The sequence below is a fragment of the Actinokineospora baliensis genome, from assembly GCF_016907695.1.
In the GTDB taxonomy this organism is placed as follows: Bacteria; Actinomycetota; Actinomycetes; order Mycobacteriales; family Pseudonocardiaceae; genus Actinokineospora; species Actinokineospora baliensis.
Map to the genome: position 1 here is coordinate 2,052,555 of NZ_JAFBCK010000001.1, position 55,274 is coordinate 2,107,828.

At 69.7% G+C, this 55,274-nt stretch carries 63 protein-coding genes, 2 tRNA genes and 1 pseudogene (1 of these 66 only partly in view); 24 read left to right on the forward strand and 42 right to left on the reverse strand.

The genetic code is table 11. The annotated features are described in order from the left end of the window. Positions 1-682 carry the 3' portion of a daptide-type RiPP biosynthesis aminotransferase gene (gene mpaD / locus JOD54_RS09705; RefSeq protein WP_204450207.1) on the forward strand. The gene continues 578 nt to the left of window position 1, outside the view, so 682 of the gene's 1,260 nt are visible here — the last part of the coding sequence; its start codon lies off the left edge, out of view; it ends in the stop codon at positions 680-682. Positions 683-724: 42 nt separating this feature from the next. On the opposite strand, the gene JOD54_RS09710 is transcribed toward mpaD, so the two are convergent. Continuing rightward, positions 725-2,407 (reverse strand): non-ribosomal peptide synthetase, encoded by a 1,683-nt coding sequence (locus tag JOD54_RS09710; protein WP_204450208.1) that lies wholly within the window; start codon positions 2,405-2,407, stop codon positions 725-727. A gap of 232 nt (positions 2,408-2,639) precedes the next feature. On the opposite strand from JOD54_RS09710, the gene JOD54_RS09715 reads away from it, so the two are divergent. Next, complete coding sequence (locus JOD54_RS09715; RefSeq protein WP_204450209.1) at positions 2,640-3,221, forward strand: hypothetical protein; 582 nt, start codon at positions 2,640-2,642, stop codon at positions 3,219-3,221. A 214-nt stretch (positions 3,222-3,435) separates the two neighbouring features. On the opposite strand, the gene JOD54_RS09720 is transcribed toward JOD54_RS09715, so the two are convergent. Continuing rightward, positions 3,436-3,508 (reverse strand) — tRNA-Arg (locus JOD54_RS09720). A 171-nt stretch (positions 3,509-3,679) separates the two neighbouring features. Between JOD54_RS09720 and JOD54_RS09725 the strand changes: the two genes are divergently transcribed. The 3 genes from JOD54_RS09725 (at position 3,680) to JOD54_RS09735 (ending at position 6,568) form a co-directional block, all read left to right on the forward strand. Beyond that, positions 3,680-4,591 (forward strand): ABC transporter ATP-binding protein, encoded by a 912-nt coding sequence (locus JOD54_RS09725; protein ID WP_204450210.1) that lies wholly within the window; start codon positions 3,680-3,682, stop codon positions 4,589-4,591. Next, positions 4,588-5,793 (forward strand): ABC transporter permease, encoded by a 1,206-nt coding sequence (locus tag JOD54_RS09730; RefSeq protein WP_204450211.1) that lies wholly within the window; start codon positions 4,588-4,590, stop codon positions 5,791-5,793. Before JOD54_RS09725 ends, JOD54_RS09730 begins: the two co-directional genes overlap by 4 nt. A 127-nt stretch (positions 5,794-5,920) precedes the next feature. After that, entirely contained in the window at positions 5,921-6,568 is a 648-nt protein-coding gene (locus JOD54_RS09735; RefSeq protein ID WP_204450212.1) for a response regulator, read from the forward strand. On the opposite strand, the gene JOD54_RS09740 is transcribed toward JOD54_RS09735, so the two are convergent. Together JOD54_RS09740 and JOD54_RS09745 are read right to left on the reverse strand one after the other, a co-directional pair. Continuing rightward, the gene (locus tag JOD54_RS09740) at positions 6,544-8,076 is read right to left on the reverse strand and encodes a GGDEF domain-containing protein (protein WP_239573326.1); all 1,533 of its coding nucleotides are present in this window, start codon (positions 8,074-8,076) and stop codon (positions 6,544-6,546) included. The genes JOD54_RS09735 and JOD54_RS09740 overlap by 25 nt on opposite strands. Before the next feature lie 118 nt (positions 8,077-8,194). Beyond that, positions 8,195-8,836, reverse strand: a complete 642-nt coding sequence (locus JOD54_RS09745) for a histidine phosphatase family protein (RefSeq protein WP_204450213.1) — start codon at positions 8,834-8,836, stop codon at positions 8,195-8,197. A gap of 53 nt (positions 8,837-8,889) precedes the next feature. Here JOD54_RS09745 and JOD54_RS09750 point away from each other — a divergent pair, with 53 nt between their 5' ends. From JOD54_RS09750 to JOD54_RS09805, 12 genes are all read left to right on the forward strand, one after another. Then, on the forward strand, positions 8,890-9,207 hold the full coding sequence (locus JOD54_RS09750; RefSeq protein ID WP_204450214.1) for an EthD family reductase: 318 nt from the start codon (positions 8,890-8,892) through the stop codon (positions 9,205-9,207). Next, entirely contained in the window at positions 9,204-10,046 is an 843-nt protein-coding gene (locus tag JOD54_RS09755; protein WP_204450215.1) for a 3-hydroxyacyl-CoA dehydrogenase family protein, read from the forward strand. The genes JOD54_RS09750 and JOD54_RS09755 overlap by 4 nt, the downstream gene beginning before the upstream one ends. Continuing rightward, positions 10,043-11,203, forward strand: a complete 1,161-nt coding sequence (locus JOD54_RS35485) for a GNAT family N-acetyltransferase (RefSeq protein ID WP_204450216.1) — start codon at positions 10,043-10,045, stop codon at positions 11,201-11,203. Before JOD54_RS09755 ends, JOD54_RS35485 begins: the two co-directional genes overlap by 4 nt. A gap of 18 nt (positions 11,204-11,221) precedes the next feature. Further along, on the forward strand, positions 11,222-11,833 hold the full coding sequence (locus JOD54_RS09765) for a trimeric intracellular cation channel family protein (RefSeq protein ID WP_204450217.1): 612 nt from the start codon (positions 11,222-11,224) through the stop codon (positions 11,831-11,833). 41 nt (positions 11,834-11,874) lie between these two features. Beyond that, positions 11,875-12,582, forward strand: a complete 708-nt coding sequence (locus JOD54_RS09770) for a response regulator transcription factor (protein WP_204450218.1) — start codon at positions 11,875-11,877, stop codon at positions 12,580-12,582. Continuing rightward, on the forward strand, positions 12,582-13,976 hold the full coding sequence (locus tag JOD54_RS09775) for a HAMP domain-containing sensor histidine kinase (protein ID WP_204450219.1): 1,395 nt from the start codon (positions 12,582-12,584) through the stop codon (positions 13,974-13,976). Before JOD54_RS09770 ends, JOD54_RS09775 begins: the two co-directional genes overlap by 1 nt. A 66-nt stretch (positions 13,977-14,042) precedes the next feature. Next, positions 14,043-14,852 carry a DeoR/GlpR family DNA-binding transcription regulator gene (locus JOD54_RS09780; protein ID WP_204450220.1) on the forward strand — a complete coding sequence of 270 codons (810 nt, stop codon included), beginning with the start codon at positions 14,043-14,045 and terminating at the stop codon, positions 14,850-14,852. Beyond that, positions 14,849-15,916: a galactose-1-phosphate uridylyltransferase gene (gene galT, locus JOD54_RS09785; RefSeq protein WP_204450221.1), complete on the forward strand. Its 1,068-nt coding sequence runs from the start codon at positions 14,849-14,851 to the stop codon at positions 15,914-15,916. The genes JOD54_RS09780 and galT overlap by 4 nt, the downstream gene beginning before the upstream one ends. Positions 15,917-15,986: 70 nt before the next feature. Further along, positions 15,987-17,396: a trypsin-like peptidase domain-containing protein gene (locus JOD54_RS09790; RefSeq protein WP_204450222.1), complete on the forward strand. Its 1,410-nt coding sequence runs from the start codon at positions 15,987-15,989 to the stop codon at positions 17,394-17,396. Positions 17,397-17,968: 572 nt separating this feature from the next. After that, entirely contained in the window at positions 17,969-18,277 is a 309-nt protein-coding gene (locus tag JOD54_RS09795; protein WP_204450223.1) for a hypothetical protein, read from the forward strand. A gap of 235 nt (positions 18,278-18,512) precedes the next feature. Next, positions 18,513-19,013, forward strand: coding sequence for a MogA/MoaB family molybdenum cofactor biosynthesis protein (locus JOD54_RS09800; RefSeq protein ID WP_092779689.1), 501 nt, complete (start codon positions 18,513-18,515; stop codon positions 19,011-19,013). 8 nt (positions 19,014-19,021) lie between these two features. Next, entirely contained in the window at positions 19,022-19,195 is a 174-nt protein-coding gene (locus tag JOD54_RS09805; protein WP_204450224.1) for a hypothetical protein, read from the forward strand. Between the two features lie 541 nt (positions 19,196-19,736). On the opposite strand, the gene mscL is transcribed toward JOD54_RS09805, so the two are convergent. The 4 genes from mscL to JOD54_RS09825 all read right to left on the reverse strand — a co-directional run bounded on the left by mscL (position 19,737) and on the right by JOD54_RS09825 (position 21,899). Continuing rightward, positions 19,737-20,135: a large-conductance mechanosensitive channel protein MscL gene (gene mscL / locus JOD54_RS09810; protein WP_204450225.1), complete on the reverse strand. Its 399-nt coding sequence runs from the start codon at positions 20,133-20,135 to the stop codon at positions 19,737-19,739. A 49-nt stretch (positions 20,136-20,184) separates the two neighbouring features. After that, on the reverse strand, positions 20,185-20,754 hold the full coding sequence (locus tag JOD54_RS09815; protein WP_204450226.1) for an SAF domain-containing protein: 570 nt from the start codon (positions 20,752-20,754) through the stop codon (positions 20,185-20,187). 106 nt (positions 20,755-20,860) lie between these two features. Beyond that, positions 20,861-21,172: an FmdB family zinc ribbon protein gene (locus JOD54_RS09820; protein ID WP_204450227.1), complete on the reverse strand. Its 312-nt coding sequence runs from the start codon at positions 21,170-21,172 to the stop codon at positions 20,861-20,863. Between the two features lie 118 nt (positions 21,173-21,290). Beyond that, on the reverse strand, positions 21,291-21,899 hold the full coding sequence (locus tag JOD54_RS09825; protein ID WP_204450228.1) for a 5-formyltetrahydrofolate cyclo-ligase: 609 nt from the start codon (positions 21,897-21,899) through the stop codon (positions 21,291-21,293). A 24-nt stretch (positions 21,900-21,923) separates the two neighbouring features. Here JOD54_RS09825 and JOD54_RS09830 point away from each other — a divergent pair, with 24 nt between their 5' ends. From JOD54_RS09830 to JOD54_RS09850, 5 genes are all read left to right on the forward strand, one after another. Continuing rightward, entirely contained in the window at positions 21,924-22,814 is an 891-nt protein-coding gene (locus tag JOD54_RS09830; RefSeq protein WP_372440286.1) for a UTP--glucose-1-phosphate uridylyltransferase, read from the forward strand. A 43-nt stretch (positions 22,815-22,857) separates the two neighbouring features. After that, positions 22,858-24,081: a molybdotransferase-like divisome protein Glp gene (gene glp / locus JOD54_RS09835; protein WP_204450230.1), complete on the forward strand. Its 1,224-nt coding sequence runs from the start codon at positions 22,858-22,860 to the stop codon at positions 24,079-24,081. Beyond that, on the forward strand, positions 24,074-24,727 hold the full coding sequence (locus tag JOD54_RS09840) for a GNAT family N-acetyltransferase (protein WP_204450231.1): 654 nt from the start codon (positions 24,074-24,076) through the stop codon (positions 24,725-24,727). Before glp ends, JOD54_RS09840 begins: the two co-directional genes overlap by 8 nt. Positions 24,728-24,905: 178 nt before the next feature. Next, positions 24,906-25,601, forward strand: coding sequence for a divisome protein SepX/GlpR (sepX, locus tag JOD54_RS09845; RefSeq protein WP_204450232.1), 696 nt, complete (start codon positions 24,906-24,908; stop codon positions 25,599-25,601). A 56-nt stretch (positions 25,602-25,657) separates the two neighbouring features. Beyond that, positions 25,658-25,733: transfer RNA gene (locus tag JOD54_RS09850), tRNA-Ala, on the forward strand. A gap of 589 nt (positions 25,734-26,322) precedes the next feature. Here the strand turns inward: JOD54_RS09850 and JOD54_RS09855 are convergent. From JOD54_RS09855 to JOD54_RS09900, 10 genes and pseudogenes are all read right to left on the reverse strand, one after another. Beyond that, positions 26,323-27,327 (reverse strand): annotated as a pseudogene (locus JOD54_RS09855) (recombinase family protein); the annotation flags it as partial. A gap of 135 nt (positions 27,328-27,462) precedes the next feature. Beyond that, positions 27,463-27,600 (reverse strand): hypothetical protein, encoded by a 138-nt coding sequence (locus JOD54_RS09860; RefSeq protein WP_204450233.1) that lies wholly within the window; start codon positions 27,598-27,600, stop codon positions 27,463-27,465. A gap of 96 nt (positions 27,601-27,696) precedes the next feature. Then, positions 27,697-28,128, reverse strand: coding sequence for a hypothetical protein (locus JOD54_RS34020; protein WP_239573329.1), 432 nt, complete (start codon positions 28,126-28,128; stop codon positions 27,697-27,699). A 7-nt stretch (positions 28,129-28,135) separates the two neighbouring features. After that, entirely contained in the window at positions 28,136-29,104 is a 969-nt protein-coding gene (locus JOD54_RS09870; RefSeq protein ID WP_204450234.1) for a GH25 family lysozyme, read from the reverse strand. Next, positions 29,101-29,436 carry a hypothetical protein gene (locus JOD54_RS09875; protein WP_204450235.1) on the reverse strand — a complete coding sequence of 112 codons (336 nt, stop codon included), beginning with the start codon at positions 29,434-29,436 and terminating at the stop codon, positions 29,101-29,103. The genes JOD54_RS09870 and JOD54_RS09875 overlap by 4 nt, the downstream gene beginning before the upstream one ends. A gap of 28 nt (positions 29,437-29,464) precedes the next feature. Further along, positions 29,465-31,702, reverse strand: a complete 2,238-nt coding sequence (locus JOD54_RS09880) for a hypothetical protein (RefSeq protein ID WP_204450236.1) — start codon at positions 31,700-31,702, stop codon at positions 29,465-29,467. A gap of 3 nt (positions 31,703-31,705) precedes the next feature. Next, complete coding sequence (locus tag JOD54_RS09885) at positions 31,706-32,527, reverse strand: hypothetical protein (RefSeq protein ID WP_204450237.1); 822 nt, start codon at positions 32,525-32,527, stop codon at positions 31,706-31,708. Positions 32,528-32,544: 17 nt separating this feature from the next. Then, complete coding sequence (locus JOD54_RS09890) at positions 32,545-35,463, reverse strand: phage tail protein (protein ID WP_204450238.1); 2,919 nt, start codon at positions 35,461-35,463, stop codon at positions 32,545-32,547. A 602-nt stretch (positions 35,464-36,065) separates the two neighbouring features. Next, a complete protein-coding gene (locus JOD54_RS09895) occupies positions 36,066-36,434 on the reverse strand; it encodes a hypothetical protein (RefSeq protein WP_204450239.1) in 369 nt (122 codons plus the stop codon). 11 nt (positions 36,435-36,445) lie between these two features. Further along, positions 36,446-36,730, reverse strand: a complete 285-nt coding sequence (locus JOD54_RS09900; protein ID WP_239573330.1) for a hypothetical protein — start codon at positions 36,728-36,730, stop codon at positions 36,446-36,448. 89 nt (positions 36,731-36,819) lie between these two features. Between JOD54_RS09900 and JOD54_RS09905 the strand changes: the two genes are divergently transcribed. Next, entirely contained in the window at positions 36,820-37,278 is a 459-nt protein-coding gene (locus JOD54_RS09905) for a hypothetical protein (protein ID WP_204450240.1), read from the forward strand. Here JOD54_RS09905 and JOD54_RS09910 read toward each other — a convergent pair. From JOD54_RS09910 to JOD54_RS09960, 11 genes are all read right to left on the reverse strand, one after another. Next, on the reverse strand, positions 37,271-37,888 hold the full coding sequence (locus tag JOD54_RS09910) for a phage tail tube protein (protein ID WP_204450241.1): 618 nt from the start codon (positions 37,886-37,888) through the stop codon (positions 37,271-37,273). The two genes, JOD54_RS09905 and JOD54_RS09910, sit on opposite strands and share 8 nt — an antisense overlap. Before the next feature lie 18 nt (positions 37,889-37,906). Continuing rightward, complete coding sequence (locus JOD54_RS09915; RefSeq protein WP_204450242.1) at positions 37,907-38,326, reverse strand: hypothetical protein; 420 nt, start codon at positions 38,324-38,326, stop codon at positions 37,907-37,909. Beyond that, the gene (locus JOD54_RS09920) at positions 38,323-38,628 is read right to left on the reverse strand and encodes a hypothetical protein (RefSeq protein WP_204450243.1); all 306 of its coding nucleotides are present in this window, start codon (positions 38,626-38,628) and stop codon (positions 38,323-38,325) included. The genes JOD54_RS09915 and JOD54_RS09920 overlap by 4 nt, the downstream gene beginning before the upstream one ends. Continuing rightward, on the reverse strand, positions 38,628-38,963 hold the full coding sequence (locus tag JOD54_RS09925) for a phage head completion protein (protein ID WP_204450244.1): 336 nt from the start codon (positions 38,961-38,963) through the stop codon (positions 38,628-38,630). Before JOD54_RS09925 ends, JOD54_RS09920 begins: the two co-directional genes overlap by 1 nt. Before the next feature lie 21 nt (positions 38,964-38,984). After that, a complete protein-coding gene (locus JOD54_RS09930; RefSeq protein WP_204450245.1) occupies positions 38,985-39,350 on the reverse strand; it encodes a hypothetical protein in 366 nt (121 codons plus the stop codon). Between the two features lie 21 nt (positions 39,351-39,371). Further along, the gene (locus JOD54_RS09935; protein WP_204450246.1) at positions 39,372-39,719 is read right to left on the reverse strand and encodes a hypothetical protein; all 348 of its coding nucleotides are present in this window, start codon (positions 39,717-39,719) and stop codon (positions 39,372-39,374) included. A 68-nt stretch (positions 39,720-39,787) separates the two neighbouring features. After that, on the reverse strand, positions 39,788-39,967 hold the full coding sequence (locus tag JOD54_RS09940; RefSeq protein WP_204450247.1) for a hypothetical protein: 180 nt from the start codon (positions 39,965-39,967) through the stop codon (positions 39,788-39,790). Positions 39,968-39,977: 10 nt separating this feature from the next. Continuing rightward, complete coding sequence (locus JOD54_RS09945) at positions 39,978-40,955, reverse strand: SU10 major capsid protein (RefSeq protein ID WP_204450248.1); 978 nt, start codon at positions 40,953-40,955, stop codon at positions 39,978-39,980. Between the two features lie 49 nt (positions 40,956-41,004). Next, complete coding sequence (locus JOD54_RS09950) at positions 41,005-41,622, reverse strand: hypothetical protein (RefSeq protein WP_204450249.1); 618 nt, start codon at positions 41,620-41,622, stop codon at positions 41,005-41,007. A 311-nt stretch (positions 41,623-41,933) separates the two neighbouring features. Continuing rightward, positions 41,934-42,926, reverse strand: a complete 993-nt coding sequence (locus tag JOD54_RS09955) for a VG15 protein (RefSeq protein WP_204450250.1) — start codon at positions 42,924-42,926, stop codon at positions 41,934-41,936. Further along, complete coding sequence (locus JOD54_RS09960) at positions 42,923-44,437, reverse strand: phage portal protein (RefSeq protein WP_239573331.1); 1,515 nt, start codon at positions 44,435-44,437, stop codon at positions 42,923-42,925. Before JOD54_RS09960 ends, JOD54_RS09955 begins: the two co-directional genes overlap by 4 nt. A 910-nt stretch (positions 44,438-45,347) precedes the next feature. Here JOD54_RS09960 and JOD54_RS09965 point away from each other — a divergent pair. After that, entirely contained in the window at positions 45,348-46,382 is a 1,035-nt protein-coding gene (locus JOD54_RS09965) for a DUF4238 domain-containing protein (RefSeq protein ID WP_204450251.1), read from the forward strand. On the opposite strand, the gene JOD54_RS09970 is transcribed toward JOD54_RS09965, so the two are convergent. The 13 genes from JOD54_RS09970 to JOD54_RS10030 form a co-directional block, all read right to left on the reverse strand. After that, positions 46,351-48,117 (reverse strand): terminase large subunit, encoded by a 1,767-nt coding sequence (locus JOD54_RS09970; RefSeq protein ID WP_204450252.1) that lies wholly within the window; start codon positions 48,115-48,117, stop codon positions 46,351-46,353. The genes JOD54_RS09965 and JOD54_RS09970 overlap by 32 nt on opposite strands. Next, positions 48,077-48,535 (reverse strand): phage terminase small subunit P27 family, encoded by a 459-nt coding sequence (locus JOD54_RS09975; RefSeq protein ID WP_204456185.1) that lies wholly within the window; start codon positions 48,533-48,535, stop codon positions 48,077-48,079. The genes JOD54_RS09970 and JOD54_RS09975 overlap by 41 nt, the downstream gene beginning before the upstream one ends. Positions 48,536-48,681: 146 nt before the next feature. After that, on the reverse strand, positions 48,682-49,107 hold the full coding sequence (locus JOD54_RS09980) for a hypothetical protein (RefSeq protein WP_204450253.1): 426 nt from the start codon (positions 49,105-49,107) through the stop codon (positions 48,682-48,684). Beyond that, entirely contained in the window at positions 49,091-49,828 is a 738-nt protein-coding gene (locus tag JOD54_RS09985) for an adenine nucleotide alpha hydrolase family protein (protein WP_204450254.1), read from the reverse strand. Before JOD54_RS09985 ends, JOD54_RS09980 begins: the two co-directional genes overlap by 17 nt. Positions 49,829-49,843: 15 nt before the next feature. After that, positions 49,844-50,080, reverse strand: coding sequence for a hypothetical protein (locus JOD54_RS09990; protein ID WP_204450255.1), 237 nt, complete (start codon positions 50,078-50,080; stop codon positions 49,844-49,846). Positions 50,081-50,769: 689 nt separating this feature from the next. After that, a complete protein-coding gene (locus JOD54_RS09995; RefSeq protein ID WP_204450256.1) occupies positions 50,770-50,925 on the reverse strand; it encodes a hypothetical protein in 156 nt (51 codons plus the stop codon). A 1-nt stretch (position 50,926) separates the two neighbouring features. After that, complete coding sequence (locus tag JOD54_RS10000) at positions 50,927-52,027, reverse strand: DUF932 domain-containing protein (RefSeq protein ID WP_204450257.1); 1,101 nt, start codon at positions 52,025-52,027, stop codon at positions 50,927-50,929. A 329-nt stretch (positions 52,028-52,356) separates the two neighbouring features. After that, complete coding sequence (locus tag JOD54_RS10005) at positions 52,357-52,815, reverse strand: hypothetical protein (RefSeq protein ID WP_204450258.1); 459 nt, start codon at positions 52,813-52,815, stop codon at positions 52,357-52,359. After that, entirely contained in the window at positions 52,815-53,093 is a 279-nt protein-coding gene (locus tag JOD54_RS10010; protein WP_204450259.1) for a hypothetical protein, read from the reverse strand. The genes JOD54_RS10005 and JOD54_RS10010 overlap by 1 nt, the downstream gene beginning before the upstream one ends. Beyond that, the gene (locus tag JOD54_RS10015; RefSeq protein ID WP_204450260.1) at positions 53,090-53,443 is read right to left on the reverse strand and encodes a hypothetical protein; all 354 of its coding nucleotides are present in this window, start codon (positions 53,441-53,443) and stop codon (positions 53,090-53,092) included. Before JOD54_RS10015 ends, JOD54_RS10010 begins: the two co-directional genes overlap by 4 nt. A 65-nt stretch (positions 53,444-53,508) precedes the next feature. Then, entirely contained in the window at positions 53,509-53,946 is a 438-nt protein-coding gene (locus tag JOD54_RS10020; RefSeq protein WP_204450261.1) for a hypothetical protein, read from the reverse strand. After that, positions 53,943-54,392, reverse strand: coding sequence for a hypothetical protein (locus JOD54_RS10025; RefSeq protein WP_204450262.1), 450 nt, complete (start codon positions 54,390-54,392; stop codon positions 53,943-53,945). Before JOD54_RS10025 ends, JOD54_RS10020 begins: the two co-directional genes overlap by 4 nt. Beyond that, positions 54,389-54,889, reverse strand: a complete 501-nt coding sequence (locus tag JOD54_RS10030) for a hypothetical protein (RefSeq protein ID WP_204450263.1) — start codon at positions 54,887-54,889, stop codon at positions 54,389-54,391. The genes JOD54_RS10025 and JOD54_RS10030 overlap by 4 nt, the downstream gene beginning before the upstream one ends. Positions 54,890-55,274: the final 385 nt, after the last annotated feature.

A 55,274-nucleotide genomic window follows, 5' to 3' on the forward strand; every position in this document is an offset into this window, starting at 1 on the left:
TGTGGTGGTGGAACCGGTCATCGGCACACCCGCTCTCGTGCTGGAGGACGCCTACATCGCCGACCTGTTGCGGTTGCGCGAGGAACACGGCTTCCTGTTGGTGGCCGACGAGGTGACCACCGGCTTCTGGCGGGTCGGCCCGTTCTTCGCCAGCCAGGCCTGGCCGGAGCCCCCCGATCTGATCATCACGGCCAAGGGGCTGACCAACGGCACGGTGGCCGCCTCCGCGGTGATCGTCTCCCACCGGGTGGCCGAGGCCTTCGTTGACGCGGAAGCGGTCCTGGGCCACGGCGAGACCCAGGCGGGCACCCCGCCCGCCGCGGCCGCCATCCTCGCCACCCTCGCCGAGATGCGGCGGTTGGACGCCGCCGCGCTCAACGCCGGTCTGAGTGCCCGCCTGGACACGGAGTTGGCTCACCTCATCGCGGACACCTCCGAGGTGGTCGCCACCTCGGGCCGCGGCTGCCTACGCGCCGCCATGGTCCGCGGACCGGGTAACAGCGAACTCGATGACGACGAGGTGGCCGCACTGGTCGCGGCCATTCGCGCGGAGGGGGCGATCGTCCACCCCGGACCGAGCTGCTTCCAGCTGCTCCCCGCCCTGGTCTACACCGATGAGGACGTCGCCGAGCTGTTCGCGAGCATCCGCGCGGGGATCAAGCGCTACTTCCACGAACACTAGATCCGCTGACCCGACCGTCGTGGTGTCCTATTCGGACACCTCCTATTCGGACACCACGGCGGCGGCGAACGCGGCCGCGGTCGGGTGGGCGACCAGGTCGGTCATCGAGCACGCCACGCCGAAGGTCTCGTTGACCTGGTTCACCAGCACCGGCACTAGCATGGAATGCCCGCCAGCGGCGAAGAAGTCCTCATCCACCCCGACGTGCGCGACCCCGAGCACCTGGGCGAACAGCCCGGCCACCCGCTCCTCGTCCGACGCGGCGGGGGTGCGCTGGACGGGCTGTTCCTCGGGCAACGCGGCCCGGTCCAGTTTGCCGTTGGCCGTGCGGGGCAGGCTTTCCAGCGCCACGCACACCGACGGCACCATGTAGCCGGGGAGGAAGTTGGCGACGCGCGAGCGCACATCGGCCCCGTCCAGCGGCGGGGCGACGAAGGCCACCAGCCGGGCCTCACCGTTGTCGTCCTGCCGCAGCACCACCGCGGCCTCCGCGACGCCGTCGACCCGTTCCAGCGCGACCTCGATCTCGCCGAGTTCGATCCGGTGGCCGCGTACCTTGACCTGGCGGTCGACCCGGCTCACGAACACCAATTGGCCGTCCGCCTGCTCGCGGACCAGGTCGCCGGTGCGGTACATCCGGGTCCCGGCCGGGCCGAAGGGGGAGGCGACGAACCGCTCAGCCGTGCGCCCGGGCATTCCGGCGTAGCCGTGGGCGACCCCGTCGCCCGCGATGTAGAGCTCCCCGACGGTGCCGCGCTCGACCGGCCGCAACCGCTCGTCCAAGATGTGCAGCCGCGTGTTGTCCACCGGGCGACCGATCGGCGCGGGGCGGTGGTCGGACACCTCGGCGCTGGTCGACCACACCGCGGTCTCCGTCGGCCCGTACAGGTTGACCACGCTCGCGGCCAGCGATCGCAGGCGATCCGCCAGCCGGTCGGACAGCGGCTCCGCGCCGGTGAAAGCGCGGAGGCCGCGGACACTGTCCGGTCCGGCCGGTTCGTGCGCGAGCAACGCCCGCCACAACGTGGGTGTCGCGTGCAGGATCGTCGCGCCCGAGTCCACGAGCAGCGCCGAAAGGGCCGCCGGGTCCCGCGTGGTCTCCGGTTCGGCGAGCACGACCGTGGCGCCGAAGGTCAGCGGGACGAACAGTTCGACCACGGCGATGTCGAAGGAAACGGTGGTGACGGCCACCAGGCGGTCGTCTGGGCGCATCGGCATGAGCGCGCGCATGGACTCGATCAGGTTGACCAAGGCGCGCCGGGGGACGACGACACCCTTGGGCACTCCCGTCGACCCCGAGGTGTAGATCGTGTACGCCGCGAGCTCGCCGTCGAGGTCCGGTTCCGCCGTCTCCCCGGGGTCTTCCCCGGTAGCGCCGAGATCGACGACGATCCGCGCGACGCCCCCGTACTCCGGCCCGGTGTCCGTGGTGAGCAGCACGCTCGCCTGGGAGTCCCGAACCATGTAGTCGATCCGCTCGGCGGGAAACCCGGGATCCAGCGGTACGTAGGTGGCCCCCACCCGCAACGCCGCCAGCAGTCCGACCACCAGCCCGATCGACCGCGGCAAACACACCGCCACAACGGTGCCCGGCCCGACCCCGCTCTCCCGCAGCCGCCCGGCCAGCGCCCGAACCCGCCCGTTCAGCTCGCCATAGGAGAGCCGCTCGCCCCCGCACACCACAGCGGTGCCCTCTGGCGCCACATCACCCCGCGTGACCCCCACCGCCCACCCAGTCGAGTACACCCGCATCCGCCCCCAGATCGCGTAGTCCTCTAACCCCAGTTGAGCTCACGCCACGTAACCGCGCAAACCCCCTTTCACCCTACCCACACCCCCCAACCCCGCAACCCCAACCCGCACTCCCAAGTGGACAGTCCCACCCCGCCGTCGACTCCGGCAACGCCGGTTCCGTGCGGGCGCCCGCCGAGGTGCGCATGCCGCGGATGCTGGTGAGATGGGGGACATGACGGAACCGGACCTGGTCGTGAACCGGCACACCCTCGAGGACGTGCTCGCGCAGCTGGTGGACGAGAAGCCGGGGTTTCCCCCGCACCAGGCCGAGGCCGTTCGGGAGGACGCGGCCGCCGGTGAGCCGGAGATCGCGTTCGACTGGCTGGTTTCCTGGCTCATCGACGAGTACGTGCCGCTGGCGCCCTCGTACTTCCGGCGGTTGGAAGCCGTCGCGAACTACCTCGGCGACAAGCGCAGCTGGTACTCCGTGGCCTGCCTGCGCGACCAGGTCCAGTGGGACGGCCCACCACCGGAGCAGGCTGACCCACCGCTGAACGCCACCACCGCCCCGCGGGTCGTGCTGAGTCTGATCGCGGAGTGCCAGGAACTAGAGGGTGGGGCGCGGCGGGATGCCCTCGAAGCCGTCGACGCCGGTGATCCGCGGGCGGGCTTGCAGGAACTGGTCACCTGGATCGAGGTGTTCGAGACCCCGACAACCCCGTGGTTCCTGCGCAACGCCACCCGAGTAGCCGAGTTCTACCACGACAACCCCCTATCCCAACGGCTAGACGCCCTACCCCACTAGGGGCAGCCTCGAACAGCATCCACACGCGCCCCACCCGGCCACCACCCGGGTGTCCGGGGCGAAGCCTCCCGGGTTGGCCTGCGGCACCCACCCACCCAGCCACCACGTGGGGTCCGGGGGCGAAGCCCGCCGGGCGGGTCTGGGGTTGCACCCCAGAAGAAATGACGAGCTCCCCGGTCCGCGCGTTCCGCGGACACAGTTCACCCAGAGCGAGTGCCCCCGGCAGGATTCGAACCTGCGACGCACGGTTTAGGAAACCGATGCTCTATCCCCTGAGCTACGAGGGCCAGCCTCCGACACCTTACCGGGGGGCTACTCGCGGACCAGGCCGGGGTCGTCCTGCGGGGGGACGTGGGTGGAGGGGGTGGGGTGGTCCACTAGGGGCGATACCGGATGTCGGTCCGCTTGTGGGTTGGGCAGGATACCCCTGGTACGGGCCGTGGGAGAGGGGAGTCGGGGTGGCTGAGCGGCGGTTGGAGATCGACGGGGTCTCCAAGCGGTACGGGGACGTCGTGGCGTTGCGGGAGATGACGTTCGCGGTGGGGGCCGGGGAGTTGTTCGGGTTCGTCGGGTCGAACGGGGCCGGGAAGACGACGACGATGCGGATCGCGTTGGGGGTGTTGGCGGCCGATGCCGGGGTGGTGCGGTGGGCGGGGGAGCCGATCACGCTGGAGACGCGCAGGCACATCGGGTACATGCCGGAGGAGCGGGGGCTGTACCCGAAGATGAAGGTGGGCGAGCAGTTGGTCTACCTGGCCAGGTTGCACGGGCTGTCGACCGAGCGGGCGCGCCGGTCGGTGGAGGAGTGGACGGAGCGGTTGGGGGTGGCCGCTCGGCGCGACGACGAGGTGCAGAAGTTGAGCCTGGGCAACCAGCAGCGCGTGCAGTTGGCCGCCGCGCTGGTGCACGACCCGTCGATCCTGGTGCTGGACGAGCCGTTCTCCGGGTTGGACCCGGTCGCGGTGGACGTGATGAGCGGGGTGCTGCAGGACAAGGCGGCCGAGGGGGTGCCGGTGGTGTTCTCCAGCCACCAGTTGGACCTGGTCGAGCGGCTGTGCCACCGGGTTGGGATTGTCCGGAATGGACAGATGGTGGCGTGTGACACGGTCGAGGCGCTGCGCGCGGGCGGGACCGTCCACTTGGTCGTCGACGCGCCGCGGGCCCCCAAGACCTGGGCCGACGGGCTGACCGGGGTGACCGTCGCCGAGCACGTGGGCACCCAGACCGTGCTGGAGTTGGGCCCCGGTGCCGATGACCAGGCCGTGCTGCGGGCCGCGCTGGCGACCGGGCCGGTCACCGAGTTCTCCAGGCGCAGGCAGTCGCTGACCGAGCTGTTCCGCAACGTCGTGTCCGAGGAGGTGGCGGCGTGAGCGCGCTGCCCGATGTCCGCGTCGGCAACTGGGAGGCCGTTGGCCTCGTCGCGGGCCGTGAGATCAACACCCGGTTGCGCTCGAAGGCCTTCATCATCACCACCGCGACCACGCTGGTGCTGCTGATCGGCTTCTCGCTGGTGATGAAGTTCCTGGCGGGCGGCTCGGACGCGACCGTGGGCGTGTCCGGCGGTTCGGTGGCCCTGGAGGCCCCGCTCAAGGCGACCGCGAGCTCGATCGGCCAGACCATCGACACCCGCCAGGTCGACGAGGCGGCGGGCCGGGCGCAGGTGGATTCCGGCGAACTGGACGCGCTGCTGGTCGGCGACGGCACCAAGATCGTCGTGGTGGTGAAGAAGGAGATCGACGAGAAGCTGCGCACCGCGCTCGACGTGCTGGCCGGTCAGCTCGCGCTCAACCAGGAGATCCGCGACCTCGGTGGCGATCCCGCCGCGGTCAGCGAGCAGGTCGCCGGGGCGAAGGCCGAGGTCAAGCCGATGGAGCCGCCGTTCGACTACAACGGCCAGCAGCTGGTGATCGGCATGATCGCCGGGATCCTGATCTACATGTCGCTGCTGATCAACGGGCAGTCGGTGGCGCAGGGCGTGGTCGAGGAGAAGTCGAGCCGGGTGGTGGAGCTGCTGCTGGCCACGATCCGGCCCTGGCAGCTGATGCTGGGCAAGGTGGTCGGCATCGGCACGGTCGGCCTGGTGCAGATGGCGGTGATCGGTGGCGGCGGGATAGCCGCGGGCTTGGCGACCGGGGTGTTGACCATCTCGGTGTCGACGGCGATCGGGACGGCCGTCTGGCTGGTCGTGTGGTTCTTGCTCGGGTTCTTCGCCTACTCGCTGGTCTTCGCCGCGCTCGGTGCGCTCGTCTCGCGGCAGGAGGACATCGGTGGGGTGATCACGCCGCCGCTGATGTTCGTGATCCTGGGGTACGTGCTCGGCATCTCCATCCTGCCGTCGGACCCGGGGAACCGGTTGGTCGAGATCTTGTCGATGGTCCCGCTGTTCGCGCCCACGCTGATGCCGATGCGCTTGGCGATGGGTGGCGTTCCGTTCTGGGAGGCGGGACTCGCCGTGGTGCTCGTGCTGGCTCTCATCCCCGGTTTGGTGTGGTTGTCGGGGCGGATCTACCGCAACGCGGTTACCCGTAGTGGCGCCAAGGTGAAGCTGCGCGACGCCCTTCGTGCTTCCTGACCCCCGACAAGGTGGGGTCCTCAGGCTGAGGACCCCACCTTGTGACGTCGCGTCACCCGACTGAGGGTACGATCTCACGGCATGCACCGATACTTGGTGATGGAGTGACGCCAGTCGGGAGGCGCATGTGATCAAAGTGCTCATCGCGGACGACGAGGACCTGGTCCGGTCGGGTCTGCGGACCATTCTGTCCAGCGCGGGCGACATCGAGGTCGTCGCCGAGTGCGACGACGGTGTGCACGTGGCTGATCTGGCCCGACTGCACCGGCCCGCCGTGGCCTTGCTCGACATCCGGATGAACACCTGCGATGGCATCGACGCCCTGCGCGCGCTGATGGCGCTACCCGAGCCTCCCGCCGTCTCCATGCTCACCACCTTCGATGTGGACGAGTACGTTCGCGAGGCACTACGCCTTGGCGCCAACGGTTTCCTCCTTAAGGACACCGAGCCCGTGCACCTCATCAAGGCTGTTCGCGACCTCGCCGCCGGTGGCGCTGTCCTGGACCCCAAGGTCGCCGCGCGTGTTGTCACTACTGTCGCCGACGGCGCGCGTGCCGCCGAGCCCGCGCAGAGGCTCTTGTCGATGCTGTCCGACCGTGAGCTGGAAGTCGTCAGCCTCGTCGGCCACGGGCTGTCCAACGCCGAGATCGGCCAGCAGTTGCACCTGTCGGAGGCGACCGTCAAGGGTTACGTCTCCGCGGTGCTCGGCAAGATCGGGGCCGTCAACCGCGTGCAAGCCGCTCTTGTCGCCTACCGGGGCGGCTTGATCGCGTAGTCCTCGGCCGGGGTGTAGACCTCGACCCGGTTGCGGCCGTGCCGCTTCGCGCGATAGAGCGCGATGTCGGCGTTGGCGAAGAGTCGGTCGAGGGTGTCGTGGCCGGTGGCGACGCCAACGCTGACCGTGGGGCGCTGCGTCGCGCCGAGCACCGCGGTCCAGTCGTGCCGGTCGACCGCGAACCGGATCCGCTCGGCCACGGCCACTCCCACCGGGCTGGTGCGCCCCTCGGAGTGGTCGGTCACCGCGTCGGTCAGCAGGACGACGAACTCGTCGCCCGCCCAACGCGCGATCAGGTCGCCTACGCGGCACTCGGTCCGCAGGAGCTGCGCGACCTCGCGTAGTGCGGCGTCACCCGTCGCGTGCCCGGCGGCATCGTTGACGCTCTTGAACCAGTCGACGTCGATCAGCACGAGCCACGGGATCCGTCCTGCGGCTGTTGCCCGGTCCAAGATGCCTTGCGCGGAGCGTTCAAGCCCCAAGCGGTTCGACAGGCCGGTCAACGGGTCACGCGTTGCGAGCTCTTGTGCCGCTGTCGCCAGACGTTGTGCGCGGATAGCCAACCGGCGTTGTTCTAGAGCCTGGCCGAGTCCTTCTTGCAGCATCTCCATTGCCATGCGCCGCGCCGAGATGTTGCGCCGCAATGCCTCGGCCTCGCCTATAGGGTCGCCGTTCTCGTGGCAGATGTCGGCCAGGTCCTGGGAGTACCGCTGCAGCAGCGACGCGTCGTTGATCCGCTCGGCCTCGTCGACCGCGATCCGGCCGAACCCGCTCGCCTGGTCGAGGCGGCCCTGCCTGCGCCGGATCATCGACAAGACCCAGTTGCCCACCGACCGCGCCCACCGGTTGTCCTGCCGCGCGGCGAGGGTGAGGGCGTCGTTCGCGGTCTTCTCCGCGCGGGCGAGCTCACCGATCCCGGCCAGGGCGGCTCCGTACGCGGCGAGCAGCGACAGGTGGATCCGCCCCTCCGCGACCAGCGTCAGGCCCTCCTCGAACAGCGGGATGGCCTCCCGGAAGGTCGACTCGGCCAGCTCCGGCGGGAGCTCGCAGGCCCGGAAGTTCAGCGTGCCCGCCAGGCCCTGCAGGCAGTGCGCCAAGATCTCCCGATCTTCACCGGTTCGGGCGACCTCGACCGCCACCCGGGAGATGTCCAGCGACGCCCGCCGGTGGCCGATGCCGTCCAGCAGGTACCCCAGCCGCCCCAGGGTGTCCGCGGCGTGCGACCCGGTCGGGGTCTCCGCGTCGATGTCGCTCCAGCCCTCGGCGGCCAGTTCCAGCGCCAGCGGGATCCGCTTGAGCCGCCACGCCGCGACCGCGCGCCTGGTGAGGATGGCCGCCCTGGCCCACGGGTCCAGGTCCGGCGGGACCTTGGCCAGCAACTGGTCGAACAGCGAGTTCGCCTCGTTCGCCCGACCCGCGTCGATGAGCAGGCGGACCTCCTGGTCCGCCAGCAACGCCTCGGTTGCGCCTTGGTCGTCGTGCCCCACACCGTCCTCGACTTGTCTCATCGAACGGCGGCCCGTTCGTGGCCTGCGACACAGTTCTGGCAAGGCTACAAGCCCGGTGCGGACTTGCCCGATCGGAGTACGGGGGTGTGCCGGATCGGCGGTGACGAGCCGTTTCCGCTCACAGCTGGGTGGTCTCGTCCGGCGATTGCCGCCATTGGGTGAACGGCCGGTCGAGGGTCCAGCGGCCGTCGGCGTAGGTCAGGATCCGGTGGTCGCAGTGCGGTGGGTTCGACAGCGACTCGAACAGCTCGATGCTCCAGGAGAACATCCGCCTGCACAGCAGCCGCATCGTCAGCCCGTGCGACACCACGAGCGCGGTGTCCGGGTGGCTCGGGTCGTGCTCCACCCTGGTTTCCAGCTCCGACAGGAAACTGGCCACCCGGTCGTCGACGTCCGCCCCGGATTCACCGTGCGCGAGCCGGTAGAAGAAGTGCCCGAACTCGTGTCGCTTCTGCTTCTGCACCTGTTGCTCCACGGGGTCCTGCAGGTTCCCCCAGTCCTGCTCGCGCAGCCGGGGCTCTTGGACGTGCCGCTCCACAGGTAGGCCTAAGAGCTCGAAGGTGCGCATGGTGCGCACATAAGGGCTCACGTAGGCGGCGACCGGGTTTCCGGCGAGGAGCGCGCGTAGGCGCTCGCCTTCGGCGCGAGCTTGGGCCTCCCCACGGGTGGTCAGCGGGAGGGCGTGGTCGGGGATGCGGCAGTAGGCGAGCTCGTCGATGTTGCCCAGGCTCTCGCCGTGCCGCAGCAGGATGATCCGCACACTCACTATCGTGCCCAATGTCCACGCTGGCCGACCTACCCTGGAGCACATCAGTGATTAAGTACATCGCCTTGTACCGTCGGCCGGACGAGCCGGAGGACTTCGACGACAAGTACTTCAGCAGCCACCTGCCGCTCATCGAGAAGACACCCGGGCTGCTGCGCTGGGAAGTGGCGAAGGTGCGGCGCACGTTCGTGCCCGGCTTCCTCGGCGACAGCGAGCCCTACCTGGTCGCGGAGATGTACTTCGCGGACGAGGCGGCGCTCAAGGTCGCCCTCAGGTCGCCGGAGTGGCAGGCGGCCGGGGCTAACCTGTCGGAGATCGGCGGCCTCGACCTGGTCGCCATGTTCGCCGCGGAGGTGCTCGCGTGACTGTCCCTGGCACGGTTGCCGTGGTCGGCGGCGGGACGATGGGCGCGGGGATCGTGCACGTCTTCCTCGCCGCGGGGAGCTCCGTCGTGCTGGCCGAGGCCGATGCCGAACGCGCGGCGGTCGGCGTGGCCAACGTCAAGGCGTCGCTGACCAAGGCCGAAGAGCGCGGCAAGCTCGGCACGACCGCCGCTGAGCTGCTCGGCAGGCTGTCCACAGTGGAAGACCTCGCCGCGCTGCCGACCGACACCGCGCTGGTCGTCGAGGCCGTACCGGAGAAGATCGAGCTCAAGCGCGCGATCTTCGGGGCCGTGGCCCAGCGGTGCCCGGACGCGGTGCTGGCCTCGAACACCTCGTCGTTGTCGATCGCTTCCATAGCCGAAGGCCTTCCCGGTGAACGCCTGATCGGCATGCACTTCTTCAACCCGGTTCCCGTGCAGGCGCTCGTGGAACTGGTCGTGCACCAGGGGCTGCCCGCGGAAGTGGTCGCGACCGTGCGCGGGTGGGCCGAGGCGCTGGGCAAGACCGTCATCGAGGTCCGCGATTCGCCCGGGTTCGCCACCTCCCGCCTCGGCGTCGCCGTCGGCCTCGAAGCCATCCGCATGCTCGAGGAGGGCGTCGCGTCCGCCGAGGACATCGACACCGGCATGCGCTTGGGTTACGCGTGGCCGATGGGGCCTTTGCGCTTGACCGATCTTGTTGGCCTCGACGTGCGGCTCTCCATCGCCGACCACCTGGCGAAGCAGCTCGGCCCGCGGTTCGAGGCGCCGCAGTTGCTGCGCGACAAGGTCGCCCGCGGCGAGTTGGGGCGTAAGACGGGGCAGGGCTTCTTCTCGTGGTGACGGTTCGCTCTTATGCTGCCGAGGACTTCGAAGACGTCTATCGCCTACGGCGTCTGTCCTTCGGTGGTCCTCAGGAAGTGCCTACGACGCCGGATGACCCGCCTGGCTCGGCCAGCGCCCTTGTCGCGCAAGACGACACCGGGATCACGGGCTTCTTGCGTGTGTGGAACTACCGCCAGTTCTTCGGCGGGCGCGCTGTGCCGATGGGCGGAGTGGCAAGCGTGTCTGTGCAGCCGCACGCGCGGGGCACGGGTGTAGCGGGCAGGCTCCTCGCGGAGTCGCTGGTGCTGATGCGTGAACAGGGCCAGCCGATCTCCACGCTGTACCCGTACGTCATCCCGCCCTACCGCCGCTACGGCTGGGAGCACGTAGGCACCATGCAGGTCGCCTTGGTGACCCTGTCCGACCTCGCGGCGACACCCCGGTCATCGGTCGCGGTGCGCCCGGCGACGCGAGCGGATCTGGACGAGATCCACGCGTGCTACCTGCGGACCGCGTCAACCATGGACGGCCCGCTCGACCGCACCGCGCCGGGGTTCGACATGGCCCGCAAGCTCGAACTCGACGTCGTGACCGTCGCCGACGGACCCGACGGGCTCCGTGGCTACCTCGCCGCCGCCCGCCCGGATGGCAAGCGTTTGCGCGCCCATGACCTCGTCGCCGACGACGTCGACACCGCCCACGCGCTCCTGCGGCAGTTGGCGAGTTGGGCGGGCACGATCACCGACGCCTCCATCCGCCTCCTCAACCCCGCGCTGGTGGACCTCACGGTGCCGGGCGGGCTCCAGCGGGGCTTCGAGGTCCACGACTTCATGACACGAGTGGTTGACCTCCCGGCCGCCGTAGCCGCGCGTGGCTGGCCCGCCTTGGTCGAGGCGAAGCCGTTTGCCGTCGACATCGAGGTCACCGACCAGCACGCCCCCTGGCAGGCAGGTCGGTGGCGCTTGATCCACGAGGAAGGCACGGTGACGGCTGAACAGGGAGGTAGCGGGGCGGTGCAGTTGGAAGCCCGCGCGCTAGGGCCGTGGTTCACGGGCTCGGCCTCTTCGGCGTCCTTGCGCCGGGCTGGCCTCTTGAGCGGATCGCACGAGGTCGCCGCAGCTCTCGACCGGCTCACCGGCGCGCCGCACCCGGTCCATCTAGGTGAGTCCTTCTGAGTACTACGCTGCCCGTTTGTGCTGCTCATCGTCCTGGAACTGATAGGCCTAGCCGTGTTCGCGGCTTCAGGGGCGTTGGCTGCAGTCCGGGCGCGGCTTGATGTCTTCGGAGTCGTCGTCCTAGGGCTGACCACAGCCCTAGGCGGCGGCATCATCCGCGACGTCCTGCTCGGCATCCACCCGCCGACCAGCCTTAAAGACTGGACCTACCTCGTAGTGCCGGTCGGCGCCGCTCTAGGCGTCTTCGGCTTCCACCCGCAGGTAGCCAAGCTAAGGCGAGCGGTACTCCTAGCCGACGCCGTCGGCCTAGGCCTGTTCACCGTCTCTGGCACCGCGACGGCACTTGCCACCGGCGTCCCCGCCTACACGGCCTGCCTGATCGGGATGACCGCCGGGATCGGTGGCGGGGCCATGCGTGACCTGCTTCTTCGCGAGATCCCTCTAGTCCTTCGCCGGGAGATCTACGCGCTCGCCGCTCTTGCCGGGGCCGTCGTGGTGGTCGTCGGCGCGAAGGCGGGCTGGCCAGCGGCTCCGGTCACGGTGGTCAGTGCCGCGATCGTCGTCGCCATCCGCGTCTTGGCGCTCTGGCGCCAGTGGAACGCCCCGGTGGCCAGAGGACTCGATCGGTGAACTCTCAGGCGCGTCTCAGCAGCACAGGGAACACTGACCGCATGCGCATTCTGGTAGTCGACGACGACCGGGCCGTGCGCGAGTCCCTTCGGCGGTCGCTGCAGTTCAACGGCTACCAGGTAGACCTCGCCAGCGACGGCCAACAGGCGTTGGAGTCCGTGCTGGGTGCCGGTGCTGAACCGGTCAACCGGCCCGACGCCATGGTGCTCGACGTGATGATGCCCCGCCTCGACGGCCTCGAGGTGTGCAGGCGGTTGCGCGGTGTCGGCGACGACCTGCCGATCCTGGTGCTCACCGCGCGCGACCTGGTCTCCGACCGGGTGGCGGGCCTCGACGCGGGCGCCGACGACTACCTGCCCAAGCCGTTCGCCCTCGAAGAGCTGCTGGCCAGGCTGCGCGCGCTGCTGCGCAGGGCCGCGCACGAGCAGCTGACCACCACCGCGCCCACCCTCGGCTTCGCCGACCTGGAGATGGACCCGGGCACCCGCGAGGTCCGCCGCGGCGAGCGCGCGATCAGCCTGACCCGCACCGAGTTCGCGCTGCTGGAGCTGCTGCTGTCGCACCCCAAGCAGGTGCTCACCCGCGGCCGCATCCTCGAGGAGGTGTGGGGCTACGACTTCCCGACCTCGGGCAACGCCCTGGAGGTCTACGTCGGCTACCTGCGCCGCAAGACCGAGGCGGAGGGCGAGCCGAGGTTGATCCACACGGTCCGCGGCGTCGGCTACGTCCTGCGGGAGACCCCGCCCTGATGACCGACCTGCCCACGGGGACCCGGTCGACCCAGCGGGTGTCCCTGCGGTCCCGCATCACCCTGCTCGCGGCGTTCTGCGTCGGCGGCGCGGTGGCCCTGGTGTCGCTGGGCGCCTACATCACCGTCTCCCGCGGTCTCTACGAGCAGGTGGACGAGAACCTCCGCGAGCGCGCCACCGCGCTGGTCAGCAACACCCAGGTCGTCGCGGAGGGCCGCACCCAGATCCCGCGGATCTTCCTCGACCTGTCGGACATCAAGTTCGACGTCGTGGACGACAGCGGCCTGTCGGCGATCAACAGCCTGGTGATCCGGCCACCGATCGGCCCCGAGGAGCTCAAGGTCGCGGCCGGGCTCAAACAGGACTACTTCCGCACGGACCAGGGCACTGACACGCGGGTGTACGCCGTGCAGTACCCGTTCCTAGAGGGCACCGCGCTCGTCTTGGCCCAACCGCTGGACTCGACTAAGAGCTCCCTCGGCAAGCTCGCGGTGGTCCTCATCGTTATAGGCGGATCCGGCATCATCGTCGCCGCCTTGGCGGGTACCGCTGTCGCGCGCGGAAGCCTAAGACCCGTCCAACGCCTTACTGCAGCAGCGGAACGCGTAACGAGAACCGGCGAGCTAAGACCCATCCCCGTAGCCGGCGACGACGAGCTGTCTCGATTGACAAGCAGCTTCAACACAATGCTGGGCGCGGTGGCCGAAGCACAGGAACGGCAACGCAGGCTGGTCGCCGACGCCGGGCACGAGCTACGCACCCCGCTGACCTCGCTGCGCACCAACCTGGAGCTGATGCTGGCCTCCGAAGCCCCCGGCGCGCCCACCCTCTCGGCCCAGGACCGTTCCGAGATCCAGGACGACCTGCGCGCCCAGCTCGACGAACTCACCCAGCTCATCGGCGACCTCGTCGAACTGGCCAGGGAGGACGCCGCGCCCGCGGTGCAGGAGTACGTGGAGCTCGTCGAGGTCGTCGAGCAGGCCCTCGACCGGGCCCGCCGCCGCGCCGCCCACGTCCGGTTCGACGTGCGGCTGCAGCCGTGGCACCTGATCGGGCACGCCGCCTCGCTGGAGCGGGCGGTGTTGAACCTGCTGGACAACGCGGTGAAGTTCAGCCCGCCAGGCGGGGTCGTCCGGGTCGAACTGTCCGCGGCCGGAGACGGCTACGCCTTCCTGCAGGTCGCTGACGCGGGTCCCGGCATCAGCGACGAGGACCTCCCGCACGTCTTCGACCGGTTCTACCGGTCGCAGGAAGCGCGCACCCTGCCCGGGTCGGGATTGGGCCTCGCGATCGTGAAGCAGGCCGCGGAACGCCATGGTGGGTCTGTGTTCGCCAGCCGCTCGGCCGACGGCGGCGCCCTGATGGCGATGCGGCTGCCCGGCAGGGCCGATTGAGCCGACCGGGGTAAGACCACATCGCGGACAAACAGAACCGAGCGTTTGACTGCGTAGAATTGTGTTGTGCTCGCACGTCAGCGTCAGGAAGTGATCCTGGAGGAGATCCGGCGCACCGGCGCCGTCCAGGTGCATGCCCTGGTCGTCCGCCTCGGCGTGTCCGACATGACGATCCGGCGCGACTTGGACGTGCTCGCCAAGCGCGGCCTAGTGGAGAAGGTCTACGGCGGTGCCACTACGGCCGTCGGTAGGCCTACGCGCGAACCGGGCACCGATGGCAAGTCCGTGCGATCGTTGCCGCAGAAGGAAGCCATCGCCGCGTACGCGGCGGCCCTTATCCGCCCGGGCACCGCCATTGGCATCTCCGCGGGCACTACGACTTCCACGTTCGCCAGGTTCCTCGACAACGTGCCGGAGCTGACCGTTGTCACCAACTCCATCCGTGTGGCCGATGTGCTCCGCGCGGGCGGGCGGCCGGACCGCACTGTGGTGCTCACGGGCGGGGTGCGGACCCTCTCCGATGCCCTGGTCGGCCCGGTCGCCGTGCGGGCCCTGCGTTCGTTGCACCTGGACATGGTGTTCCTGAGTGTGCACGGGATGTCGGAGGGACAGGGCTTCACAACGCCGAACATCAACGAGAGCGAGACCGACCGCGCGTTGATCGAGGCCGGTCGCAAGCTCGTGGTGATCGCCGACCACACCAAGTGGGGCGTCGTCGGCATCTCCACCGTCGCCGCGCTCGAGGAGGCCGACGTGCTGATCACCGACGACGGGCTGCCCGACGACGCCGTCGCCGTGCTGCGCGAGCGGGTCGGCGAACTGGTCGTCGCGCAGGCGCTGCCCGAGGTGGAGGAACTCGCCGAGGCCGAGGCGTGAAGCGCACCCCGGCCAGGCTGGCCGACGGCCGCGAGATCATCTACTTCGACGACACCCCCGGCGCCCCAGCCAGGACCGCCGTCGACACCCGTGACCTGCCGCGCGGCGAAACCCTCTCGCAGATCCGCCGCGACCCGCTCACCGGCGAGTGGGTCATCATCGCCGCGCACCGGCAGAGCAGGACCTACAAGCCGCCCGCGGGCCTGTGTCCACTGTGTCCGTCAGCGCCGGGGCAGGCGACCGAGATCCCGGAAGCCGACTACGACGTGGTCGTGTTCGAGAACCGGTTCCCCTCGGTCGCCCAGAACGCGGTAGCGGAAACCGTTTCCGGTTTGATCCCCCGTGCGCCCGGCCTCGGTCGTTGCGAGGTCGTCTGCTTCACCCCAGACCACAACTCGTCCTTCGGCCAGCTCACGCCTACGCGCGTGCGCACAGTCGTAGACGTTTGGGCCGACCGCACCGAGGCGTTGTCAGCGCTGCCGGGCGTCGAGCAGGTGTTCCCCTTCGAGAACCGCGGCGACGCTATAGGCGTGACCTTGAGCCACCCGCACGGTCAGATCTACGGCTACCCGTTCGTGACACCCCGCACCGAGAAGATGCTCGCCGTCGCGCAAGCCCACGGCGGTCCCGTCCTCGGTGACGTCCTCGCCCACGAACGCGCGGAAGGCACCCGGGTGGTCGTCTCCAGCGACCACTGGACCGCCTACGTGCCCTCTGCCGCGCGTTGGCCGGTCGAGGTGCACCTAGTGCCGCACCGACAGGTACCAGACCTCCCGGCGCTCACCCAGATCGAGCGAAATGACTTCGCTGAGGTGTACCTGAACGTGCTTGGCAGGTTAGACAGGCTCTATGAGGGGGAACTGCCCTACATAGCCGCGTGGCACCAAGCCCCGACCAGGGTGGGGCGAGATCTCACGTGGCTGCACCTGGAGGTCTTCTCCGTCCAGAGGACCGCGGACAAGCTGAAGTACCTGGCTGGCTCGGAGTCCGGCATGGCCGTGTGGATCAACGACGGCACGCCGGAGCGGCTCGCGGAGCGGCTGAGAGCGGCCGCCGCGGGCTGAGGGCGGAAAACACGGGTTCCGCACAGGACGGTCTCAGGTGCTTCTCAGTCGCGACCCGCAAGGTGGACACATGACCGAGAACAAGCCCGACGAGCAGCCCGGACCCACCAGTCCGTGGTCGGCGCAGGCGGCCCAGGCCGCCGAGACGCCGTCGGGTGACGGGACTCCGGGCGGGGAGCAGGGCCCCGCGCGGGTGGAGGCCGGCACCCCGGCGCGCGAGGAGCAGGGCCTCGCCGCGCCGGGGACCGGCACCCAACAGACTTGGGTGGGCGGCGCCTGGCAGCAGCAGGGCGGCTGGCAGCAGCCCACCCAGCAACACGGTGCGGTACCCCCCGGGACGCAGTACGCGGGGCTGCCGCACCCGGGGGTACCGCAACCGCACCAGTACCAGCAGCCGCGCCGGGAGCCGCGGCGCACGGGACTGGTGGTCGGCGTCGCCGTGCTCGCGCTGGTCGTCGGGGGTGGCGCGGGCGCGGCGGGCGGCTACCTCGCCGCCGACCGCGACTCGGGTTCGTCGAGCACCGCGCTGGACGCGCCGCCGACGGCCAAGCAGACCGCGGCCGCCCCGGCGGGTTCGGTCGAGTCGGTGGCCCAGAAGGTGCTGCCGAGCGTGGTGCAGCTGCAGGTGCGCGGCCGGTCCTCCGCAGGGGAGGGGTCCGGCTTCGTCATCAGCCGCGACGGGTACATCGTGACCAACAACCACGTGATCGAGGGCGCGGTGGACGGCGGCCAGATCCAGGCCGTCTTCCAGGACGGCCGCACGGCCACGGCGACGGTGGTCGGGCGCGACCCCAACTCCGACGTCGCCGTGGTCAAGGCCGCGGGCGTCGACGACCTGACCGTCTCCGAGCTCGGCCGCTCCGACGACCTGCGGGTCGGCCAGGCGGTGGTGGCCATCGGGTCGCCGTTCGAGCTCTCCGGCACGGTCACCTCGGGCATCGTCAGCTCGCTGCAGCGCCCGACCCGGGCGGGCGGTGACGGCGGCAACCAGGCCACGGTCATGGACGCCGTGCAGACCGACGCCGCGATCAACCCGGGCAACTCCGGTGGCCCCCTGGTCAACATGCAGGGCCAGGTCATCGGCATCAACTCGGCCATCTACAGCCCGCAGAGCTCGGCATCCGGCAGCGGCGGCTCGGTCGGCATCGGCTTCGCGATCCCGATCGACCAGGCCCGCCGCACGGCCGAGGAGATCGTCAAGACCGGGAAGGCCACCCAGACCGTGCTGGGCGTGTCGGTCCGCGACGCCGACTCCGGCGGTGCCCTCATCGCCGACGTCACCGGCGGCGGTCCCGGCGAGCAAGCGGGCGTCAAGTCCGGCGATGTGGTCACCAAGCTCGACGACCGCCGCATCGACACCGCCGACGCACTCGTGGCCGCGGTCCGCTCGCACGCCCCCGGGGACAAGGTCACCCTGACCCTGTCCGACGGCAAGACGGTCCAGGCCACCCTCAGCGGCCAGACCGTGGAAACCAGCTAGGCCCCTCCGACGCTCGGGCGCTTCGCGCGCCCGAGACCACCTTCCGGTTCGTTGCCCCCGAACCGGGACCAGGCTTTCAGCAAGGGAAGCCTGACGCCTGGAGCCGCACGTGGACGGTAATCCCCTCACCGCCCACCTGCGGCTCCTCGCACGTAGCGGGTATCGCGATTCTCTTAATTCACAGAATTCGCCGCTGCCGAGTTCTCGGCCGCGTGGGGTCGGCCGCGCGGATGCACGGGACTGGTAGCGTTCCCAGCTCCGGTCGCGCTCCCAGGCTCTGTCCACTCGGGTGGGTCGGGTGGTCGATGCCCTGGCCCGCCGCTGTCTCTCCGTGGCCGGTTTGGTCACCAGCTGTAGTGGACGGTCCGGTGCGGGGTATGCTGCCGGTGCTCCATTCGGGCCCGGCCGATCCCAGGGGCTCTGGCCGCAAGGCCGAAACGGGATTGCGCTGTGCACTTTGCCTGATGACAGCGGCACAATTAGTTCCACAAAGTCGGCAGTATCGCGAATTGTGACCTAGTAGCAGGCGATCTACCGCGACACGGCGGGGTTCCAGCCGTGACAATGGGTCTATGGCATCGACGTTGCGCAGGGTGCGGGACTCGCTCAGCGGGCCGGTCCGGCTCCCGCTGGGCTTGCTGGCCGCCGCGGTGTGCGTTGGCGTCGCCGTGTTGCAGGCGACGGTGTTGACGGTGCGGACCGAGGGGTTGTCGGACCCGCACGCCTTCCTGGTGCACTGGGCCCACCCGGCCGTCTGGATCGTGCTGGGTGCTGTCTGCCTGGAGTACGCGATGCGCGCGGAGCGCATCGTGCTCAACCGCACCGCCATGGTCGCCGTGGGCCTCTACCTGGCCTTCCTGCTGTCGGTCAGCTTCGCCTGATCCCGCTCCGGTCCACAGTGGCCGTCCATCTGAGACGCCCACCTGTTCGGCCAGATGGCCGACCGGTTCGCGTGCTCCCGTCGCACCCACAGCACCTGTAGGCACTGACCACGACCGCCGCGCGGCCGACCGCTCCGTGGTGGTCTTCAGCCGTGCCCGGCGGGCCCGGTGAACAGTGCCTGACGCACCTGACCTCCAGCGGCTTCCGACCGCCGCTGCGACTACGGTGGCACCTATGGAACGAAGCGCGCAGCGGCTTGGCCGGGCTCTGATCGTGATCGTCGACGACCGGGTGGCCCACGGGGAGCACGAGGACACCGTCGGCCCCTTGGTGACCGAACTCCTCGAGGAAGCCGGGTTCATCGTCGACGGCGTGGTGACCGTCGAGGGCGAGACCGTGGCGATCCGCAACGCGCTCAACACCGCCGTGATCGGCGGCGCCGACCTCGTCGTCACGGTAGGCGGCACCGGCGTGTCCCCCCGCGACGTCACCCCCGACGCCACCCAGGGCGTGCTGGACCGCCCGATCCCCGGTATCGCCGAGGCGCTGCGCTCCTCGGGCCTGGCCGCTGGCGCGGTCGACGCAGGCGTCTCCCGCGGCCTCGTCGGTGTCTCGGGCAGCACCCTGGTGGTCAACCTGGCGGGCTCCCGCAGCGCCGTCCGCGACGGCATGGCCACCCTGTCCGCGCTCGTCCCCTACGTCATCGGCGAGCTCTCCGGCCTGGACACCAACTGAGCCCCGCCATGCCCTCCACCGACCCCGCCCACCCCGAGCGCCCCAAACCCCGCCCCACCCTCGACGAGATCTTCGGCGACGTCCTCCCGGACACCACCACCGACGAACGCGACCCCACCCCACCGTCGGCCACCCCCGACGACTGGTACCACCAAAACCGCCCACCCCACCACGGCGGCTGACCAGCACCGCGCGTCGTGGGCCAGCCCAACCGGCGCCTGCCGGTTGCTGAGGACTCGTCGACGGCGAACCGGCCCCGCCCGTCGAGGTCGGGCTGGTTCGGGTGGACGAGTTGGCGCGCTGCGGCCGTGGCCAGGTCGAGCGCGCCGCGTCGCCGAGCACCTGACCGAGCACGCGGCGCGGCGGGCGGGCAAGGTGATGCCCTCCGCGCCGGCTGGGCTTCCTAGGGCCCTGCTGATGCAGCTGCGGCGCGCGGAGAAAGGCCACCATGACCGCGGCAGCCATGCTCAACCAGTGCACAGTGCTGCGGCACGGTGTGGTCGGCGCGCTCCTGGATGGTGATCGCCGCGATCGCGATCGCTTGGTCGGCGCGTGGCGCCCGGGACCGGTCGCGTCCCCAGGCGCACCGGTCAGAGGAGTGGGCGTGCCGCGGCGGCCCGGTGTGCGGTGTCAGGCTCTGAGCGGTTCACCTCCTTGGGGTTGGTGGCTGGTTGACCGTGCCGCGGCACGGGGCGGCGGTGCCGCGGGCACGGTCCCAGCGGGTCAGCGGCTCTGCTGCTGGCGGAGCAGGTCGCGGATCTCGGTGAGGAGTTCGACGTCGGTCGGTTCGGCCGGGCCGGGCTCCTCGCCGCGCTTGCGGCGGTCCTGGATGTGCTTGACCGGCAGCACGATCACGAAGTAGACGATCGCGGCGACGATCAGGAAGTTGATCGCGGCGTTGATCACCGCGCCGAAGTCGAGGAACGTCGACGGGTTGCCGCCGATGATCCGGAAGCCGAGGCCTTCCGCGGCCTTGGTCCCGCCAGCCGAGTTGATCAGCGGCTTGATCAGGCCGTCGGTGAACGAGGTGACGATGGTGGTGAACGCGGCACCGATGATGACCGCGACCGCGAGGTCGATGACGTTCCCGCGCATCAGGAAGTCTTTGAAGCCCTTCAGCACGTGGGCGCTCCATTCTGGGGTGGACGGCATCACCGTCCGGGGGCGTTGGCTACCGGAGCGTAACCGCCACCGGGTCGGTCAACGCCGCCGCGGCCACCTCGACCGCCTCGGCCCTGGGTAAGGCGAGCAGCACCAGGCTGCCCCCGTCCGACCCGCGCACCGCGACCACCGCGGCGTCCCTGGCCAGGACGTCGTGGTCGCCGGTCACCACGTCCACCCGGACCCCCGGGTAGAGCAGGTCGGCGACCTCGCCGTCGGGTAGCCGCACCGGTACCGCCGCGGCGTCCGGCCCGGCCGTGGCGACCAGGTTGTCGGCGCCGACGAGCCGCACGCGGGTGATCACCTCGCCCGCCCCGATGGCCCCGGCGGGGATCCGCGTGACCACCTCGGCCGGGTCTGACAGCGCCTGCTCGGGCCGCAGGTCCGGTGGCGCGCGCATGATCCGGATGTCGTCCGCGGTCAGCGCGACACCGGGCGCGAGGGCGTGCGCAGCCACCACGAGCGGCACCGACGGGTCTGCGGGTGACGGTTGGCAGGCGAGGACTACCGCGGTCAGCGCGAGGGCGGCGGCGATGGTCCTGCGGAGCGCGAGCGGGTGTGGCATGCGGATCGAGATCACGGGTTCCTCCAGGTCAGAGTGGGTCTGACCGCAACGCTAGGAGGAAGTCGGGGCATGCGAAAGCCTGGGGTCTCCGCTGTGGATGACCCCAGGCGTTGTGGATAACTCAGGAGGCCTTGGCCGCGGTGTCCGACTTGGCGGCGGGCGCGGGCGTGCTGCTCGCGCTGGTGCTCGACTCGGACTTCGACTCGGTCTTGGCGGGCGTGGCCGGGGTGGTCGTCGACGACGCGCTCGACGAACCGGACCGGCTGTCGTTGCGGTAGAAGCCGCTGCCCTTGAAGACGACGCCGACCGAGCCGTAGAGCTTGCGCAGCCTGCCGGTGCACTCCGGGCACTCGGACAGCGCGGCGTCGCTGAACGACTGCACCGCCTCGAAGCGGTGCTCGCATGCCGTACAGGCGTACTGGTACGTGGGCACGGACTGGGCTCCCTTGTCGCATCTGGCACTCGGTCGGCGAGAGTGCCAACCGATTCTGCGGTAACGCGCGCGCGGAGCGCAAATGTTCCCGAGCAAGGTCACATTCGGTCACCGCGGGTCAACGCAACCGGAGCAACCCCCGGCCGGGCGTCAACACTCCGGTGACGGTCACGTCGTGGCGTTCTGACGGCAGTTGGTCGAACAACTCCGGGTCGCGCACCACCGCCACCAATGGCGTCCCCGGCGCGGCCAATGACAGCGACCGGTCGTAGTACCCCGCGCCGCGCCCCAACCGGGTGCCATTGCGGTCGACCGCCAGCGCGGGGACCAACACCACGTCCGCGATCCGCAGAGCGGAGACACCTAACCGCTCGCCTATAGGCTGGAGCAGCCCGAACGGCCCAGGACGCAGGTACTCGCGCCCGTCGTACCAGCCCCAGTCGAGCGGCCCCGCCCCGGACACGATCGGTAGTAGGATCCGCACCCCGTGGTCCGCGACCTCCTCGAGCATCTGCACCGAGCCGGGCTCCGAGCCGATCGGCACGTACGCGCACAGCGTCTGACCCCTGCCCACCACCCGGCCGCTGGTCAGGAGCGTCGTGAGCTGCATCGCCTCGGCGAACCGCACGCTCGCCGGTACCCGCCGCCGCTCCGCGAGGAGCGCGCGGCGCCATTGGTCCTTGGTCCACGCGCGCGTCGCGTCGAGATCATTACCGGGCCCGGCCACATGTCGAGGTTAGGCTCCATGTCCATGAGCGCGTCGACCGCATTCACCGCCGCCATCGTGCCCGCGGCGGGGTTGGGTACCAGGTTCCTGCCCACGACCAAGGCCGTCCCCAAGGAGCTACTGCCGGTGGTGGACACCCCCGGCATCGAGTACGTCGCCAAGGAAGCCGCCGAAGCGGGCGCCAAGAGGCTGATCATCGTCACCTCCCCGGGCAAGGACGCTGTCGCCCAGTACTTCCAGCCGCGGCCCGAGCTGGAGAAGACCCTCGAGGATCGAGGTAAGAGCGCGCTGCTGGAGAAGGTCCGCAGGGCGCCGAACCTGCTCGCGGTCGAGACGGCCATCCAGGAGGAGGCCCTCGGCCTTGGGCATGCCGTCGGCTGCGCGGAGCCCAACCTCCGCCCAGAGGACGAGGCCGTCGCAGTACTGCTGCCGGACGACCTGGTGCTGCCCACCGGCGTCCTGGCCCGGATGGCCAAGGTTCGTGAAGAGAAGGGCGGGACGGTTCTCTGCGCCTTCGACATCCCGCGCGAGGAGATCTCCGCCTACGGGGTCTTCGACGTCGAGGACACCGACGACGGTGACGTCAAGAAGGTCAACGGGATGGTCGAGAAGCCCCCCGCCGACCAGGCCCCCTCGACCTTCGCCGCCGCGGGCCGCTACTTGCTCGATCGGGCGATCTTCGACGCGCTCAAGCGGATCACCCCGGGCGCGGGTGGCGAGCTGCAGCTCACCGACGCCATCGCCCTGCTGATCGCCGAGGGGCACCCGGTGCACGTCGTGGTGCACCGCGGCGGGCGGCACGACCTCGGGAATCCGGGCGGCTTCCTGCGCGCCGCCGTGGACTTCGCCCTCGAGCACCCGGAGTATGGGCCGAGCCTGCGCGCCTGGCTGCGCGATCGCGTCGGCTCCGAGTGAGCCCCGAGTAGACGGCAACAGCGGACGGAACCAAGGTAACCGGATGAGGTCAGTCGACGAGCAACTCGCCAGGGCGCTGGCGGCCGCGGTCCGGCCCGCACCCGTGCGGGTCGCCATCTCCGAGGCGCAAGGGCTGCTCTGCGCCGAGGAGGTCGTGGCCGAGCGCGCCCTGCCCGGGTTCGACCAGGCCGCCGTGGACGGGTACGCGGTGCGCAGCGTCGACACCCAGGGGGCGGGCACCGAGCCGGTGGTCCTCCCGGTCGTCGGGGAGATCGCGTCCGGCTCGCGGCAACCGCGGCGGCTGCAACCGGGGCAGGCGGTGCGCGTGACGACCGGCGCACCCCTGCCCACCCTGGCCGACGCCGTGGTCCCCACCAGCTACACCGACGGGCACCACGCCAGGGTCACCATCAACCAGCCCGTGCCGTCGGCCGGTTACGTCCGGCGCACCGGTGAGGACGTGCAGACCGGCGACGTCGCGGTGCGGCGCGGTTCGGTGATCGGTTCGGCGCAGGTGGGCCTGCTCGCGGCCGTGGGCCGCTCCAAGGTCTTGGTCTACCCGAGGCCGAGGGTGTCGGTCATCTCGCTCGGCGACGAGCTCGTCGACATCGACCGCACCCCCGGCCAGGGGCAGGTCTACGACGTCAACTCCTACGCACTGGCCGCCGCGGGGCGGGACGCGGGCGCGGAGGTCATCCGGGTCGGCATCGTGTCCACGGACACCCGGCGGCTGCTGGAGACCGTGGAGAGCAGGCTGCTGCTGTCCGAGATCGTCGTGATCGCGGGTGGCGCGGGCGGGGACCTCTCCACCGAGGTCAAGTCGGCGCTGAGCGACCTCGGCGAGCTCGACCTGACCCGGGTCGCGATGCACCCCGGTTCGGTGCAGGGCTTCGGCAGGCTCGGGCCTGACGCTGTACCGACATTCCTACTGCCCGGCAACCCCATGAGCGCCCTAGTGGTCTTCGAGGTCATGGTGCGCCCTCTTATCCGCGCCGCGCAGGGCAAGCGCAATCCCCATCGACGCGTAGTGCAAGCCAGGCTCCTATCGCCGATCACGTCCACCAAGGCGCGCCGCGGCTTCCTACGCGGACAACTGCTGCGCGACGAGAACAACGGTGAGTACCTGGTGCAGCCGTTGGGCTTGTCCGGCTCGCATCTGCTCGCCTCCCTCGCTGAGGCCAATTGCCTGATCCTCGTCGACGAGGACACCACTGAGGTGTCGGTCGGCGAAGGGGTCCAGGTCCTGTTCCTCGCCCAGCGTGGCTAGTCCGTACGCAGGCGGTCGCCACCCGGGCTGGCCTGCCCGCCTTGGGCCGCTTCGCGTAGAGGCGGGCGTGGTGGAACTACGCGCACCGCGGCTCACAGACGCGCGTGCGTGGAGCCGGATCAGGCTGCGCGACCAGGCCTACTTGGAGCAGTGGGAGCCAACCGTCCCGGGCACGTGGGTCGAGCGCAACGCCACCAGCGCGTGGTTCGGCCAATGGTCCACGTTGCGCGCGTTGGGCAGGCGCGGCATGTCCTTGCCGTTCGTCATCACCGTTGACGGGCAGTTCGCGGGACAGGTGACTGTGGGCAACGTCATCCGCGGATCCCTGTGCTCGGCCTGGGTCGGTTACTGGGTCGCCGCGGACACCGTCGGGGGAGGCGTCGCCACCGCCGCCGCGGCGATGGTCGTCGACCACTGCTTCACCGCGGCCGGGCTGCACCGGGTCGAGGCGACGGTGCGCCCGGAGAACGCGGCCAGCCTGCGGGTGCTGGAGAAACTGGGTTTCCGGCACGAGGGCCTCTTCCGCCGCTACCTGGACGTCGCCGGTGCCTGGCGCGACCACCTCTGCCTCGCTGTGACCACAGAGGACACTCCGGCCGGTCTGGTGTCGCTGCTGATCGCGGCCGGGAAAGCCAGCCCGCTGTAAGGCGTTTCACGTTTCCGCGCGCAAAGTTTGATCAAGGCCGTTACGGGGAACGGTCCACAAGCGAACTACCCGATCGGGTGGGTGTGCCTCCGTGGGGTCGGCGCGCCTCCGCCACGGGTGTGACTGTTGTGACTAACGTGGCGAACGCCGGAGCAGCGCGAGGGGGAGGTGACGGGACATGCCGAGCTCGTTGATCGTGGTCGGACTGGTGGTGGCGTGGCTCGTCGTCCTGGTCCCCATGGTCGTGCGCAAGCGCCAGGAGATCGCCAGGACCACCGACACCGCCCTCGCGGCGCGCGTCGTGCGCAGCGGCTCGCACAGCGCTGACACCAGGGAGGAGCTCGCGATGGCCGACGAGGCGGACGCCGACGACGCGGTCGACGAAGACGACCTCGTCGCCGACGACGAGCCCGAACTCGACGAGCCCCGCCGCTACCGCCCCGGCCGCGGCGGCTACGACGCCGAAGCCGCCGCCAGGTCCGCCCGCGCCAAGTACGCCTTCCGGCAGCGGGTCGTCCTGCTGGTGCTCCTCGCCGCCATCGCGACCGGGGTCGCCGCGGGCCTGGTCGACCCCCTCCTGTGGTGGCTCCACGGCCTCGTCGACCTCACCCTGGTCGGCTACCTGACGTACCTGCGCAGGCAGGTCCGGATCGAGCAGGAGATCCGCGAACGCCGCGCCGCCCGCGCCGCCACCGCGACCCCCCGCCGCTCCCACGCCCGCCCCGCGGAAGAAGACATGGACAGGGTCACCACCATCCCCACCCGAACCCCCCACCCCGGCGCCGTAGTAGTGGAACTAGACGACGAAGACCCCTGGTTCGACGAACTCGGCGAACCCACGCACCTGACCTACCGCCGAGCAGTCGGTGAGTAGCCCCCCGGTGCGCGGACCCGTGCTCGCGGCCTGATACGCTCTGCGAGCACGACCAAGGGGCTGTAGCGCAGTTGGTAGCGCGTCTCGTTCGCATCGAGAAGGTCAGGGGTTCGATTCCCCTCAGCTCCACCAAACGTGTTGATACGCGAACCGCAGAGGCTGATTCCTGGTTACCAGGGTCAGCCTCTGCGGCTGTCTGGGGCGGTTGCTCGGGTGGTTGTGGTACCCGGAAGGTGGGGACCATGCGGTCGGGTGCGGGGAAGCTGACCTGGGCCACGAGGGCTTCCACGAGGGCCTTTCGCTGGAGTGTGGTGCCGTCGTGGATGACCTCGTGGACGTGCTGGCTGACCTCGGTGAGGGTGGCGGTGTCGGGCATGGTGGGTTGCTCGGCGAGTTCGTAGGCGAGCACGTCTCGGCGGTCCTGTAGCTGCTGCTTGGTGGCGCGGAGCTTGGTGAGTCGTTCCTTGACGTCTTCGGGTTCGAGGGTGCCGTCCTCGAAGGCGTCGAGGTAGCGGTCGATCTTGGCGTTGGTCTTGGCCAGCTCGGCGTTGACGGTGTCGAGTTCGTCTTGGCGGGTGTCGAAGTTGCTGGCGTGGTCGCGCTGGGCGTCGGCCACGGCGTCGGCCATGAGGTCGTGCTGGGTGCGGAAGAAGGTGGCCATGGAGTCGAGGAGGGTCGCGTCGATCTGGTCGGCATCCAGGCGTGGGGAGTGGCAGGCGTCGGTGCCGTAGCGGGACCGGGTCCAGCAGGTGTAGTAGCGGTAGGTCTTGGTGCGGCCGGTGGCACGGGTGCCGATGTACGCCTTCCCGCACATCGGGCAGCGCATCTTGCCGGTGGCGAGGTAATCACTGGCGTTCGCGGCGCGCTTGGAGTGGTTCTCGCCGCGCTCGTCGAGCAGGCGCTGTGCCTGCTCGAAGACGTGGTCGGTGACCAGCGGGGCGTGGCAGTACTCCACGGTGATGTCGCGGAAGGTGAGTTCGCCGATGTAGACGCGGTTGGCCAGGACCCGTAGCACCTGTTGCGGGGACCATTCCTTGCCGGTGCTGGTGCGCAGTCCGCGGAGGTTGAGCAGTTTCGCGATGGCGTTCGAGCCGAGTCGGTCTCGGGTGTAGAGGTCGAAGATGAGCTGGACCACCACTGCTTTGGACTTGTCGGGTACGAGCTGCATGAGCTTGCGGTTGAGCCCGTAGCCGAACGGGAGCCGTCCGCCCTTCCATTTTCCGGCTTCGGCGGCTTTCTCCATTCCGGCGATGACGCGTTCGACAATGAGTTCGCGCTCGAACTGGGCAAACATGCCGAGCATCTGGACGAGCATCCGGCCCATGGGGGTGGAGGTGTCAAAGGGCTCGGTGGCGGAGCGGAAAACCACGCCGTTCTCGTCGAGGTCATCGAGCAGGGTGACCAGGTCGCGCAGGTTGCGGGAGAGCCGGTCGACCTTGAACACCAACAGCACGTCGAACAGGCCCGCGCGGCTGGCCTTCATCGCCTTGGTCAGGTCGTCGCGGTCGGTGTCCTTGCCGGAGGCGTTGTCGCTGTAGACCATGACGACGCGCCACCCGGGCTGGGAGGCGACGTAGGCGCGCATCCGGTCTTCCTGGACCTGGGAGGTGTACTGCTGGTTCTCCTCGTCGGTGGAGCGCCGCACATACAGCGCCACCCGCACGTCCGCGCCGAGTTCACCGAGGACTTCCCGTCTTACCTTCTTGTTTCGCGTCCTAACAGCCATTGCGTGGCGGCCCCCAGCTGTCTTCCCGAAATGCCGCCGCCCGGGAATGTTTGAAACATTCCACGGGCGGCGGCTGATGTCCTATTGCCATTCTTGGAGCTTATCAAGAATGACTACCGGTGATTCGGACTGAAACTAGGGTGTGTCGGTATTCCTATTCGTGGTCCACGCGGTGATGAGCACGGCCAGAGCGGACACGGCGTCGGCGTGCTCGCGGTCGGTCATCGGTGTGGTGTCGATGCGCTCGACGGTGATCGGGTTCTGCTCGGACACGGCGGTGATCGCTCCCCCAGGAGGCGAGTGCCGCAGACGGCCCGACCCCGCGTCGCGAGGGAGACAGGCTCCCCCGCGACGCGGATGGACGGGTGGTCAGTAGAGGGTGGTCGGGGACCCGCCGGTGTCGGCCGGGACCAGCGGGGTGCCGTCCTGGTCGCGCGGGTCGGCCAGCGGGGTGACCTTGCGTTCGCCGGTGACGGTGATGCCGAACGCGGCGAGCAGGGTGAGGACGGCGGTGATGATGCCGGTGGTGGCGTTGCCCTGTTCGGCGGTGAACAGGCCGGAGCCGACGAGGCCGGAGACGGCGGCGGTGAGGCCGCCGACGATGGACGCGCCGACGCGCAGGGGGTAGCGGGTGGCCATGTGGGTGATCAGTTCCTTCCGGTGTGGTGAGTGGGGCGGTAGGTGGTCGAGGCGTTCGTAGAGCCGGACGACCGCGACCGCGGTCTTGATGCAGAGCCAGCCGCCGACGATGGCCAGCAGCAGCCAGGACCCGGTGATGTCCGGTGGTGGGTCGACGGTCACGGTTGGTTCACGGGATGGTGAGCCAGTCCCCGGCGCGGATCTTGTCGGGGTTGGCGATGCCGTTGGCGCGGGCGAGGGCGCTCTGGCTGACGCGGAAGCGGGCCGCGATCTCAGACAGGGTTTCCCCTGGCGCGATCCGGTGCCGTCGTGCTGGGGCGGGGGCGGGGCTGCTGGTGTCGGGTAGGCGGAGGGTGCTGCCCGCGAGGATGTGGTTGGGGTTGGAGATGCCGTTGAGTGCGGCGAGCGCGGCGACGGTGGTGCCGTAGCGGGCGGCGATCTCCGACAGGGTCTCCCCCGGTGCTACGGGGTGGGTGCGTCCGGCGGGCGGGGACGGTGCGGGGGTGGGCGCGGGCGGCGGGATGGCTCCGTCGAGGGTGAGGGCGCCGAGGGTCCAGGGGCCGATGGTGGCGTCGCGGTCGACAGGACCGGGGATGCCGGGGACGCGGCCGGTGCTGGTGTGTTGGTGCAGGGCGAGTCGGTGATGGTTCCAGCCGGGGTTTCCGGGGTCGCCGTTGTAGCGGGCGATCCAGAGCATGGTGTCGCCGTCGGCCCAGTCGGCGCGCAGGACGTTGCGGTACCAGTCGAGATTGGCGTAGACGAGGACGCGGCGGATGCCTGCTGTTGCGCGTAGCCGGGTGATGAAGTCGGCGACGAAGGCGTTGGCGTTGCTGCGGAGTTCGGCGGCTTCCATGTCGAGCATCGGCGCGAGCGACCCGGCGGCGAGCAGGCCGTGGCGGCGTAGGTGGGCGGTGAAGTGGTCGACCTGGTCCTGGACGTTGGTTGCGCGGGCGAAGTGGTAGCCGCCGACGGCGATCCCGGCGGAGCGGGCACCGGCCACATGGGAGGGTCCGGAGGCGTCGACCCAGTCGGTGGACTCGGTGAGCTTGACGGAGGCGTAGGTGATGTTGTTGCCGCGTACCGCGCGCCAGTCGTTGACGGTGTTGTAGCGGGAGACGTCGATGCCGTAATCGGTCATGTGCTGCCTTCCTGGTCCGGGCGTGCCGGTACCGGGGTGGGTGGGGTGAGGTGGGCGCGCAGTCCCGCGATCTCGGTGAGCACGCGCAGGTGCTCCACGCGCAGCGCGTGGAGCTCGGTTTTGACCGCGGCGAGTTCGGCGAGGACTTCGCGGGTGTAGGTGGCGCGTTCGTCCAGAAGGGACTGGTAGCCCGCGTGCAGTGCGGTCAGCGATTGCTGTTCGCCCGCGGCGCGGGCGGTGCGCAGGGTGCGGCGGGCGGTCCAGGCTCCGGTGACCGCTCCGGTGAGCGGTCCGAGGAGGGCGGCGATGCCGCCGAGCCAGGCAGGGTCCACGGGGGGCGTCACCCCCGTGGGCGGTGGGTCAGCGCAGGACGCGCAGGGTGAGGGAGTCGGCCAGGCCGTCGGTGGTGTTGTGGGTGCGGCGGGAGCCGATGACGGCGGCGCTGATCGGTCCGCCGAGCCCGTCGGGGTCGTGGATGGTGACGACGTCGGTGAGTTGGACGCGGGGGTCTCCGACCACGGGCACGTCGGGGAGGATCGCGACGGGTGTGGCCAGGTCGTCGAGCAGGGAGGTGGCGACGTCGTGGGTGGACTCGGGGCGTTGCCGGAAGTCGTTGTCGGGCAGGTCGAGGACGCGGCGGCCGTAGCGGGCGGCGGAGGCGCTGTTGCGGGTGATGCCGGTGTAGGTGGTGTCCTCGGTGATGACGCTGCCGGTGATCTGGAGGGCGGGTCGGGTGCCCGCGGCCATGCGGATGGTGAACGTGTTGGGGTTTTTGACGAGCAAGCCGAGGGTGAGTTGGTCGGTGTTGATGAACAGCGTGACCTCGACGTTGGACACCCGGGCGCCGGTGGTGGCGTTGACGGCAACGAACCCGCTGAAGGGGGCGGGCCAGGTGTCGGCGGTGTAGGAGCGCATGGTCGGGTAGACGACGCTGCGGTGCGCCAGCTGGAGGTCGTAGCTGGTGGTGCCGGGTGGTGAGTCGAACTGGTCGAGTGTGTCGGCCTGGAAGACGACCTCGTCGGTGTCGCGCTCGAAGCGGGCGGTGGTGCGGTAGGTGATCTCGTTGCGGACCGAGTCGAGGGTGATCACCGGTTCCAGGTCGGTGAGGTCGAGGTCGGCGGTGATGTTCTTGACCGGGGCGGTGCGCGGGCGGGCGCGGCTGCGGAAGGTGAAGCGCCCGTGTTCGTCGAAGGCCACCGTGCCGTACTCGGCGCGCGCGGCCGTGGTGATGAGCTGCCAGGAGTCGCCGTTGACCACGTCGGGCAGCCCGGGAAACCAGTTGAGGCCGGTGTCGATCTGCGCGCCCGGGGTGTGCGGGAGTCCCCATCCGTCCGGTAGTGGCTGGAAGTTGCTTTGGGACAGGCGCAGGCACTGCACCGGCAGGGGCGTGCTCGCGTTGACCTGTCCTGCGGCCAGGATCGGGTAGTCGACCGGGCGCCCGATGACGGTGGCGGTGTCCGCGGTCTGGACGCCGTCGAGGTGCCAGCGGTGGTAGACGGTCCCGTCGCTGAACCACACGATCGACAGGCCCGCCGAGTGCCACCGTGCCGGGCCGGTGATGGACGGCCCGGTGACGGTCCCGACGAGGGTCGGCACGGTGGAGTTGCGGTTGGCCCACAGGCGCGCCACGAGTTGCCCGGCGGTGGTGACGGCGACTTCGATGGTGTTGCCTTCGAGCTTGATGTAGCCGTCGGAGATCGCCAGGACCGTCCCGTTGGACTGGCTGTGGAACTGGTTGGTGGCTCCTGCGCGGATCTCGAACTCGATGAGCTGGCGGTACGCGGTCAGGTAGGGCCGCTGTGTGGGGGCGGCGAAGGCGGTGGCGAACACGTCGGGGCTGCCGTTGGCCGCGAGCCCGTAGCGGCCCTCGACGAACTCCGGTACCGCGGCGCTGGTCTTGGTGGGGTTGAACACCCCGGCGTTCCAGCCGATGTCGGGGGCCAGGCTGCCGTGGCAGGTCATCCCCCAGATCGCGCCCTCGCGCGGTGGCGGGGACGAGTAGATCCCGTTGCGCCGCAGCACGTGGTCGATCACCCACGACGTGTTCGTGAGGTTGCGGTAGGGGTAGCGGCGCGGGTTGCGCCACTCCGCTTCCCCCATCGCCCACAGCGGCAACGTCACCGACGCCCGGAGCCGTTCCGCCGGGTCCAGGCTCTCGATGGTGGCCGTGCGGCGGGAGGCGGACAGGCGGGCGGCGCGGGTGGCGCCGGTGAACTGCCGCACCCAGCGCGGCCCGCCGATGGTGAGCAGGCCCAGGTCCAGGCGCGTGGGGGCGTCCATCGTGTCGTCGGTGTCGACGCTGCGATCGGCCCGGAACGGCGAGAGCATCCGGGCGATGTCGCGGGGGTCGCCGGGGCGGGTGCCGCCGAGCTCGCACGTGAGCTTGGCGGTGGTGTAGCCCTCCACCAGCGTGGTTTCGGGTGGAAGGTCTCCGGTGATGGAGCGCTCCACCGTGATGGTCTTGACCACGGTGGACAGCTCCGAGAGCGGGTGGGTGTAGCCGCCGTCGCGGTTCCAGTCGACCTGGAGCCGCGCGAGCGGGACCCGGTCTGGTGCGGTGACCGCGTCCGCGAGGTCCTGGTCGTCGGGGGCTTGCATCGTCTAGACCTCCAGGAGGGTGAGGGTTGTCGCCCACGACCCGGGCACCGGGTAGGCCGCGGAGAGGCCGTCGAGCACCACTTCGGCCGCGCCTCCCCCGGGCACCCACGCGGTGGGGGCCGGGGCGGGTTCGAGTTGCCAGGCGGTGGTGAGCACGTGGGCGCTCGACGGGTTGGCCTCGACCAGCAGCGCCATGCGCGCGGCGGCGGCCGAGGTCGCGATCAGCGACACCACCAGCCGCTGATCGGCGCCGGGGGTGGACGGTGGGGAGTCGACGTGCCCGATCGGGCTGTCGTCGGTGTCGTAGAGCTCCAACCGGACCCGCGTCGTGACACCGGCACGAACCCAGGCTGAGGCGGTCACCGGCTCCCCGCCCACCAACGGCACACGGTCCCCGGCCAGGGAGCCGCCGACCGTGGGCGGGGTCCAGTCCAGGCCCCCGGCCAGCCGCAGCGGCGCCGACGGGACGGTCGGTGTCCACAGCAGCGTCCCGGCGGTCGGGGTGAACCCCGCGGTGGTGCGGGTGCCCGCGCCGGTCGCGGCCACCTGCGGGGACAGCCGGTTGCGGCGTTCGCCGTCCAGTAGCCACAGCGGCCCGTCCACCAGGCCCAGGTACAGGGCGTCCAGGTAGGCGTGGCTGTCGGGGTCCAGGTAGGGCCAGGTCAGCGACCAGGCCCGCTTGACCGCGACCCGGTCCACGGTGACCCGCCCACCCAGTGACCGGTGGACCCCGCCTATGCGCGTGGCGGTGGCGTCCGGGCCGCCTCCCAGCGACGGGGACGGCAAGGCGCGCAGCGCACCGAGCCGTCCGAGGTGAAAGCCCATGAGGCACCACCACCAGGTCAGCGTCGGGCGTCGCGGAGGTTGGCGTCGTTGACCAGCCGAGCGACCCCGGCCCCGTCCACACGCAGACGGGCACCGTCGAGCGCGGCCAGGACCCCGGCGGTCACGGCCGCCGACAGGTCCCACGCGTCCTGCCCCAACAACCCGACACCCCCGCCACCGGCAGCAGGTGCCGATGGCGGTCCACGGCGAACAGCGTTGGCGGGCAAGGGGAACGGGTCGGTGGGAAGTGTGTCGGTGAGGTCGGTCAGGTACTCGCGCACCTGGGGTGTCCCGTCCTCCAGCCCACGCAGGAACCCGCCCATGATCATGCGGCCGGTCGGTTGCAACAGGACACGGTCGCGTGCGGGTGGTCCCTTCCAGTCCGGCAGCAGGTCGGTCACCCACGACAGCTTGTCTTTGAGCCACTGCACGGCAGCCTCGATCCCGCGAATGAGGCCCCGGATGATGTTCTTTCCGGCCTCCACCAACAGGTTTCCGAGGTCGCCGAGCACCGACAGGATGCGGCCCGGCAGATCCCGCACCAGCCCGACGACGGCGCCGATCCCGTTCGACACCGCGCCCGACACCATGTCCCAGACGCCGCCGACCATGTCCCGGAGCCCTTGCCAGGCGCGACCCCAGTTCCCGGTGATCAGCCCGAGCGCGAAGTCGATCACGCCTTGGACGTAGCGCAGGGCGCCGGAGATGATCGAGGACACGGCCGCGAACACGCGCTCGACCACGCCGAGCAGGGCCTGGATCGCGGGCACGAGCCAGCGGACCAGCTGCTCGACCAGGGGCACGGCGGCGGCCGTGACCTGGGCGAACACCGCTGCCGCCTGCTGGAGCACGGGACTGAGCTGCACCGCCAGAGCGATGATCGGGGGCAGCAGAGCCGTCCCGAGCGACAGCAGCGGCGGCAGCAGAGGCAGCGCGGCGTTCACGATCGCGAAGAAACCCTCCGCGAGCTGCGGCAGCTGAGGAGCCAGGGCCGACACGGCCGTGACCAGCAGCTCACCGACCAACTGTCCAATCTGGACTAAAGTCGGCGTGGCAGCGGCGAGCCCCTGGGAGACAACGGAAGCCAGCTGAGAGACCAGCTCGACCAGCACCGGCAGGGCGGGCTGGACGGCACGCAGACCAGCCAGCAGGGTCTGGCCGAACAGCGACGCGAGCTGGGCGACCACCGGCAGAGCGGCCTGGGCCGCCTGGAGGAAGGCGCCGCCGAAGGTGGCCGCGACAGGAGCCAGCTGGGTCAGGAGCTGAGCCAAAATCGGGGCCAGCACACGGAGTCCGCCCGCCGCCAGCTCGGCGAACTGGACCAGCAGCGGAGCCGCCGCACGAGCCAGCGCCACGGCCGCGGGGGTGGTGGCGCGGATCGCGTCCCCGACCGCCCCGGCCAGCAAACCGGCCACTGTGGACAGTGGCCCGGTGAGCTCGGCGAACAGCGGGGCCAGGGCCTCGCTGGCGGGGAGCAGCAGGTCGGCGAAGGCCAACGCCACCGCGCCCGCCAAGGGCGCGAGCTGGGCCGCGGCGGCGGCCAGGGGGCCGACCGCACCGGCGGTGGTGGCCAGGGCCTGCCCGAGCTGCGGCCCCAGCGCGGCGACGGCGGGGGCGATGCTAGTGGTCAGCGCGTCGCCCAGGGCACGCAGGATCGGGTCGAGCCCGCGGGCGATGGCGGCGATGCCGCCGAACACCTGGGTCAGCGCTGTCTGGCCCTCGGCGGAGCGCAGGAACGCCAACACCGACCCGGTGACCGCGTTGACCGTGGTCAGAAACGACGCGCCGGAGGTGTTCGCGGCACGGAACACCGCCGCGGCGATCCCCGCGATGTTGCCCAGCAGGGTGCCCAGCTCGCGCAGCGCGGCCAGGCCCTCGCGCATCCACTCCTGAAGCTGCCCCGACGCGCGCGCCTGGGCGACGAACGCGGCGAAACGCTGCGTGGCGTCGGTCAGTCCGCCGGCGAACTCCGGCAGGAACCCCGATCCGACCGCGGCGATGTCGCGCAGGGCTTGCAGCAGCGGCTGCACAGCACCCGACAACCGGCCCGCCGCGGTCGCGGAGTTGCCGAAGATCACCGACAGGTCCGCGCCGGTGCGCGCCTCCCGCAGGAACGCCCCGACACCGAGCGCACCGGCGTTGAGCGCGTCGGCCACCTCGACCGTGCCGGTCCGCAGGATCGGCAGATACCGGGCGCCGAGCGTGGAGACCTCACCGGCGAGCCCGGCGAACAAGCGCTCCTGGACACCGAGCTGGAGCGAGGTGAACTCCGGGCGCAGCGCGCGCACGGCCTCCGCGGTCGCCCGCATCGGCGGCGGCATCCCCGCCACCGCAGCCGCGAAGGCGACCGGGTCGGTCGCGGCCAGCGCCTCGGACAGGCCCTCGGTGCCCAGACGCAGCGTCTGCACGACCGCGACGGCCGCGAGACCGGCGGCAGGGATCAGCAGCAACGCCCCCGACGCGGTGGCCGCCGCGGAACCTAGCCCGCCCAGCGTCCCGACCGCACCGCCCACCGCGGCGGTCAGGGCGGCGTAGCGCAGGGTCGCCGCGCCGGTGACCGCGATGGCGCGGGTTGTCGAGGCGGTGACCTCGCCCATTCCGCGCGAGAGCGCCAGCGAGCCCCGCACCGCTGTGCCCAGCGACCGGTCCACCACCACCCGGACCGACACCGACTGGCCCGACAGCTGACGCAGCAGCGCCTGAAACCGGGTTTGCGCGGGGAGCGCGTCCAGCTCGGCCAGCAGCCGCACCGCGGTCTGGTCACCCTCGCGCGCCGCGATCCGTAGCTGTTCGCGCAGCAGCGCGGTCTGCACCTGCGCGGTCAGCGAGATCGCGGGGGCACCGGACTCGGCGGTGCGGATCTGATCGCGCAGGTGGCGCCCGAGCCCTTGCAGGCTGGGCAGGACCTTGAGGTAGGCGTGACCGACCGTCGCCACAGGGCATCACGCCCCTGGCGTCAGGACCGCACATTTTCTGCCGCAGCACGGCGACAATGCCCGTGATGGACTGGGCCGTTTTCAACGTCTCCCAGGCGACGTGCTGCGCAGGTCAGACCTCGTCGTAGACACGGTCTACAGGGGTGACGGATGCCATGGCGAATGACACCCTCGCATCGGGTGCATTTTCTGCGATAAGTACCGAACACACCTGGTGATGGGTGATGCGGTGCTTTGTGGTTCGCGCTGCCGCGATAGTCTCTCGGGCGCGGTGGATCGCCGCAGAGATGAGAGGAGTGTGCAGTGGAGAAGGGCTGTGCCCAGTGCCGGGTCGTCGGCCGCTACCTGATGGTGACGGTGACCCTGCTGTTGATTCAGTCGGGCGCCCTGCCAGGGGTCCACCTAGGAATGTAACCCCTGGCAGAGGCCAGTACTGAATGCCGTGTCGGTCGGCCCCCTCGCGGGTTGCAGCCCAAAGGGGGGTCGGCCGACGCTTTGACATAAACCAGATAGAAACCTAACTTGACTTATGTCAAGAACGGACTGTACACGCCGCAGGTCGGAGACGTGCGCGCGGGATCGGGAATCGCCAGGTGCAGCCGCTAGGAACGCATCCAACCGGCAATCTCTCGCAGCGAGTGCAATTCTCTTGCCGGGTCGCTCGTGTTTGCCGGAATCGAGTCCAACGGTCCGGTCAGGTGTTCCTCGGGGATCTGGTGTCCCAGCGCAGCGGCGACGGTGGCCCAGAGCAGGGCGACCCGACGCTCCACCGCGGCGACCAGGAGTTCGGTGCGGGTGTGGCCGCCGTCGGGCTGGTGGACCCGCCACACCGCCGCGTCCGCCGGTAGGTGGGTGACCAGGGCGCACAGCCGCCTGTAGGAGAGCGAGCCGCGGTAGAGGTCGAGCAGGTCCACCCCGTACCGGAGCAGTTCGGCTTCGAGCGCGTCCGCGGTCATGTCGTCGCCCAGCAACTGGGCGACGGTCAGCGGTTTCCCCGGCCCAACTCCCGCATGACCTTCGTGGAGAAGTCCTCGGCGTCGGCGGCCGTGGCCGCGAGCGAGCGCCAGGTGCGGTACTGGGCGTCGCCGAGGATGATCCGCAGCGCGGCCAGGTGGCGGCCGTCTTCCTCGGCCTCCAGCGCTTCCAGCGGGAAGTCCTCCGCACGGGGCAAGACGAACCGTTTTCCGCGCCACATGACCGCCAGCTCGGCGCCGGTGGGTGCGGGCTTGCCGGTGGCCTCGGCGCGTTGTCGGCTACTCATCGTCATTCACTCCAAAGTGGTCGGTCGTGGTGTTACGGGTGCGCACGTTGCATCGACGCTCAAGACAGGTGGCGCGTCGTGGATGGAGGAGCGACATGAGATCGGGATTTGAACGCCTGCCCCCGACTGCGGACATGGGACCGTGGCGCGTTGAGGTGGGTCCGGAGTCGGCGTGGCTGTGCGGACCACCGCCGCTGGAAGTTCATGGCCGCCGTGTCGCACAGCAACCGCACCTAGGCGAGCACTTCCAACTCGATGCCGGGGTCCGGACCAATCTGGCCTGGTCGTTCCCCGAGGCCAACGTGCATCAGATTGCCGCGGCCTTGGCTCAGATCCTCGGCCACGAGAGCTACTACGAACACTCGGGCGACACCCCGTTCGCTCCGGAAGAGTGGCCCCCGCTCAAAGCCATCGGGAACATTGTCTACGTATGCAGGGCAGCCTGGGTCGAGAATCCTGACCCGCCTGCAACGAACCGTCCCGTGCACGAAGTCGAGTTGGACTACCCAAGCGTGGCGCCACTGCATGACCACTTGGTCACGCTGCTCAACTAGACGTCTTGGCCAGACTCGTCGGCGACGTGTCGATGACAGCGGGGTCGTCGGTGAGCCAGACGGCCAGCACGGTCGAGCCGCCGGTGGGTGCCAGCGCGGCGAAGGTCATGCCCCAGCGGGCTTCCTGGCCACGTGACCACTGGGATTCGTCGGTCTCGGAGACTTCGGCGCGGGGGATGTAGAGGCGGTGGTGGTAGATCTCGCTGTCGCTGATCTGATCGGTCCAGTCCACGCACAGCGCCCGGACGTCCCCCTTGGGGATGGTGCTGATCGCGGCGCGGTACTTCTTGGACCCGGCAACGGTTTCGGCGAAGGTGAGCCCACCGAAGTAGGCGGACAGGACCGCGGCCTTGGTCTCCTGGAAGACCGACTTCACCGTCAGTTCCTGGGACTTGTAGATGTAGCGCGCGGGCGTCAACGCCTGCCAGTGCTCGGTGCCCTCCTTCTCGACCTTGCGCGCCAACGTCACACCATCCGGCGTGGACAGTCCTAGCCCTTTCCACGCTGCGACCAGTGGGGTGGTGGCGTCGGGGGGTTCGGTGGTGCCGGGTGGGGCGAGGGAGAGTTCCCCGGTTCCGGGGACGCGCACGAGCGCGCTGTTGATGGCCATAGGCGTGGGGGCTCCTGGTCAGGGTGGGGTGCGGGCGTGGACGGCGAGGGTGGCGGTGGCCAGTGGCGCCCCGGTGTAGGGGTCGCTGCCGGTGATCGGCGCCGTGAGGGGTTCGGTGTGCAGCAGCGGCGCGGGGGCCGGGCGCACGCACAGCAGCCCGAGCGCGACCGAGAGGGTGGCCTTGGCGGCGTGCGGGGAGGTGTGCCAGCAGGTCAGGCGGATGATCGAGCGTTGGACGGCGGGCCAGGCCCAGGTGTGGCCGTCCTCGGCGACCAGCACCCACGGCAGTCGCGCGGGTCCGCCATCCACACCGTCACCCACAGTTGTGGATACCGGGATCGGGCGACCGCCCGGCCCCGCCACGGCGAGCAGGGGACGCAGCACGCGCAGCACCAGCTCGACCACGTCGACCGGCACCGGAACGTCGGGCGCGGTCACGTCTCCAGTCCCTCGACGTCGAGCCCGGCAGCGACCGCAGCGCGGGTCAGGACTCCGTGGTGGGCCTCCATGCCGACCCCGGCAGGGTGGCGCACCGCGACCGTGGTCCCGGCCCGGTCGGGTGCGGGGTCGTCGACCACCTCGACCGGTAGCGGTTCCCCGCTGGTGACGGTGTGGCCTTGGGCGCGGGCGGCGGTGGCGACCTGGTCGGCCAGCTCGTGCACGGCGGCGGCCAGCTCGGGGCCGCGCAGGATCTCGGCGACCCCGTCCCGGTCGAGCTCGAAGCCGTAGAACGCAGACATCAGCCCTCCACGTGCCGCAGCACCAGCTCGTAGTGGGTCCGGCCGAACCGCGGTGCCCAGTGGGCGGGGCGGCCGTCGACCTCGCATACCCGCCCGCCCCATAGCACCCGGTCGCGCGGGTCGATCGCCTCGCGAGTGAACACCCGCCACCGAGTCTCCAACGGGGAACGCCCCTGCAGGACGGTGACCGGCTCGGCGGTGGACAGCGGTTGGACGTTCGCGGCCACGGTGCGGCGGGGTGCGGCCGGGCCGTAGTCCAGGGTGGGGGCGGGGTTGCCGTAGGCGTCGGTCACCTGGATCGGGGTGATGACCACCAGGCGGTGCGGGAGCAGCATCGGCGGCCCCCGGCGTGTGGATCAGGTGGTCCAGATCGAGAACGCGTCACCGCGGCCCGGCGCTGCCGGGCGGAGTAGATCGAGTTCGTCGTCGGTGAGGTAGAGACCGCCGCCCTCGCGCGCGGCCACCCGGGTGTGCCCGCCGACCGTCTCGGACTTCACCCCGTCCGCGGGGGTACCGAGAGCGCGGAGCACGGCGGTGCAGATGACCCCGACCGCGGTGTCCGGGGGTGGGCTGGGGAACGGGATCACCCGCGAGCGGGCCAGCGCGGTGGCGTCGGCGATGAACACCGCCGCGCGGGCCTGCTCGCCTGGGGTGAGTTCCTGATCGGTGCGGGCCTGCACGTCGGCGACGGTGGCCAACGGGACCGGGACGGGAGTGGACAACCGACACCTCCATGCCGGACCTCAGCCCTGGGCCGACCCTCGTGGCCCGGTGCCCGGTGGCCGTCCGCGACCGCGGGGGTCGACCATGACCGGCACGACGTCCCGGTAGGGCTCGTCGTCCAGTTCCGCGGCTTCCGGTGGCGGGCCGTGCATGGTCAGCACCCAGAAGTGGTCCACGTCGACGTTCTCGTTGCAGGCGTTGCACGAGATGCGCACGACACCTTCGGGCTCGCTGACGCGGGCGAGGTAACCGACCTTGTGCAACGAGTGGACGCCGACCTTGCAGGTGGAGGGCAGGACCGCGACCCGCCACCCGGCGTTCGTGCGTCGGTATCGGACTGTCGCATCGGGAGGCCGGTCATCGAACATGCCCGCACCCTAACCACACTCTCGAACGTGTGTTCGAGTCGGGTCATTCGGGTGACGGCCCACCCCGGCTACGGGGTAGCGGGGTCCTTGGGTGGGCGGCCACCGGCGGCACGGACACCCATGTCGGCGGGCAGGCCGCGCAGAGCCTCGATGGTGGCCTTGTCGGTCACCTCGGTCTCGCCGTCGTGGAAGACGACGCCGAGGTCGTGCACGACCAGCTCCGGGTACACACTGCTGGTGAACTTCACGCGCCGCTCCTTAGCTGGTGGTGAGGTTGGTGATCTTGCCGTGAGCGACCTCCGGCCCGTACTCCAGACCGATCTCCCCGTAGATCTGGGCACGGTCGGTCGATCCGGTGCGCGCCAACGGTTCGGAGAACAAGAACCCCTTGCCGGGGGTTTCCAGGAGCACGGGGCTGCACTGGTCGAGGGAGACGACCTGAAGGGCGTCGGCGGGCATGAACCGCGAGAGCATCACGTTGACCCGACCGAAGTCGGTCTCGATTGTGGACACCGCGACACCGGCGACGGTGCGCGACTCCTCCTTGTAGTTCTTCTTGGTGATGAACTCGTTGGTGAGCTGGCGCTTCTGCCACGCACCGCACATCAGAGTGGCGGTCTCGGAGATCTGGATGCCGCCGGACTCCCACACCCGCTGCATGAGGTCGAGCACCATCTTCTCCGTCAAGGCGGCGGGGGTCGCGTTGGTGATGACGTTGGTGACGGTCGCGTTGAGGATGCCGCGGGTCTTGCGGGCTGTGCTGTTGGTGGTCGGTTCCTGGAACGTGCCGGTCAGGAAACCCAGCTCGACGTCACGTCCGATCTGGACGAGCGCTTGGCGGGTCTGCCAGTCCATCTCGACCGCGACCGCGTTCGTGCCGCCGATGGACGCGGCGTTGGGGTGCGCTGAACCGGTGGAGGCGAACATGCCCTGTGAGGCTTGGCGGGTGTAGGTGACGCCCACGGTCTCCTGGTGGATCTCCAGCACATTGCGGTCCTGCCCGCGCACGCGGGTCTCCGCCGCCGGGGCGTCCGCACCCTCCACCCGCTGGCGATTGGCGTCGGGGGCGCGCAGGTCGTACACCGACCAGGTGTGGACGACGCCGTTGGCGCGCTTGCCGCCGGTCAGTCCGCCGATGGCGGACAGGAACGGCGTATCCGTTGGCGTCAAAGAGAAAAGCTCACCAACGAAGTTGGGGGCGTTGAAGGTGTTGGCGATAGCGGCCACACCAGGCATAGGCAGACTGTCCTTTCACAGCAAGGGAAACAGGGAGGGTGTGGACCCGCTAGTGGGGGCGTGGCATCGCCACGAGGCGCTGGTTCTTCAACGTGATCGCCGTAGCCCAGTCACCGGCCTTCTCGGCGGCGGCGATCTGCTCGTCCAACCCAGCGGGACCGGTCTGCCGCGCGCCCTGGGAGGGATCAGGGGCAGGGCGGCGGGGACCGTCGGAGCGGGCCAGGTGTGGGCGGCGCGCGAGTTCGGCGGCCAGGTCCGCGGTGATCGCGGCAGTGTCGATCTCGCCGGTGCCGGTGACGTAGCGGGCGTGGTCATCGAGGAAGCGCGGCGCGTCGGACGGGTCGGCCCAGCCGCTAGCGGCGGCCCGGATCTCCGCCTGCACCGCGCGGCGCCGCAACGCGGCAACCTGGGTCTCCGCCTCGGTGGCGCGGGCGGTGGCCTTCTCGACGTCGGACAGCTGCGCGGCCTGCGCGTCGTCCCACTGCTGGGCCTTGGCCCGCGCGTCGCGGGCGGACTGCTCGGCCGCGGTCAACTTGGTCCGGGTCTGCTCGTACAGCGCCTTGTAATCCGGGGCCGCGTCCTCACCGCCTGCGCCGGTGGTGGGCGGGCCGACGGGCGGCGGGGTGGGGCCGGTGTTCTCAGGCTGCGGGGGTGGGGAATCGGGCACGGGAATGGTCCAATCGCCGAGCGGGAATAAGGTGTGGGATACTGCGCGAGTGCGATTCCGGCCCTCGCGAACTCAGATAGCCGCCGTTCTGGCGGCGACCTCTGCCGGTGCGCAGGTGATGGCGGGCGTAGCCGGGTCGGTTACGCCGTGGACCGCGGGGTGGTTGGTCGGTACAGCTGCCGCCCAAGTGGGTGCCGTGCTCTTGAGTGCAGCTCCCGCAGCATCAAAAAAAAACGTGCGGTGGGCCTGAAACGGCCGTTTGGGGCCCACGCCGAGCACAAACGTCCGTTTGGGTCGCCTGCCCAGACAGATCACGTCGCGGTGGAGCTGGTGAGGTAGCCGAAGCGGCGCAACGCGGCAAGCAGTTCGGCGCGGTCGTGGCTGCTATGCACGAGCTGGACTGCGGTGGGTCGGGCGATACCGCTGGAGCGGTAGTGGGACCCGGGTCGGGTGGCGGTGTCCCCGAGCTGGCGGCCGATGCCGCGCACGGTGGTGGCCTCGCGGGTGAACGCTTGGCCGCCTGCGATGTAGACCGCGCCCTTGCGGCGGGCGTTGACCACGCGGGCCATGTCGGCCCCGGCCCGAATCGCTGCGGCGTCGCCCTTGCCGAACGCCTTGTCCTGTTCCGCGGTACTCATCCGGTCGAACAGGGCGGTCGGGGTGTTGCCCCGGTCGTCGCGTTCCCACTGCTCGCGGGTGACCGGCCGCATCCCGCAGTCGCAGCGGGGGTGCCGCAGGAACCCGTCGCTGTAGCGGTAGAGCCGCCCGGCCAGGATCACGCACCGCCCGCACGCTGGGAGCCGCACCACGCGTTCGTACCCGGCCACCGCGGACTCGGTGATCATCGCGGCCTGCACGGCAGCGCGGCCGGTGTCCCCGACCTCGGTGGCCACGTAGGTGAGCAGGCGGGACAGGGCCAGGGTGCGAGCGTCGGACGCGGGCATACCGAGGTCCAAGGCGCGGCGGAGCCAGGCCAGGACCTGGTCCATCAGGACCCGTAGCGACATCCCGTTGGCGGCGTACCCGGCGAACGCCCCCGCGACCAGCCGCCCCATCGGAGCGGACACCGCCGCGGCGGCGGCCAGGGCAGCGGTGACGTAGGGCGCGGCGATCGCGGCGGCGGTGATCTGGGCTTCCTCGGTGGCGATCACGACCCGGGGCCGCACGTCCTGCTCCCACGAACCGCCCAGGTCCGACAGCGACAGCCGCGCCCACGCGTCCTGCGCGGTCTGCACCGCGCCGCGCACCGCCAGCTGCTGCCGCGCGTACAACCGGGCCTCGGGGTCCAGCAGAGGTGTACTCACCGGCGACCCCCGGATGGTGCGAGAAACGCCGGGGGCGCGGGGCGCTCACCGCGGGCAGCCGGGACGGCCGGTTCTTCGTCGTCCTGGGACGTGCTCGAGTTCGGGTCGGGTCGGGGGCCGTACTCGGCGGCCAAGTCCCCACCCGCGACCCGGGCGTAGGCTTCTTGGTCCTCGGCCTCCATGTCCCGGATCTGCGCGTCGCCGTAACCCAACGCCCGCCGAGACGCGCGCCGGGGCAGCAGCTTGTCCGCCCCGTAGAGCTTGGTGACCGCGTCGGCCTGGGCGGCGAAGGTCGGGGTGGCGGCGTCGACCCACATGGTCTCCATGCGCAGCGCCTCCGGAGGGATACGGCCGTCGCGGACCAGCAGGACCAGGCGCATGACCTGCTCCCACCCGTCCCCGAAGGACCTCTGGCGGCGTTCGGCGCGTTTGATGTGGCGGCCCTCGCTGGAGCGGATGCCGTCCGCGCTGGCCGGGTTCTCCGTGGCGTAGCCCAGGAAGTGGGGTGGTAGCCCACTGATCGACGCGGTCAGCCTCGCCAGCGCGTTCAGGGTGTTGTGGAAGTTCGACAAGTCCGCTTCCGGGAACTGCCCAACCGCCACGCCATCCTCACGCGGGGACTTCGGCGTCGCCCACAGAACACCAGCCACCGCCTGCCACGGCGTAAGCGGCTTCCCCTGCGCATCAACGAAATCGGACTGCTCGAACCCGAGCGCGTACCGGCGCGGCATCGCGTGGAACTCCGCGGACACCATCATGTCCGTGGCCACCTTGCACGCCGCGTCCGACAACGGGATCACGCTGGACAGCTCCGAGCGACCCAAGGCGACCGGCTTGGTGCGGCGGCGCCGAGTACGCGGGCGGTTGATCAGCGGCACCACCGGCACCTCGCCCATGCCGTGCTCGTCGCGCCGGTCCTCCGCCCATGCCGAGCCGCCGTCGTGAGAGGTGTACCAAATCGTCTCGTTCGGCAGATACAGCGTCGCGTGCGTGGCCGACAGGCTGGACGTGCCCGGCGCCGCTCCGTCGTCGTACCAACGCTTCAGCGCCGCTCGGACCTTGCGGGTACGCGGGTCCAACTCCGCGTGCACCTCCAACGGCGACTCCACCGTCACCAACGGAGCCGACTCATCAGCCTCATTCGTCCCCACGATCGCGAACGCCCTGCCCATCACCAACGCGTCGATATGCGCCTGCTGAGACGCCAGATCCAGCCGGTTGGCCTTCCAGATCCGCCACAGATCCCGATCCGCGGCGTCCCGGCCGCCGAGCCGAAAGCCAGTCACGTCCAACCGCTCATCAAGGCTGTCCACGATCAGTTCAGGCCAGTTGACCACGACCTGACGCACCCGGTTGTCCAAGCGCCGCAACAACTCCGGGTGCATGTACGACAGCGGCTGCTCGCCCTCGTAGTAGGCGTCCAGCAACTCCAACTCGGGAAGCTGAGCGTTGTGCTGGGTCGACAAGCGCGCCAGCCAAGCGGATTCTGGCAGCGCTAGTTCTACCGCCATTGCGTCACCCCCATGAGTCGGTATGGTCCGCTACATGCAGACAGGGGCAGTTCCATCATGGGTGACGTTGGCGCTAGCGGTGATTGCGCTTGTCGGTCCGCTCGGTGGCGCCTGGATCGGCGCTCGGGTGACTGCACGACGAGATGACCGACGCTGGGATCGCGACCGAGAACGCGACGATATCCGTTGGAGGCGAGAGTCGGCCGAGCGCACCGCCAACCGAGAATACGAGGCGGAAAACCAATGGCGGGACCGCAGATCCAATTTGTACGCAGACTTGCTCGGAACAACCGACAAACTTGATGACCTACTGGCGCCACGCGATAGCAAGGGGCTTTACAGATACGCGAGCTACGCCGAACTTGAAGTAGTGTCTACGCCACTACTCGAACTGCTAAATGACCAATTGAGAGTTGTGACGCTTGTCGGATCGGATCAGATGTCGCGAACTGCCCGTTACGTAATCCAAATCTTCGAGAGTCAGGTTCGACACTTCGAGTACCTGATACAGACTGGCTTGTACGACGATATCCACGAGGGTCTTACGATGACTCCGCGCGAAGGAAGACGGGAACTTCACCGCCGAATGCGCGAGGATCTCGGAATAGACCCGCCCACTCCAGCCGACGACCTCATGCGATGACTACCATCCGCCCCGACTTCCTGGCCCTCTGACCGGGCAGCTTCCACTCGGATACAGCCATCGCGACGGTCCCGCGTCCATACGTTTGGCGGTCTTGCCGCGTTCGGGCTTGTCCGGGCGGATCAGGTCGGGCTCGCCGGGTGGGTGGCATACTTCGACGATGACAGCCGCCGCAGCCAAGTCATTCCTGAATCGTCAGGATGGAGAAGTTGCAAGAGCGATACCTACTGACAGCGCGCGGAGACAACGCCTATGCCAGAATGGCTCATGCCTGAATGGGTCTTTCCTGCTCGACCGACTGTCGAGGAAGCGGAGCGACGACGCGCCGAACTTGCCCGCGAAGGCGGTCGCGTTGTCCCTAACCAGCACATTGTATCCAAGGCTGTACTGAAGAACTTCAGCGAGAAAGACTCCAAAGGTGGACACTTTCTGGTCCCTTACAATGTTCGATCCGGCCTGGAGTTGCGTCCGCTGGGAGTTAAAGGATGCGGAAAGATCCGGAACTTTGTGCGGTACGCATCCGCCTCGCTAGAGTACCTCTGGAAATCAACTGTCGAAGATCACCTGCACGATGCTGTGCAAGCGATACACGATGGGAGCATCCTTAATGAGCCTAGATTGATCAAGGTCATGAAGGACTGCATCGCCTTGCATCTGGTTCGATCACCTTGGTATCTGGCGCTCCACGACAAGATCGTCGAACAAGCCACTACAGAGGGTCGAGAGTGGATCTTGCGCGCATATGGCCCGCGGTTGGAGCGCGCGTTCTTTGCAAGGTACGGACTGCACGCCGCTGGCAATGAAGCTCTGGGGGCATTTCTCGACGAGAACATGGCCAACTGGAGAGATCTCCGCGCCAGCGGACTCCTGGAGCGCCAGAGCGTGGAGGAGCACTTCGAGATGGCGCGCGGAACCTTCGACCCGCTTCAGATTCAACTTCTATTCGCACCATCCAGTCATGAGTTTGTAATTGCCGATTCACCAGCCTTCACCTACTCGTTCGATCACGACAAGGAAGTATTCACAAACATCAGGAAAGCGATAGGTGATTCCAACGGTGCTGGTATGCCTATTACAAACCGGTGCTACGTGGTCACCGCTCCGGATGCGGTCAGCGCAACCGTCTCACACCGACTACTGGATGCCCTGAATCGAACGCAGGTCAAGGCCGCGCATGAGCACGTCTATTACCGCCCTGGCAGTAATCTAAAGGAGTTCGTCGCTTCGGCTAGAGTCGATTCGCAAAGTGAAATGCCCAGCAACGCGGAAGTCACATCACCACCATCCGGCCCGACTTCTTGACCTTCTGCCCCCGCAACCGCCAGCCACTGACGGCCATCGCGCCAGTGGGGACGGCGTCGATCCTCTTGCCGGTCTTGCCGCGCTCAGGCTTGTCGGGGCGGATGAGATCGGGTTCGCCCGACGGGCTGCGCACTTCCACATTGTCGAAGCAGAACTCGGCGATGGGGTTGCAGTGGTGCGACCAGCCGCGGGACTTGGTCAGTGCCATGAGTTCGGTCATGCCGTGGGTCATGCCCTTGTAGGTTTGGGCGACCGGGTACATCGGCACACCGGCGCGCTTCTCCAGGCGTTGGCGAACGGGCTCGCCGGACCACTCGTCGTAGGAGACGTCCGCGACGCGGAGCAGGCCGGTGTCGGTGACGATGTCGTTCTCGACGGTGTCGTAGTCGATGACCTCGCCGTCGGTGACGGTCAGCCAGCCTTGGTCGGCCCAGCGGCTCGCGCGGCCGTCCAGGCGCTCGTCCAGGAAGGTCACCGCGGACTCGGGTAGCCAGAACCGCCACAGCGCGGACACGTGGCCGTCGATGCCGTCGGGGACGATGAGGCACCAAGCGGTGAGGTCGAGTTTGGAGGCGAGGTCGAGTCCACCCCAAGCGGGTTTCCCGGCGAGGCGTTCGCGGAGTAGGGCGGGGTGGTCGAGGGTGGTTCCGGCGCAGAGCAGGTAGAGGTGCATGGGCATCCACCGGGTGGACTGCGCGACCCACTGGTTGAGCCGGAACTGCCGGAAACTGTTCTCTTTCGCCGGGTCATTGCGGGCTTCCAGGGCTTCCTCGCGCAGGGCGGCGAGGGAGAGGAAGTCGCCGAGGGCGGGGTTTGCGTGGTACCAGTTGGTCTCGTCCCAGGGGTCCGCGTCGGCGGGCAGGTTGCGCAGGTAGACGAACCTGTGCGGTGCCCTGCTCGGGTTCTCGGCGATCTTGACGCACTCGTCGTGCTCGGCCTTGGCAAAGCTGGACGGGTCGTTGCCCGCGGTAGTCGCGGCGATCAGCAGCGGTTCGAGCCGGGTGCCCATGCCGGTGCGCATGGCGTGCCAGAGATCGCCGGAGGGTTGGGTCAGCACCTCGTCGAAGACCACACAGGACGGGTTGGAGCCGAGGTTGCCCAGCGCATCGGCGGGGACGACGGCGTAGACGCTGTTGGTCTTCTCGTCCACGATCCGCGCCGAGCTGTCGAGCACCTTCAACCGGCGCGAGAGGACCGGGGAGAGAGCGACCATGCGGGCGGCGACGTTGAACACGAGGCGGGCTTGGTCGGTGTCGCGGGCGCACCCATAGATCTCGGCGGACTCGACCCCGTCACCGCACAGCATGTACAGCGCCACGAAAGCGAGCAATTCCGACTTGCCGTTCTTCCTCGCGATCTCGATCCAGGCGACGCGGAACCGGCGGACGTAGCATTGCGCTTCGTCGTCCCATCGGACCTCACCGAGAAGGGGCCGGACGATGTCGTCGCGCTGCCACTCGGCGAGGATGAACGGCTTCCGCGCCCACCGGTCTTTGGTGTGGACGCAGATTTCCTCGGCGAACGCCTGGGCATGATCCGCACGTGGCTTGCACAGGTGGTCGCCGCGCTTGCGGCAGATCCGACCGTCGAAGACCCGCCCGCACGTCGGCAGCCGCGCCCCGGGCGGTCTGGTGGTTGTGCGGGGCGTTGCGGTGCGGGTGCGCGGGCGGGTCTTCGAGCCGCGGGCGGGCGGCTTAGGAGAGGAGGCGGTCGGGTCCGTGGCCGAGGTGGTCATGGCCCACCTCGACCTTGATCGCCTGCCGATCCGCAGGTGTCAGCCCGAACCGGGCCGCGAACTGGAGGAAGGTGCGTTCGGCGTCGGCCTGGACGACGAGGGCCGGGTTCTTCATCAGACCGGACCCGCCTTGCACGAGCAGCGCCGATCCGTTGACCAACTGGGTCGCGGCCCGGTAGCGGGCCAGGGCCTCACACAGCACGAGGAACGCATCGGTGTCCCAGGCAGTAAGCACGCCGCGGGCGGCCAGGCCGGGGGCCAGGCGCTCCCAGATGGCGCGGGCGGCGTCGGATGCCCAGTCCGGGCAGGTGATCTCCTGCTCCGGCGGGGCGGGTTCGTTCGTGTTGATCCGGTCGGGTCGGTCGCCGTGCAGGATGCGCAGGGCGGTGGGCTTGGCGGCCGGGCCGCGCTTACCGATGGCTGGTCACCTCCTTCCCTCCCACCGCCCTGCGGCTGCTCCGGTCAGGTTCCGGAGCTGCGTCCGCGGCTCGGGCTGGCCGCGTTGCGGGAGAACGTGCGCCGGATGGCTGCTCCGGCGCGGGCGAGGCGCGCTCGCATGGTGGGCTACTCCTTTCCGTTCTCGTCGGGGTCGTCGGTGGGCATGGGGATGCCGAGAATGCGGGCGGCGGCGTGCCCGTCGAGGTACTTGTCCCCGAGGATGAGCAGCCGCGCGGCGCGCAGGAACGCTTCCTTGTCGGCCCGGGTCTTGAAGCACAGCGCGAACCAGTATTCGGAGTCGGTCGCCAGCCGGAACCGGTCGTCCTCGCGGGCGGTGCGCTCGCGGAAGCCCTTGGCCACCGCGTCGAGCTCGGCGGCGGCGTCGTTCTCCAGGTCTCCGGTGTAGGCGACGTTCTCCAACGGGTCCGGTTCGGGCGGTGCGTTGAGCTGGGCGAGGAGTTCGTCCTGGGTCAGCGGGGCGCCGAGTGAGACTTGGGCTTGGAGCTGGGCGAGCAGGGCCGTGTTGGGGTCCTGGTCATCGGGTGAGGTCACGGCGGAACATCTCCAGGTCGGCGAGCGGAAACCAGGACAAGATCCGGGCGTAGTCCTCGGGCGCGTTGTCCATGATCGGCTTGAGAAACCGGTAGTCCAACCCGTCGAAGCTGCGGCCGAACCACTCGTACTCCGTCGGCAACGGACACGAATGCCGGGCCAGTGCCTCGCGGACGTCGGCGATGCGCCAGTCCCACACCGGACTGAGTTTGCGCAGGTGCTCGCGCACCGGTCCGTGCGTGACCATCGCCATCCGTCTGTTCGGCGAGTCCGCGGCCCGGACACCGTCGGCGTTCCACGCCCCCGGCAGGTCGAGGTCGTTGCGGAGCAGGTCCGCGATCTCCTCGTAGGTGGGCTCGGGGAACTGCGCGGCCTCGATGATCGCGCACCGCTCGGGCGGTTGGAACAGGAAACTGTTGAGCCACCGATACAGGCTCGGGTGGGGCAGGTTCACGATCCGGGTGCCGAAGAAGTCCTCATAGAACTTGAGGCTGTCGTCCACGAACCGCAGATTCGGCACGAGATACAGGTGGTAGGGGACGACGGTGATCCCGGCCTCGCGCATGGCAAGCCACGCCGCGAGGCTGTCCTTGCCTCGCGAGAAGCCGAGCAGAACCGGTTTCCCTTCGGCGGCAAGTTCGGCGCGGATGGTCTCCGAGGGGGTGATGTCGTCAATGCTGGTCGGCAGGCGTGTCTCCTTCGTGGGTGGACACCCGGGCACCGTGTGGTGCGCGGGTCACCGGGTCGGGTCCCAGGAGCGGTCGGGGGTGGTGCGGGCGATGAGCCGCCCGACGCCGGTATGGGACAGGCTGGTGCGCGAGGCGATGCCCCGGTGGGACGCACCGAGCGCTTTCGCTTGCCGGATCAGGGATTCCCGCTCCTCGCGCCACGCGTGGTACTGCTCGTCGGCCTGCTCCAGCGCGTCCAGCACCGCGGCCAGGCGGTCGGCGGTGGCGGTGATCGGATCGGTCACCGGCGCCCCCGGCGGACACGTGGGTACGGCCGTTGCGGAAACCTGTCAGGTTGTGGCCGGGCCTCAGTGGCTTGTGCCCTCCCGGCCCGGTCGGGGGTGTCCCCCCTGGGGTGTCCGTGGCGCGGCGTGACGGCACGTGATCGGGCCCTGAGTGCGGCGGGCGGGAGCTGGTGCACCGGGCACGGTGCCGGACGGGTGCGGCGGTCACGGGGAGTGCCAGCCTCCCCGGGTCCGGGGGTCGGTGGCGGTCACCCGGGCATGGCACCGGGCACACAGCCCACGGCCCCGGGCCGGGTCGTCGGGGTCCAGCCCAGCGGCCACCAGCTCTCGGCGGGTGGCGGGCCAGTGGTCGGCCACGGTGGCAGGATCGGCACACGGTCGGCTCTGGTGGTCGGGGCAGTCGGTGAGGTCACAGCGGCACACCGGGTCACGGGCCAGCACAGCGGGCCGGAAGCGGGATCGGTGCCGGCCGGAGTAGCCACGGTCAGCGGAGGTGCCCCCGGTCCGGCGCGCGCGGGTGCGGCACGCGCAGCACCGGCCCCCGGTGGCGGTGGTGTTCGGGCAGCCCGGTCGGGAACAGGGACGGGGCGCGCGTGCGGGCATCGGCACCACCGGGGAACCGGGCTGGGTGCGGGCATGGGTCCGGCCCCCACACCGGGCGGTGTGGGGGCCGGGGGTCGGACGGTGGGTCAGTGGGACCACTGGGCGGGCGGGTGGCCACCCCGGGCGGTCCACTGGTCAATGCCGGTGATCAGTTCGGCCATGCGGTCGGGGTCCGGGGCACGGCCTGCCAGGGTGTCAGCGGCCAGTGTGGACAGTTCGGCCCATGCGGTGGTCGGGTCCATTTCAGGCCACCTGCAAGAGCTTGAAGGCTTGAGACTTGATTCGGGCGGTTGCCCCCAACAGGGCGCGTTCGGCCCGGACGGTGTTGGCGTTCTCCGCGTCTCCGGGGACGTCGATCCAGTGGTCGGCAACCTCGGTCAGGGTGGCCCAGCCGGACCAGTGACTGCCGGTGTTGCCTTTGCCGATGTTGGCGTTCGTCTCGCCCTTGAACACCTTCTTGATCAGGCGCATGAAGTCGGCGTCGCGCTCGCGCACCTTGTCGGTCGCGTCCTTGTCCGGTGCGGGCCAGATCTCCCGGCAGACCTTCTCCAGGTCGGCGATGGTCAGCTGCGCGTTGATCATCTTCTCGGCTTCGGCGGAGAACGCGTCGACGTAGTCGAACGTGATCCCCAGCTTCTCCCGGGCCTCGGACACCCGGGCCGGGGCGGTCGGGGAGTGGCGGAAGGTCCAGCGGGAACGGAAGTTGGCCAGTGCGGCGGCCTGGGTGTTGGCACAGACCACCCGCACGGGGGTGATCAGGAACTCCGAGGACCGGCCCGGCTCGAAGTAGTTCAAGCCCGCGATGTTCATCTCCACCGCGTCCACCCCGCCCACGAGGATGCCCTTGGGCATCCGGGCGGTGATGAAGGTGTCCAGGCCACCCCGGAGACTTCCGGCGGTATCGACGATGGCCCCGGAGTCATCCAGGATGGCTTGCAGGGTGGCGCCCATGATCTCGTTCGAGATCGGGGTGTAGTTGACCCCACCCACGGACAGCACTTCCCGCTCACCGGTGAACGGGTTGGTGCGGACCACGGCCCGGTGCTTGTGCACCGGCAACGGGACCACGCAGTCGTCCGGGAGGACCTTGCGGCTGAAGTCCAGACCCTCGTGGTCCCCGATCGCGCACATCTCGTCGTGGGTGCCGTTGAGCGGGGCGGAGCACTCCTCGCACTTGCTGCCCCTGGGCAGGGCCATCATCGGCTCCACGCTGACGTCCCAGTTGGCCAGGTTGGCCATCTCCAGAGCTTCGGCAACGGCCATCGGCCCGGGGGCCACAAACCCCAGTCGGTGCCATGCGGGAGTGAGGGCAGAGACAAAGGCGGCGGTCTTGTCGGGTCCCATCTCAATTTCATGTGCCACGGGAAAGCCCTTTCAAAGGGGGTTTTGTGCCCCTGCCGGATCGGCGGGGCGGTTCTTTCGGCACCCCCAACATTACCGGCCACCAAGCCTCTGTCCAGCACTTCACGGCCATTCCGGATGTCATTTACCCGAACGGCTCAACGTGATTTGCGTGCAATTCTGCGACCAGGGGAAACGGCCGACCGTGGGTAAAGGAAAGGGGGTCCGGCGGTGACGCCGGACCCCCTCACACCCCTTTGATTACTTTGCCGAAAGAACCAGTAGGGCGTGGGCCATCCTCCCGCAGCCGCGAGAGGGTGTCGAGGGCCGGGTCATCGGTCCCATCCCTGGTGCTCGCCGATCTCCAGCAGCGTGGCCACCGCGTCGGGGTCGGCAACCATCTCGTCCGCGGGCATCGCGGCCAGCCGCAGTAGGTCCGCCTCCAGGCGCTCACGGCCCTGGTCGGTTCCCGGGTCGCGGTAGGGCGGGGTCTTCCCGTCGCCGCACAGCCGCCGGTGGAGCTCCGCGCACGCGGCCTGCACCTCGGCCTCGTCGCGGGCGCCGTCGTCGATCTCGGAGTCCGTGCCGGGGGCCGCGGTCGGGTCGGGGTAGCAGCCGCCCTCGTAGTGGCCGTCCCAGGGCGTGCCCACCCACACCTTGTCCGTGTGGAAGGTCAGCCAGCGGCGGTCACGGGTTCGACGGACCCGTCCTGTGCCTGCGGGCACGTTCTGGCCGCAGTGTCCGCAGATGCCGTCGCGTTTGTTGCGGTACCAGGTGAAGTCCCGGCCCATCACGCACCACCGGAGGAGGTCAGGGCGCGGTGTCGCTCGGAGCCGATCGCCACCAGCTCGGGGCCGTAGATCGTCTCCTCGCCGGTGCAGCGGCCCGCGTGGTAGGCGCACCAGGGCTGGTCCTGGTCGGCGTCGAGGATGGTTCCGGGCTCGTCACAGCGGAGGTCGGTGCACTGCGTGCACGCGGCGCAGAGGGCTTTGCCGATCTGGTCGTGGCCGTGGACGGTGACGGCCGCCGCCGTGGTGTCGGGATGGTTGACGCAGCGGAGCGCGGTCATCGCGGCTCTCCCGGAAAGTAGGGGACACGGAAGCGCGCTTCCCGTTCCGTGTCGGCGGTGAGGAAGTAGGCGGGCAGCGTCGTGCGTCCTTCGGCGAGAGCCTTGTAGACGCGGTGCCAGCCGTCGATCACGAGGTTGCCCATGTCGATCCCGTCCAGCGGCTCCAGCGGGGCCACGATGAGGGGAACCGACAGGTCCCGGCCCATGGCGTACACGGTGTCGACATGCACGAGCGACGTTCCGCCGCGGACCGGGTCAGGCAGCAACGGGCGCAGGTTGCCGATGCCCGCGGCGGGAACCAGAACGGCCGCAGCGGGGTCTGCTGCGATCAGCTCCTGCGCCAGGGTCACGCACCAGCGCTGGTGTATCCAGGTGAACCCGTGACAGCCCAGGTGCGTCCTGGGATGTGGTGTTGTCATGACGGCTCCCCGAGTCGCCGGGGCGGGCCGGTCATGTGCGTGCGCACGGCCTCGTGAAGCAGACGCACCTGGCGGACCTGTTCGGGACTGGCCGATGTGCCGCCGTAGCGGCGTTCGATCTGGGCCACCGAATGCGACGTGAGGCTGTCCCACCGGGCGGTGCTGATCAGCAGGGAACACGTCGGGCACGCCTGCCAGTCCGAGGTACTTGCGTGCTCTGTTGCGGCCAGAATGAAAGGCCGCACCGGCACGATGAACTCGGCGGACTTGACGGTGCAGAAGTCACAGAAGCCGCGCCACCCCGGCGGGGCGGGCTCGGGCTCCGCGGGGTGGTCGGCGACCGACCACACCGGGTGTTCGTAGACCTGTGTGGTGGGCGTGGAGTGCAGGTCGAGCGCGATGCCGCAGGTCCGGCACAGCATGGGGCCGCTCATTGGACCGTCCCGTCGTCGGCGACGGTGAACACTCCAAGCGGCCAGTGCCGGTCGCACGTCGCCCACTGGGCCTCGTGCGCCAGCCAGGTGGCGAACGGCCACCACAGCCGCCCGGGTTCGCGCTGCGGAGCCACGGAGAACACCGCGTGTGCGACGGTGTGGTGCAGGGCCAGCGCTCGCAGCGTCAGCGCCGCGGTGGGGATGACCGTCAGGTCCTGCGGCGGCGTGGTGCCCGGTCCGAGCAGCCATTCGTCGTCCAAGCCGCCGATGACCACGGTGGGTACGACCCCGGTTGCCGGGTCCTGGTGCATCACCGCGACCCGCAGCGTGGCGTGCTCGGGGATCGAGCCGAACCCCCGTTCGAGTTCCAACAGGGCCAACACGGCACGCGCGACCGCGGTCACGTCCGGTTCGGCCGCACCGGCGCCGAAGGTCGTTGCCGTCACCACGCCCACCACCCGGAGTGGCCCGCGAGGAACGCGGCCATGCGGGCCAGTCGGCGGCGGATCGGGTGACGCCAGTGGTAGCGGCGCACGCTGACCCGGCCGGGGGCCAAGGCGCCGGGCTCGAACTCGCGCAGCACCACCACGTTCGGGCCGACGAACCGCCGCACCCCGTCGTGGTGGTGGTAGTTGTACCGGTCGACGTACCGCCGAACCCGGGTGGCGAGCTGATCGACCGTGTGCGGGTCCTCCAGTTCGCTCGCGGGCACGCCCCGGACATGAATGTCCATGATCCAGGGGTGGTCGGGGCGGTAGCGATAGACCAAAGCGGAGAACAGCAGCCCGCACTCGTCGGCCAACTCGGTCATCAAGTGCTTGGCCAGCTCCGGTACGCTCCAGTACTCGGTGTCCGCCACTCGATCCCCGGTGAGCAGGTCCTCGTCCGTCGGCGGATGCCCCCGACTGATCAACGGTTGGACGGATCTTCTCAACCTCGACACGCATTACCTCCAGAGGTGACAGAAACCCCCGGGCCTCATTCCGGCCCATTCAATTTTGGGGCTCCCCATTACCTCTAGTCGGCAAAACAGCACAGGGCAATTGTAATTAGTGCGGGCATTGTCACCGGCGCGGATCGCGGAAATCGCGACCCTATTAAAGGGAACGGAAAACTGAATTGCGATGCCGACGGGTGCGGGCGGCGGTCGCGCGGACCCGTCGGCACAGGGGTAGGCGCCGTGGAGTCCTGCAAGCGGTCCGCCACCCGCACCCAGGGGCGGCAGCCGCGCAGGGTGGGATGCGCGGCTGCCGCCATGGGGAAGAAGTGGGGTTCTCGGCGTGACATGGGCATAGCTCCGCCGAGCCCGACCAGTGTGCCATAGAGCT

Coding starts and splice junctions, on each gene's coding strand:
- JOD54_RS10010 (WP_204450259.1), bottom strand. CDS start 53,093: ATGACCGCGCTCCGCTGCGTCAACCATCCCGACACCACGGCGGCGGCC.
- JOD54_RS09905 (WP_204450240.1), top strand. CDS start 36,820: ATGAGATCGGGATTTGAACGCCTGCCCCCGACTGCGGACATGGGACCG.
- JOD54_RS09870 (WP_204450234.1), bottom strand. CDS start 29,104: ATGACCGATTACGGCATCGACGTCTCCCGCTACAACACCGTCAACGAC.
- JOD54_RS09740 (WP_239573326.1), bottom strand. CDS start 8,076: ATGAGACAAGTCGAGGACGGTGTGGGGCACGACGACCAAGGCGCAACC.
- JOD54_RS09945 (WP_204450248.1), bottom strand. CDS start 40,955: ATGCCTGGTGTGGCCGCTATCGCCAACACCTTCAACGCCCCCAACTTC.
- JOD54_RS09910 (WP_204450241.1), bottom strand. CDS start 37,888: ATGGCCATCAACAGCGCGCTCGTGCGCGTCCCCGGAACCGGGGAACTC.
- JOD54_RS09900 (WP_239573330.1), bottom strand. CDS start 36,730: ATGACGATGAGTAGCCGACAACGCGCCGAGGCCACCGGCAAGCCCGCA.
- JOD54_RS10020 (WP_204450261.1), bottom strand. CDS start 53,946: ATGAGCGGCCCCATGCTGTGCCGGACCTGCGGCATCGCGCTCGACCTG.
- JOD54_RS09830 (WP_372440286.1), top strand. CDS start 21,924: ATGAGCGCGTCGACCGCATTCACCGCCGCCATCGTGCCCGCGGCGGGG.
- JOD54_RS09965 (WP_204450251.1), top strand. CDS start 45,348: ATGCCTGAATGGGTCTTTCCTGCTCGACCGACTGTCGAGGAAGCGGAG.
- JOD54_RS09925 (WP_204450244.1), bottom strand. CDS start 38,963: ATGCTGCTCCCGCACCGCCTGGTGGTCATCACCCCGATCCAGGTGACC.
- JOD54_RS09795 (WP_204450223.1), top strand. CDS start 17,969: ATGGCATCGACGTTGCGCAGGGTGCGGGACTCGCTCAGCGGGCCGGTC.
- JOD54_RS09790 (WP_204450222.1), top strand. CDS start 15,987: ATGACCGAGAACAAGCCCGACGAGCAGCCCGGACCCACCAGTCCGTGG.
- JOD54_RS10005 (WP_204450258.1), bottom strand. CDS start 52,815: ATGGGCCGGGACTTCACCTGGTACCGCAACAAACGCGACGGCATCTGC.
- JOD54_RS09775 (WP_204450219.1), top strand. CDS start 12,582: ATGACCGACCTGCCCACGGGGACCCGGTCGACCCAGCGGGTGTCCCTG.
- sepX (WP_204450232.1), top strand. CDS start 24,906: ATGCCGAGCTCGTTGATCGTGGTCGGACTGGTGGTGGCGTGGCTCGTC.
- JOD54_RS09805 (WP_204450224.1), top strand. CDS start 19,022: ATGCCCTCCACCGACCCCGCCCACCCCGAGCGCCCCAAACCCCGCCCC.
- JOD54_RS09995 (WP_204450256.1), bottom strand. CDS start 50,925: ATGGACCCGACCACCGCATGGGCCGAACTGTCCACACTGGCCGCTGAC.
- JOD54_RS09960 (WP_239573331.1), bottom strand. CDS start 44,437: ATGGCGGTAGAACTAGCGCTGCCAGAATCCGCTTGGCTGGCGCGCTTG.
- JOD54_RS09880 (WP_204450236.1), bottom strand. CDS start 31,702: ATGCAAGCCCCCGACGACCAGGACCTCGCGGACGCGGTCACCGCACCA.
- JOD54_RS09800 (WP_092779689.1), top strand. CDS start 18,513: ATGGAACGAAGCGCGCAGCGGCTTGGCCGGGCTCTGATCGTGATCGTC.
- JOD54_RS09970 (WP_204450252.1), bottom strand. CDS start 48,117: ATGACCACCTCGGCCACGGACCCGACCGCCTCCTCTCCTAAGCCGCCC.
- JOD54_RS09885 (WP_204450237.1), bottom strand. CDS start 32,527: ATGGGCTTTCACCTCGGACGGCTCGGTGCGCTGCGCGCCTTGCCGTCC.
- JOD54_RS09770 (WP_204450218.1), top strand. CDS start 11,875: ATGCGCATTCTGGTAGTCGACGACGACCGGGCCGTGCGCGAGTCCCTT.
- JOD54_RS09920 (WP_204450243.1), bottom strand. CDS start 38,628: ATGTCTGCGTTCTACGGCTTCGAGCTCGACCGGGACGGGGTCGCCGAG.
- JOD54_RS09715 (WP_204450209.1), top strand. CDS start 2,640: ATGGGGGACATGACGGAACCGGACCTGGTCGTGAACCGGCACACCCTC.
- JOD54_RS09935 (WP_204450246.1), bottom strand. CDS start 39,719: ATGTTCGATGACCGGCCTCCCGATGCGACAGTCCGATACCGACGCACG.
- JOD54_RS10000 (WP_204450257.1), bottom strand. CDS start 52,027: ATGGGACCCGACAAGACCGCCGCCTTTGTCTCTGCCCTCACTCCCGCA.
- glp (WP_204450230.1), top strand. CDS start 22,858: ATGAGGTCAGTCGACGAGCAACTCGCCAGGGCGCTGGCGGCCGCGGTC.